Annotated in this window: 52 protein-coding genes (2 of these 52 cut by a window edge); 45 read left to right on the top strand and 7 right to left on the bottom strand. The window is 38.9% G+C overall.

Annotated features, from left to right (window positions below):
• From CTY48_RS04955 to CTY48_RS04940, 4 genes are all read left to right on the top strand, one after another.
• A protein-coding gene (locus CTY48_RS04955) for a hypothetical protein (RefSeq protein ID WP_099467406.1) crosses the window boundary here: on the top strand, positions 1-818 show its final stretch. 1672 nt of this gene lie to the left of the window's left edge; only the last 818 of its 2490 coding nucleotides appear in the window; its start codon lies off the left edge, out of view; it ends in the stop codon at positions 816-818.
• A 51-nt stretch (positions 819-869) separates the two neighbouring features.
• Positions 870-1355 (top strand): hypothetical protein, encoded by a 486-nt coding sequence (locus tag CTY48_RS04950; protein ID WP_099467405.1) that lies wholly within the window; start codon positions 870-872, stop codon positions 1353-1355.
• Between the two features lie 15 nt (positions 1356-1370).
• Positions 1371-1841, top strand: coding sequence for a hypothetical protein (locus CTY48_RS04945; RefSeq protein WP_099467404.1), 471 nt, complete (start codon positions 1371-1373; stop codon positions 1839-1841).
• Between the two features lie 495 nt (positions 1842-2336).
• On the top strand, positions 2337-3272 hold the full coding sequence (locus CTY48_RS04940) for a hypothetical protein (protein WP_099467403.1): 936 nt from the start codon (positions 2337-2339) through the stop codon (positions 3270-3272).
• Between the two features lie 79 nt (positions 3273-3351).
• Here CTY48_RS04940 and CTY48_RS04935 read toward each other — a convergent pair whose 3' ends face one another.
• Complete coding sequence (locus tag CTY48_RS04935) at positions 3352-3645, bottom strand: helix-turn-helix domain-containing protein (RefSeq protein ID WP_099467402.1); 294 nt, start codon at positions 3643-3645, stop codon at positions 3352-3354.
• A 157-nt stretch (positions 3646-3802) separates the two neighbouring features.
• On the opposite strand from CTY48_RS04935, the gene CTY48_RS04930 reads away from it, so the two are divergent.
• The 5 genes from CTY48_RS04930 (at position 3803) to CTY48_RS04910 (ending at position 7898) form a co-directional block, all read left to right on the top strand.
• Positions 3803-4390: a LysM peptidoglycan-binding domain-containing protein gene (locus CTY48_RS04930; protein WP_099467401.1), complete on the top strand. Its 588-nt coding sequence runs from the start codon at positions 3803-3805 to the stop codon at positions 4388-4390.
• 65 nt (positions 4391-4455) lie between these two features.
• Positions 4456-5139, top strand: coding sequence for a SpoIIIAH-like family protein (locus CTY48_RS04925; RefSeq protein ID WP_099467400.1), 684 nt, complete (start codon positions 4456-4458; stop codon positions 5137-5139).
• Between the two features lie 28 nt (positions 5140-5167).
• Positions 5168-5974: a leucine-rich repeat domain-containing protein gene (locus tag CTY48_RS04920; RefSeq protein WP_099467399.1), complete on the top strand. Its 807-nt coding sequence runs from the start codon at positions 5168-5170 to the stop codon at positions 5972-5974.
• A gap of 107 nt (positions 5975-6081) precedes the next feature.
• Positions 6082-6966 (top strand): hypothetical protein, encoded by an 885-nt coding sequence (locus CTY48_RS04915; RefSeq protein ID WP_099467398.1) that lies wholly within the window; start codon positions 6082-6084, stop codon positions 6964-6966.
• On the top strand, positions 6963-7898 hold the full coding sequence (locus CTY48_RS04910; RefSeq protein WP_328587789.1) for a fibronectin type III domain-containing protein: 936 nt from the start codon (positions 6963-6965) through the stop codon (positions 7896-7898). The genes CTY48_RS04915 and CTY48_RS04910 overlap by 4 nt, the downstream gene beginning before the upstream one ends.
• Positions 7899-8173: 275 nt before the next feature.
• On the opposite strand, the gene CTY48_RS04905 is transcribed toward CTY48_RS04910, so the two are convergent.
• Positions 8174-9088, bottom strand: coding sequence for an IS3 family transposase (locus tag CTY48_RS04905; protein ID WP_099466477.1), 915 nt, complete (start codon positions 9086-9088; stop codon positions 8174-8176).
• The gene (locus tag CTY48_RS04900) at positions 9085-9369 is read right to left on the bottom strand and encodes a transposase (protein ID WP_099466478.1); all 285 of its coding nucleotides are present in this window, start codon (positions 9367-9369) and stop codon (positions 9085-9087) included. The genes CTY48_RS04905 and CTY48_RS04900 overlap by 4 nt, the downstream gene beginning before the upstream one ends.
• A gap of 398 nt (positions 9370-9767) precedes the next feature.
• On the opposite strand from CTY48_RS04900, the gene CTY48_RS04895 reads away from it, so the two are divergent.
• On the top strand, positions 9768-9962 hold the full coding sequence (locus CTY48_RS04895; RefSeq protein ID WP_099467396.1) for a recombinase family protein: 195 nt from the start codon (positions 9768-9770) through the stop codon (positions 9960-9962).
• 145 nt (positions 9963-10107) lie between these two features.
• The gene (locus CTY48_RS19565) at positions 10108-10275 is read left to right on the top strand and encodes a hypothetical protein (protein ID WP_180272639.1); all 168 of its coding nucleotides are present in this window, start codon (positions 10108-10110) and stop codon (positions 10273-10275) included.
• 137 nt (positions 10276-10412) lie between these two features.
• Here the strand turns inward: CTY48_RS19565 and CTY48_RS04890 are convergent, their stop codons facing one another.
• Positions 10413-10787, bottom strand: coding sequence for a pyridoxamine 5'-phosphate oxidase family protein (locus tag CTY48_RS04890; protein WP_099467395.1), 375 nt, complete (start codon positions 10785-10787; stop codon positions 10413-10415).
• Between the two features lie 236 nt (positions 10788-11023).
• Here CTY48_RS04890 and CTY48_RS04885 point away from each other — a divergent pair, with 236 nt between their 5' ends.
• Positions 11024-11527, top strand: a complete 504-nt coding sequence (locus CTY48_RS04885) for an RrF2 family transcriptional regulator (protein ID WP_099467394.1) — start codon at positions 11024-11026, stop codon at positions 11525-11527.
• Between the two features lie 135 nt (positions 11528-11662).
• On the opposite strand, the gene CTY48_RS04880 is transcribed toward CTY48_RS04885, so the two are convergent.
• Entirely contained in the window at positions 11663-12475 is an 813-nt protein-coding gene (locus tag CTY48_RS04880) for a MerR family transcriptional regulator (RefSeq protein ID WP_099467393.1), read from the bottom strand.
• A gap of 102 nt (positions 12476-12577) precedes the next feature.
• On the opposite strand from CTY48_RS04880, the gene CTY48_RS04875 reads away from it, so the two are divergent.
• A complete protein-coding gene (locus CTY48_RS04875; RefSeq protein WP_099467392.1) occupies positions 12578-13207 on the top strand; it encodes a GNAT family N-acetyltransferase in 630 nt (209 codons plus the stop codon).
• Between the two features lies 1 nt (position 13208).
• On the top strand, positions 13209-14300 hold the full coding sequence (locus tag CTY48_RS04870) for an acyltransferase family protein (protein ID WP_099467391.1): 1092 nt from the start codon (positions 13209-13211) through the stop codon (positions 14298-14300).
• 14 nt (positions 14301-14314) lie between these two features.
• Here CTY48_RS04870 and CTY48_RS19560 read toward each other — a convergent pair whose 3' ends face one another.
• Positions 14315-14467 (bottom strand): hypothetical protein, encoded by a 153-nt coding sequence (locus CTY48_RS19560; protein ID WP_180272638.1) that lies wholly within the window; start codon positions 14465-14467, stop codon positions 14315-14317.
• Between the two features lie 445 nt (positions 14468-14912).
• Here CTY48_RS19560 and CTY48_RS04865 point away from each other — a divergent pair, with 445 nt between their 5' ends.
• The 22 genes from CTY48_RS04865 (at position 14913) to CTY48_RS04760 (ending at position 49407) form a co-directional block, all read left to right on the top strand.
• Positions 14913-17201, top strand: coding sequence for a hydratase (locus CTY48_RS04865; RefSeq protein WP_099467390.1), 2289 nt, complete (start codon positions 14913-14915; stop codon positions 17199-17201).
• Between the two features lie 1025 nt (positions 17202-18226).
• Positions 18227-20860 (top strand): hypothetical protein, encoded by a 2634-nt coding sequence (locus tag CTY48_RS04860; RefSeq protein WP_099467389.1) that lies wholly within the window; start codon positions 18227-18229, stop codon positions 20858-20860.
• Between the two features lie 255 nt (positions 20861-21115).
• Entirely contained in the window at positions 21116-22147 is a 1032-nt protein-coding gene (locus CTY48_RS04855) for a sugar ABC transporter substrate-binding protein (protein ID WP_099467388.1), read from the top strand.
• Positions 22125-23627, top strand: a complete 1503-nt coding sequence (locus CTY48_RS04850; RefSeq protein ID WP_099467387.1) for a sensor histidine kinase — start codon at positions 22125-22127, stop codon at positions 23625-23627. The genes CTY48_RS04855 and CTY48_RS04850 overlap by 23 nt, the downstream gene beginning before the upstream one ends.
• On the top strand, positions 23628-25223 hold the full coding sequence (locus tag CTY48_RS04845) for a response regulator (protein ID WP_099467386.1): 1596 nt from the start codon (positions 23628-23630) through the stop codon (positions 25221-25223).
• 4 nt (positions 25224-25227) lie between these two features.
• The gene (locus CTY48_RS04840; RefSeq protein ID WP_099467385.1) at positions 25228-26283 is read left to right on the top strand and encodes a substrate-binding domain-containing protein; all 1056 of its coding nucleotides are present in this window, start codon (positions 25228-25230) and stop codon (positions 26281-26283) included.
• 187 nt (positions 26284-26470) lie between these two features.
• Positions 26471-27628: a multiple monosaccharide ABC transporter substrate-binding protein gene (gene chvE / locus CTY48_RS04835; protein ID WP_099467384.1), complete on the top strand. Its 1158-nt coding sequence runs from the start codon at positions 26471-26473 to the stop codon at positions 27626-27628.
• 65 nt (positions 27629-27693) lie between these two features.
• On the top strand, positions 27694-29232 hold the full coding sequence (gene mmsA, locus CTY48_RS04830) for a multiple monosaccharide ABC transporter ATP-binding protein (RefSeq protein WP_099467383.1): 1539 nt from the start codon (positions 27694-27696) through the stop codon (positions 29230-29232).
• 4 nt (positions 29233-29236) lie between these two features.
• The gene (mmsB, locus tag CTY48_RS04825) at positions 29237-30391 is read left to right on the top strand and encodes a multiple monosaccharide ABC transporter permease (protein ID WP_099467382.1); all 1155 of its coding nucleotides are present in this window, start codon (positions 29237-29239) and stop codon (positions 30389-30391) included.
• 190 nt (positions 30392-30581) lie between these two features.
• On the top strand, positions 30582-31160 hold the full coding sequence (locus tag CTY48_RS04820; protein ID WP_099467381.1) for a TetR/AcrR family transcriptional regulator: 579 nt from the start codon (positions 30582-30584) through the stop codon (positions 31158-31160).
• 93 nt (positions 31161-31253) lie between these two features.
• Entirely contained in the window at positions 31254-32612 is a 1359-nt protein-coding gene (locus CTY48_RS04815) for an alpha-amylase family glycosyl hydrolase (protein ID WP_099467380.1), read from the top strand.
• Between the two features lie 17 nt (positions 32613-32629).
• Positions 32630-34546 carry a 1,4-alpha-glucan branching protein GlgB gene (gene glgB, locus CTY48_RS04810; RefSeq protein WP_099467379.1) on the top strand — a complete coding sequence of 639 codons (1917 nt, stop codon included), beginning with the start codon at positions 32630-32632 and terminating at the stop codon, positions 34544-34546.
• Between the two features lie 84 nt (positions 34547-34630).
• Positions 34631-35092 carry a GAF domain-containing protein gene (locus CTY48_RS04805; protein ID WP_099467378.1) on the top strand — a complete coding sequence of 154 codons (462 nt, stop codon included), beginning with the start codon at positions 34631-34633 and terminating at the stop codon, positions 35090-35092.
• Between the two features lie 21 nt (positions 35093-35113).
• Complete coding sequence (locus CTY48_RS04800; protein WP_099467377.1) at positions 35114-38317, top strand: DEAD/DEAH box helicase; 3204 nt, start codon at positions 35114-35116, stop codon at positions 38315-38317.
• 16 nt (positions 38318-38333) lie between these two features.
• On the top strand, positions 38334-39218 hold the full coding sequence (locus CTY48_RS04795) for a M15 family metallopeptidase (protein WP_180272637.1): 885 nt from the start codon (positions 38334-38336) through the stop codon (positions 39216-39218).
• 151 nt (positions 39219-39369) lie between these two features.
• Positions 39370-42570 (top strand): DUF6240 domain-containing protein, encoded by a 3201-nt coding sequence (locus tag CTY48_RS04790; RefSeq protein ID WP_099467376.1) that lies wholly within the window; start codon positions 39370-39372, stop codon positions 42568-42570.
• A gap of 97 nt (positions 42571-42667) precedes the next feature.
• Positions 42668-44176 carry a flagellin N-terminal helical domain-containing protein gene (locus CTY48_RS04785; protein WP_099467375.1) on the top strand — a complete coding sequence of 503 codons (1509 nt, stop codon included), beginning with the start codon at positions 42668-42670 and terminating at the stop codon, positions 44174-44176.
• A 10-nt stretch (positions 44177-44186) separates the two neighbouring features.
• On the top strand, positions 44187-44663 hold the full coding sequence (locus CTY48_RS04780; RefSeq protein ID WP_099467374.1) for a flagellar export chaperone FliS: 477 nt from the start codon (positions 44187-44189) through the stop codon (positions 44661-44663).
• A gap of 291 nt (positions 44664-44954) precedes the next feature.
• Entirely contained in the window at positions 44955-45428 is a 474-nt protein-coding gene (locus CTY48_RS04775) for a PTS sugar transporter subunit IIA (protein ID WP_099467373.1), read from the top strand.
• Positions 45429-45445: 17 nt separating this feature from the next.
• Positions 45446-46303 (top strand): PRD domain-containing protein, encoded by an 858-nt coding sequence (locus CTY48_RS04770; protein WP_099467372.1) that lies wholly within the window; start codon positions 45446-45448, stop codon positions 46301-46303.
• 108 nt (positions 46304-46411) lie between these two features.
• The gene (locus tag CTY48_RS04765) at positions 46412-47809 is read left to right on the top strand and encodes a PTS transporter subunit EIIC (protein WP_099467371.1); all 1398 of its coding nucleotides are present in this window, start codon (positions 46412-46414) and stop codon (positions 47807-47809) included.
• 116 nt (positions 47810-47925) lie between these two features.
• On the top strand, positions 47926-49407 hold the full coding sequence (locus tag CTY48_RS04760) for a glycoside hydrolase family 1 protein (RefSeq protein ID WP_099467370.1): 1482 nt from the start codon (positions 47926-47928) through the stop codon (positions 49405-49407).
• A 128-nt stretch (positions 49408-49535) separates the two neighbouring features.
• On the opposite strand, the gene CTY48_RS04755 is transcribed toward CTY48_RS04760, so the two are convergent.
• Positions 49536-49808, bottom strand: coding sequence for a YaaL family protein (locus CTY48_RS04755; protein WP_236354731.1), 273 nt, complete (start codon positions 49806-49808; stop codon positions 49536-49538).
• 170 nt (positions 49809-49978) lie between these two features.
• Here CTY48_RS04755 and CTY48_RS04750 point away from each other — a divergent pair, with 170 nt between their 5' ends.
• The 9 genes from CTY48_RS04750 to CTY48_RS04710 all read left to right on the top strand — a co-directional run.
• Positions 49979-50251: a pro-sigmaK processing inhibitor BofA family protein gene (locus tag CTY48_RS04750; protein ID WP_099467369.1), complete on the top strand. Its 273-nt coding sequence runs from the start codon at positions 49979-49981 to the stop codon at positions 50249-50251.
• 310 nt (positions 50252-50561) lie between these two features.
• Positions 50562-51083, top strand: coding sequence for an A24 family peptidase (locus CTY48_RS04745; RefSeq protein ID WP_099467368.1), 522 nt, complete (start codon positions 50562-50564; stop codon positions 51081-51083).
• On the top strand, positions 51080-52069 hold the full coding sequence (locus tag CTY48_RS04740) for a P-loop NTPase family protein (RefSeq protein ID WP_099467367.1): 990 nt from the start codon (positions 51080-51082) through the stop codon (positions 52067-52069). Before CTY48_RS04745 ends, CTY48_RS04740 begins: the two co-directional genes overlap by 4 nt.
• A gap of 6 nt (positions 52070-52075) precedes the next feature.
• Positions 52076-53302, top strand: a complete 1227-nt coding sequence (locus CTY48_RS04735; RefSeq protein WP_099467366.1) for a CpaF family protein — start codon at positions 52076-52078, stop codon at positions 53300-53302.
• Positions 53303-53471: 169 nt separating this feature from the next.
• Positions 53472-54212 carry a type II secretion system F family protein gene (locus CTY48_RS04730; protein WP_099467365.1) on the top strand — a complete coding sequence of 247 codons (741 nt, stop codon included), beginning with the start codon at positions 53472-53474 and terminating at the stop codon, positions 54210-54212.
• The gene (locus CTY48_RS04725; protein WP_099467364.1) at positions 54199-55686 is read left to right on the top strand and encodes an immunoglobulin-like domain-containing protein; all 1488 of its coding nucleotides are present in this window, start codon (positions 54199-54201) and stop codon (positions 55684-55686) included. The genes CTY48_RS04730 and CTY48_RS04725 overlap by 14 nt, the downstream gene beginning before the upstream one ends.
• A 30-nt stretch (positions 55687-55716) precedes the next feature.
• Positions 55717-55884, top strand: a complete 168-nt coding sequence (locus tag CTY48_RS04720) for a Flp1 family type IVb pilin (RefSeq protein ID WP_099467363.1) — start codon at positions 55717-55719, stop codon at positions 55882-55884.
• A gap of 81 nt (positions 55885-55965) precedes the next feature.
• A complete protein-coding gene (locus tag CTY48_RS04715; RefSeq protein WP_099467362.1) occupies positions 55966-57510 on the top strand; it encodes a DUF5702 domain-containing protein in 1545 nt (514 codons plus the stop codon).
• A 91-nt stretch (positions 57511-57601) separates the two neighbouring features.
• A protein-coding gene (locus CTY48_RS04710; protein ID WP_143452691.1) for a hypothetical protein crosses the window boundary here: on the top strand, positions 57602-57671 show its 5' end (the start). Its footprint extends 791 nt past the window's final position; only the first 70 of its 861 coding nucleotides appear in the window; the start codon lies at positions 57602-57604; its stop codon lies off the right edge, out of view.

Genomic DNA, 57671 nt, shown 5'->3' with positions numbered 1-57671 from the left:
CAGCTGAAGAAAATAGTAGTGGTACCTCAACCATAGACAACCTAGAACATGAAACAGTGAATACCAGCATTAAACCAACACTAATGTTTCCAGGAACAGAAGTAGGACTGCAGGATTATAACGTTGAATTAAAACAAAAACAAGAACAAGAGGAAGCACAGGGTAATAACGCAGACTCAGAACAAAAGCAAAGGTTCTATGCATTAACAACAAAGTGTGGACTATTTGACTCAGCATTATACTCTACATGGATAGAAAGTCAAAGCACAGAAGCTTCCTTAGATTGGTGGAACACATATTTAAAAGAAAACAAGTTCATCTACACAGTCAACCATAGTGAATTAAACGACTACCTAAAAAGCTTCTATGCATATGAATTAAGCCAAGATGGAGTAATAATCTTAGACCTGAAGATAGTAGCAAAGATACAAGATGAGTTCACAGCAGATGCCAACACAGAGAGAATGCATACCATGAGAACATTTTTCATGATACTGGGATGGTTTTTAATTTGTTGGTCAATCTCTTTAATGTTAGGTTGGTTAATCGACACTAATGTAGATATAGGAATGAGGGTATTAGAAAAGCTATCATTTGGTTACTGGGTAGCAGTAAAGTACGAAGAAGACTTACCACAATATAATGCAGACCAAAGGAGCTACATGACGGCAAGCCAAGTAACATTAAGGTGTATCGTAATAATAGTAGTTGGCATAATACTCATTTATGTAAATGAGCTTGATATAGTTCTCTATTTAATAAAGTTATTTGGAGGTCCGGCTCAACAATTAGAAAAACTAATAGGAGGTTTAAGGTAAACAGGGGAAGCAAAAGAGAGCAAGGCGAAGAAGAAAGCAGGAGGAAAAACAATGGCATTATACGTAACAGGAAAAGTAAAACAAGGTCTTTTCCATACAGTAGCATATAAACTGTATGATTCAAAATCAAGAGAGTCAACGATCATGTCAAGAGAAGATATCATACTAGAAGTAAAAAAAGGCAGACGGATAATAGGATTTAAGCAGAATGAGTACACAGAAAAAGTAGTAATAAACCCTGAAATCAGTAACATAAAGCACTTGTCATGTTTAGGTAAAGACGGCAAAAGAAAGAGTAATTCAGTTCATACACTTGTACTTATAGAGGTATATGATTTTGAAGATAAAGTAGAAATCCTCTGTGTAGATGCAGAGGACAAGTTATATATTCTTAATTTACATCAAATAAAGCAATGGCTATTACACGATTACATCGTAGGGTTAAGTGAAGTAGGAGAGCAGTACATCATTCATCACTCAGAATATGATAACAGAGTTTATCTGAAACCATTGCTTAGTAACCAAACACCAGCATAGAAAAGGGGAAAACACATGGAAACAACAGCATATTTAATTGGAAGAGTAAAATCAAAATCAGACGATAGCATAATTGGTTATAAAATATACAATACACAGAAAGAAGTAAGTGTTATTGTAGCCAAAGAAAACATAGAGAGTTTACTAGAACAAGGGCATCAAATAGTAGGCTTGAAATATAGAGAGAAAAGTAGTCCAGGGCATAGGGTAGTATTAAACGGCAGAATAAAAAACATAGACAAAATCTCCTATATAGATGGGGAAGGTAAAAGAGAAGACACATCTGAAACATTAATACTTTTAGAAGTAAAAGCTTTCCGTGAGAAAACAGAAATAATAGCAATCAATGGAGAGGATAAGAAATATCAGCTTAACCTAGAGCAAATAAAGCGGTGGATGGAACATGACGTAATCATAGGAATCAAGCAAGTAAAAGAAGATTACATAGTAATAGATACCTCATATGCCCACAGAAATTATCTATAACACAGAAGTACAGAATAAACACTATTCATTTAAATGTGAGTAGTGTTTATTTTTTATCCCAATGAGAAAAAGAGCAGGGAAGCAGTACCTCAAAACCTTTCATTCATTCCCTTTTCTCCCTACCAAGCATAGAGCAAGAACAAAGGGTGTGCAGTAGTGGAAAGTTTATATACAATAAGTCAATTACCAACAATAAAAAGAAAAACAATTTCTTCCTGATAAATTTGTGGCGTAAGTTCAAAGTTGAGAGTTCTTCTGATAGATTCAACTTCTACATGGTAAAAAATCAGCTATACATAAAGTGAAAAAATAGGTATGCAGTCGGGGTCAAAAATCCAAGGAAAAAATAGGAGAAAATTGAGAAGAATTTCCCAGAAGAAAAAATTGGTGTAGAAAATTGGTGTGGAAAATTTCCGAGTGGTTTAAGGAAAAAGGTACTAAATGAAGCATCTAGTTGAGTGAAAATTATTAATATTAATAGGTGGTGGAGAATAAATGGATAACTATATTTATAATGAAGAAACAGGCAAAGAAGAAAAAGTAAAGTTTGATGAAGTAGACATAAACCGAGAATACTTAATAAAGCTACGATTTGACCAGCAAGCAATCCTTTTACTAGAGCAAACATATGCAGAATTAATCAGCTACAACAAACCATACAATGTACGGAATTTAAAACTACTAGGTTTAGATGAAATGACAGCAAGACAACTCATGTATATGTATGAAATATGTTCAGGAAAGATTTCAGTAGAGACAAAAGAAGAAATCATAAAGCACTTTAAAAAGCTAACAAACGGAGCAACAAAAGTAGGAATACAATCCCTTGCAGTCAGTAGTATTAAGGAGGTTCCAAGGTTAGCAATCATAGGTGGAATAAAACAAGAGCCATTTAACCAATGGAACAGTAAGAGGTATAAAGGTTTAGGAAAATTTTACAAAGTAGTTTCAGTAGGAAGTAAGAAAGTAACAATAGAAACAAAAAGAAAACCTCAGTTAAAATGGGAGCAAGCAAAAGAAGTTCCAAAAGTTCTAAAAATTATAGAGTTAAAAAAGTCAGGTAAGATAAGGGTAGAGTTTAACAGAGACTATTGTAGGCTGTGTAACAGATTCATAATTGTAGCCGCACTAAAAAGACCAGAATTTCACCATGGATTATATGAGATAATCGCTTACGAAGGCACAAAAGTTTTTGTGTATGCAACTACACTTCAAGCCACACACCTAATAAAATACAATATGTCATCACAAAGGGTATACGATTTTGGAGTAGTAGTATCGGACATAAACAAAAAGTTAACACAGACAGCCATAAAAATATATGATTACTTAGGAGCAGTTGCAGTTTACAAAGAAGATGGTACACAAGAATATCATATCATGGTAAAGAGTGATCCGGCAGATGAAATACATGATGATGTAGAAACATAGAGAAAGGGTACCCATTTTAAGCAAAGATATTTGGGAACTATCATACAAAGTAAAAAAGAAGGCATGGGATTAAAAGTTCTCATGCCTTTATTGTTTTAATTAAAACATGAAGAGCGTGAATCTGCTCTTGATTCAGATTTGATACATCAATAGTAACAGATGGTTTATCTTGGTTTCTACCTAATAAATAATCAGTGCTACATTTATATAAATAGGATAATGCGAGTAAATTTTCAAGACTTGGAGTTCTTTCACCAGTTTCGTAACCAGAAATAATTGAAGGTGACACTTCCAAAATATTGGAAACTTCCTTTTGTGATAATCCATTTTCAACACGTAATTGTTTAAGTTTGTCAGCCATTCCTTTAATCATTGAGTAAACACCTCCTACACTAATTGTAAAGTGATAAGCATAACAATTGGTGTAGTATCAGTACACTATTTGTAATTGATTAAATGAATAATATAATGTATAATTATGGTAAAATATAATAAAAAGAGAAAACAAGGGAAGGAAAAGGGAGATACATATGAAAAACAAAAAAACTATTATAATTGTGGTATTATTGGTATTTTCTATAATAGGTAACGGAGTTTTGTTTATTCAAAATCAAAGTTTAAAAGAAGCAACAGCAGAAAAAGAAACGGCTTTAACAGATGCAAATAATCAATTAACCGAATTACAGTCGAGTGTTACGGATTTACAAACCCAAGTAGAAGAGCTACAAGCTAAATCAACTGAAAAAACAACCAATGCTAGTTCGGATGAAAGTTTAAACTCAAAATCACCAAATAAGGAAGGTGAAATTGAAAGTTATGATTTAGATTTAACATCAGATGAAGTAAGTCCAAGTGAAGCAGGTTCATCAGTCGGAGTTGTTACAGAAATAGAAAGCTCAGAGGAAACACTTGGAAAGACTATTGAGTCAAATAGTACAGAAAATGAGCAAATCTCACAGGAAAATGAAGATTCTTATACTGTTGAAAAGGGAGATACATTAGCAACTATTAGCATGAAATTATATGGCAACAAAGACATGGTTGAAAAGATTTGTGAATTAAATAATATAGAAAATGATAACAAATTAAAAGAAGGGCAAAAATTATTGTTGCCTTGAGTTACAGTAATATGTTTAGGGTAGATAAAGTTCACAGTAGATAACTGCAAGAGAGGAAAGCACTTATGAAAAATAAAAAAATTTTTATTATTTTAGTAATTTTATTATCAATATCAATTTTAGGAAATGGATATTTATTAGTTCAAAGACAAAGTTTAAAAAACATTAAATCAGAAAAAGAATTAGCATTATCTGATGCAAATAATCAGCTAACAGAATTACAGACAAGTGTTACGGATTTGCAATCACAGATACAAGAATTGCAAGCTAAATCAGTTGAAGCAGATACAACTTCGAATGATACAGCTACAACAGATTCGACAAATGAAAGCACAGAAACAGGAGATACTACTTCAGGTGAAGCAGTTCTTACCAGTGCAACAACAAATGTAGGATTTATTGCAGAAGCAAAACTTTCAAGAGAGCAGGTAAGAGCAAAAAACAAAGAAGCTTTATTAGAGATTATTAACAATACAGCTATTGCAGACGAACAAAAACAAGCTGCCATCGACGCCATGATTAAAATGACTGACATTGCAGAACGTGAGGCAGCTGCTGAAACTCTTTTAGAGTCCAAGGGATTTGAAGATGTTGTCGTATCAATCACGGATGATACAGCAGATGTAGTCGTTAATATGTCAGAGGTAACCGATGCCAAAAGAGCCCAGATTGAGGACGTTATGAAAAGAAAAACGGGAGTATCAGCAGAAAATATAGTAATTACACCAATCAGCGTTGAACAGAAATAAAGGAAGAAGAGGGAGGATAATAAACAACATGAAAAATTTAATCAAGAAACTATTAGTAGTAACAATGGCATTGGCATTAGTGTCAGGCGGTTTAACACCAGTAGGAAACGTTGGAGTTGTACAAGCAGAGGAAACAAGTGTAACAAGTGGACAATGTGGAAAAACAGCATACTGGAATTACGACACATCAAGTAAGACATTAACGATTAGTGGTACAGGCAGTACTTATAATTACGTATGGGACTATGATAAGGGTGAATCAACAGAGCCATGGGCTCAATACAAAGAAAGTATTAAAAAAGTAGTAGTAAAAAAAGGTATCACAGGTATCGGAAACAGAAATTTTAATTCTTTGTATAAGGTAACAAGTATATCATTACCAAAGACTTTAACTAAAATTGGAAACTATTCATTTGTTGAACTAGACTCTCTTAAAAAATTAGTCATACCAGACAGTGTAAAAACAATAGGAAATAACTCAATTTCAAATACAGGTTTAACCAACATAACACTGGGAAGCAGTCTAACAAAAGTTGGAAACTATTCAATATGTGATTTTAGTCAGAAAGCAGTTAAAATTAAAATTAAATCTAAGAAGCTTAAATCTATTGGTAAAGGTTCTTTATTTGTAAAATCTTATTTCAATAATACGAAACTTAAAACTCAAAAAGTAACTATTCAGATACCAAGTAGCAAATTAAATAGCTATAAAAAGATGATACAATCAGCGGATAAAAAATACTTAAATGAGAGATTAAAAAGGGCAACCAATGAGAAAGGCAAAGAAAACGTTAAAAAATGGTATGTTTGCAATAGAGTATATAAAGCATACTAATATAAAATAATTTGCAATTAGTTAGAGTATATTATAGTCATAAAAATCCAAGTTGAAACGTACTTGGATTTTTATGTAATTACATGAAGTAAAGGGAGTGAGAACAAATGAGAGCGAGCTTAAGGTTTAATAACAAGAAAGAATTATTTAAATACATAAATAAGAAAAAATTAATTGTATTAACTATTTTAACCATATTAGTATCAGCGCTTTTTATAATAGTACCATACGCATATCCAAACCCAGCCAATGGGAATAATACAGCCAATAAAAAATTTGCAAACAAAACAGGAAGTGTAACACTAAATGTACGTACAACAGATGGTTTGTATGGTACATATGTAAATATTATTACTCCAAATTTAAGTGCTTATGACATATGGTTAGGAGAATGGTTAAAAACAGCTAACACCACAGCTAAAGGAGACTTATCAATATTTAATACTACAGTAACAAAAGAGACAATGGCAGGTTATCCCGGATACATGGGTCAGATAGGAGCAGGAATAACAGCTCCAAGTTCAGGTGATATGAAATCATCTACATATGGAATAAGATTAGTTGGTAAAGATAGCTATACATATAATAATACAAGTAGAGAGAAAAATTTTGTAAGACAAGCAGGAAAAAGTTATAAACTGACTATTAAATATCCAACAGTAGGATATAAACTTTCAGCTGTAACATCATCAAATGATTCACTTGCAAGATTAATACCTTATGACACCGAGGTAAAAGCAGGTGTAGCTAAAATAAAGGATGGAACAAATGAAGTTGATTTGCAATTATGGAGTTGGAGTACCACAGCCATCAGTGCATGGACTCCAGGTACAGGTAAAGATTTTTCTATCATGGTAGATTTACAAGACATTCCAGGAAATAATGTAACACTTGAAGTTAAATTTGACCCTTATACTTACTATGTATCATACAATGGAAATGGAGCAACAGGTGGAAGTACAGGAACTAGTACTCATACATATGATGCATAACAACCTTAATAATACCAAACACAGTAGAAGCAATTGATGCGAGTTCAATTACTAATACAGATATAACGGAACTGACGATACCAAAATCGGTTAAATATATTGGAGTAAGTGCACTAGCCGAGAATAAGAAACTAAAGACTATTATTATTGAAGAAGGTTGCACGCATATTGACATGTTAGCATTTATAGGAAATACTGCATTGCAAGATGCATATTTACCAAGCACTGTAAAGAAAATGTCTTACAATTGGACTGATTCTAATCCATTTCAGGGTATTGAAAAGAAAGTTACAGTTCATGCCGAAAAAAGTTCTTTTGTATATGGTTATTGTAAAAATATATTAGGGATGAAAGTAGTTGATACAACACCTGTTAAACCAAGTAAAATAAGCTCATTAAAGGTATCTAAAATAAAGCAAGACTCCATGAAACTAACATGGAGTAAAGCAAGCAAAGCAACTGGTTACTATGTGTATCAGAAGAATGGCGATAGTTGGGATAAAATAGCAACAGTAAGTAAAACCAATTATACAGTAAAAAACTTGAAGCCAAATAAGAATTATAAATTCAAAGTTGTGGCATATCGTAATAATGATAAAACTACAACTGTTAGTAAAGAAACTACTATCACGCAGAAAACAAAAGCGATGGAAAAACCAGATAAGGTCACTAAACTAAAAGCATCAAAGATTGGTGAAAATTTTATAAATCTGACATGGAATAAATCTCAAAATGCCACCGGTTATAATGTTTACCAGTATGATGATACAACAAAAAAATGGGTAAAACTTGATACGGTGACAAAGAAATCTTATCGTGTCACCGGATTGACAGAAAAAAGCAAGTACAAGTTTAAAGTTGTTGCAGAGAATAAACAATCTTACGGTACAAAAACCGGAGAGGCAGTTACAATATCTGCTAAGACGAAGTAACAGTAATAAACAGAATTAAATTTAAGAAATATAAGAATACATATAATGAAAGTTTTAAAAGAATGTAACATTCAGCATACCACTGAATGTAACATTCTTTTTTATGCCCAAATCAACATAATTTAAACGATACAGAGGGTTTTGAAGTAATGTTTACCCTAATCACTAGACTATAAGAGAATAGCACCAATCATGAGTAGACAATCATCTACCAGAAAAAGAGTGGTCCTATGTCAAGATTTAGTACAAGTTAAAATGAGAAAAAATTCCTCACATTAACTTGCTAGAAGCAGGCGGCCATCTTGGCTCTGCTCATATAGTTTTTCAAAGTCATTTGGTGACATATAATCACAGTGACTGTGGATACGTTTTGTATTATAAAATGCCTCTAGATATTCAAATACGAGGCGATAAGCCTGGTCGAAATCGAGGATATGAAATCGGTTCAGCCACTCCCGTTTTATGAGTGCATGAAATGATTCAATACATGCATTATCCCATGGGAAGGCCTTTTTTGAATAACTACGCTTCATATTTTCGGTTGCTTCGTTGTAGGCTTTTGAAACATACTGAGAGCCGCGATCGCTGTGTATAATCAACGGAAGATCTGTTTTGCGACGTGCTTTTGCTTTGGTTATGGCATCAATTACACAAGAAACCTCTAACGTTTCTGAAAGTGTCCATGCAATGATTTTCCTGGAATACAAATCCATAATGCTTGTCAGATAGACAAATCCGTCTACGGTCCAAATATAAGTGATATCGGTGCACCAAACAGCGTTAGGGCGGTCAGGATTGAATTGTTCATCAAGGATATTTTGAAGTTCGTTACTAAAATCAGAATCTTTTGTAGTGATTGTCCATGGTTTTACCCATTGCGCTTTAATTCCCATTTCCTTCATGTAGGTACCAACCGTTCGTTCTGCAATAACTTCTCCCTTTTTTTTGAGCTCTTTGGTGATTTTGGGAGCACCATAGTTTTGTTTGGAGCCATCATAAATCTCTCTTATTTTGGCCTTTATAGTTTTCTTTCGTACGAGTGTATTTGAAGGAGTTTTTCTTAAAAATGCGAAATATCCCGATCGTGAAACGCCTAAGATTCGCAGCACTCTGGAGACAGAAACACGGCGTCCGTTTTTCTTGGAAGCTTCTGTCTTCTCAGATACTTCGAGGTAAATGGCTTGCGTCATTTTCCCAGAATGCCGATGGCTTTTTTTAACACATCAAGTGCATCCTGTGTGTCGCGCAATTCACGCTTAAGACGGGCAATCTCCTTTTCTTCATCCGAAGAGAAATTTCCAGAGCCTCTAGATTCGAGATCACCTGTCTCACGAAATTCTCTTTGCCATCTTGATATAGACTGGTGGCTGATTCCAAGATTGTTGGCACAGCCAATCAAACCAAGCTCCTTGTGGTCATGATAGTACTGGATGCAATCCAATTTAAATTGTTTGTCATAGTTCTTCGGCATAATGAGACCCTCCATGATTCAGTACAAGTATTGTACCATAATTTTTTATATTGGAATTTCTCATTTTGACTTGTACTATTTAAATTCTAACATCAATATTTTGTTTATTTTGGGGTGTAAGGTACTATTCCTTTATAAAACGTAAGCAACCACCAAATCCCAATAGCCGGTAACCATTTTAGTCCTACTTTTTGGTTACCAAGGGTATGCCACAAAACCTGCCAATAAATGAATATAGGTAAGTTTAAATTTACATGAAAAAAATAGTGCCAAATCCCAATCCTACATAATTCTATTTTTACAAAATTAGAGATAGCAGGAATTGCATAACAAGGGTGTAGCCTATTTTAACATGGCGATTTAAGCCTGAAATTTATTTATTGAAAGGCGGATGGCATATGAGAATAGGATATGTGAGAGTAAGTACAGTAGAGCAAAATGAGGAAAGACAGACTGAAGCATTAGAGAAACATGAAATTGACAAATGGTTTACGGAGAAGGTATCGGGTAAGGATACCAAGAGGGAACAACTCCAACTTATGATAGAGTATGTGCGTGAGGGTGATGAAATTTACATACTGGATTTTTTCTGACTAAGCAGAAGTGTCAAGGTCCTAATGGAAATTGTAGAATGTTTAGAAAAGAAAAAAGTCAGACTGGTAAACCAAATAGCTATGGGTTGCATTCTTTTTGACTGCATGATAAAATCAGACAAGTTATATTATTGTGGAGGGGTACATGAAAAACAAATCATATATCATGCATATTTTTATTATTATTTGTATTCTTTTGGTAGGTATTATTCGGATACTAAATATGTCTAATTTATATATGTACATAGTCTTTGCAGTTATGATTGCTTCAACTGCTTTTTATTATCATTTTAAGAAGAAAAAAGAGGATTAGAGAACTTGATATGATCCCTCTAAAGTAGACATGATAAATACCCCATATAGGACTTTTACATTTTATTGTCCTATATGGGGGAGCATATCACAGCTAGTGCGACATCCCCCTTTTTATATCTCTAATCCTTAATCCCATTATAATAATTGTTTTGCAGAATTTACAGTGATTTCAAGAACTCTGTTTGCAAATGGGAATTTTGCATTCATCATTTCAAAGTTTTTTCCGGAGTCAAAGAATTTAGCAGTTCCTTCAAGTAAGAAACCTGTTCCTTGGTAGTCGTTGAATCCTATAACTTCTCTACTGCCCAATGTTACTTTAACTTTATTGTTTACAGTAACATCAGCTTCTGTACTACGAAGTCCTGCAGCAGGAATTAGAATTCTTTCATCTTCAGTAACAACTAAGTAGGAATTCCATGTATTTGTTACATGTGGTTCGTCATTTCCCCAAGAAACAATAGAAACAACACCTTCGTGATTTAAAACTTCATATAATTTTTCTGTTAACATTTTAAAATACCATCCTTTTTATTAGATTATTTACTATATTTCTATATCACACATCTTTTGGAATTCAGATAAATACTATCGCGGATAAAATGTGTCTGTAATTAAAATACAATATAAAAATAGAAATGTCAATACATATAAATGGAAAATACAAAGAAAATATGATATGATAGAGTTCAATTAATTATAATATGTAGAATAAGAATAGGATAAATCAAGCATTAGAAGGAGTTAGAATGAAGTTTTCGGTTGGAGTAGAATACGCGATCCATTGTTTGTTATATATGGTTAATATCGAAGAGGGGAAATCAATCGGTATTAAAGATTTGGCAGCATTTCAAGGAGTATCAGAAACATATTTGTCTAAAGTATATACAAAGTTAGGCAAGTCTGGAATTGTAAAATCAGTGCCAGGTGCAAAAGGTGGATATGAACTTGCACGTGAAGCAAACGAAATAACATTTTGGGATATCGTTGAGGCAGTCGAGGGAAATGAGCCATTTTTTCAGTGTGCAGAAATTAGGCAAAATAATATACTATTAGATAAGAATAATTTGCCGGAATCGCATACAAAATGTCCTTGTTTGATAAGTGTTGTAATGCTAGAAGCAGAGCAGGAAATGAAAAAGTACTTAAGTACGAAAACCTTAGAATGGCTGCATAGTGAAGTTTATAATAATATTCTTACACAAGATACAGTCGATGAAACAAACAATTGGTTTAAAAATCGAATAAAGTAATAGTAGAGGCCTCTATGAGAATTCTTGCAGACGTGTTAACAATGCTAATTGTAGATGAAGGATAATAATATATAATATGTTAAACAAAACGAGTGGCATTATTGTTTGTCATTCGTTTTCATGTTTTAGAGAGATTCATGCAATCTGAATCATGACTTTGGTGACATATTCATTCTCATTTTGCACAGAAAAACCGTCAAGGATAGTATCCTCATAGGCATCCCCTGTTAATGCTATGTCATTATCCTCGGCATACTTTATTAAAATAGAATAAGCATTTTTAAGCGTGTCCCAGTTCCCAAGCCAGTTGATGCAAAGATAATTGCCCGCTGGCTTTTTTAATAAGGGCATTCCAACGGATGGCGCTACCGTTTTGAAATAATAGCGATTGTATGTTGTGTAATCGTGATTTTGCCAGGAGGACTGTGGAAGGATAGAGCCATATATATGACAATATAGATGGCGCTCATCGGTATTAATGAGGGTTCCTGAAATAGTCTTATAAATTGTTTCTATGGAATCTTCTGTTGTCTCAGGTGTAGCAAGCAGATGTTCTTCCTGCTGATATTCCTTATATGTTGAGTTAAAAGGAATTTGAAAGGATTTTTCCACGTTATTTATATGGTTTGAAAGCATTTGGTCTATCAGTTGAAAGTTCTTAAGATTTTCTCTGAGAAGTTTTTGTTTTTCTCTAAGAAGAGAGCATAAATTTTCAGGAGAACGTGAAGTAAGATAATTCTTGATTTCACTTAACTTCATTCCAAGCTCACTCAAGGAAAGGATGATTTCCAATTCCGGACTTTGCTCATATGAGTAATAGCGGTATTCATTTTCACCTTTGATAGCCGGAGAAAAAAGACCGATTTCATCGTAGTATTGTAACAAACGTTTTGTTGTTTTGTGTAGTTTTGCCATCTGACCTGTTGTCAGAAGTAGATTGTCCTGCATATTATTCTCCTTGGTTTTGCATTTCATAATTTTTTTGATTGACAGTCACGTAACGTGATACATTATGATTCGATTATACACCAAAACAAGGGAGATGAAAATATGCGGATTGAATTAAAAGAACTAGAAAGAAAAGATTATGATAAGGCAATCGAATTCGCCGTAAAGGGGATGAACTTCAACCGATACATGGAAAATGAAAAGGAACTCTATATGTACGGAAAATACTTCTTGTATATGGAAATGCAAAGAGCAACACAAATGATAGCGGCTTACATGGAGGGAAAACTTGTTGGATTAGTATTGGCTGATGTGAGGGAAGAACCTAAAAGGTATCGATCCATTTGGAAAGGGCTCTATGTAAAAACCATGGAGCTCATTATGAAAGTCATATTAAGAGACAAGGATTTTTCTTATAAGGATGCAAACAGGAAAATGCTTCAAAATTATAAGAAGAGGGCAAATCCTGACGGTGAAATATGTTTTGTGGTTGCAGATCCTAATATGCAGGGGAAAGGCATAGGTTCTTACATGATGAAAGAACTGGAACAACGGGAGGCTGGCAAGTTGTTATATCTATTCACAGACACCAACTGCACCTATCATTTTTATGAGCATCGTGGATTTGAACAAGTTGAAAGTCAGGATATCATGCTGCAGCTTGGAAAAGAAGTTCCGTTGACATGCTTTTTGTTTAGCAAGCAAATGGTAGGTGAAAATGAGGTTAAATAAGATGTCGATATTAGTAAAAGAAGAAGTAAATACCGGAAGACAGTTTGAATTTGATGTGGCAAAGACTCTTGCAATCTTTTTTATGGTCATTGTTCATGTCTGCGACAATATGAGTGTATTGGACAGCAGTATCATGCCGCAAAGCTTTTTACATTTGGTTATTAAATTTTTTGGGGCGCCCATGGCTGCACCGATTTTCATGTTTGCCATGGGAGTAGGAATGGTATATACAAAGCATGATTCTCCAAAGGAATTTGCCAGTCGTGGTGTTAAGCTAATTCTGATGGGATATGCGTTAAACTTTTTTAGAGAAACCTTGCTCATGATAATTGCAAAGGGAATGGAATTGGAAACAGACTATCAAAAGGCGTTAATCGATACCATCGGAACCATAGATATATTGCAGTTTGCAGGAATGGCATTTCTGCTTGTGGCGCTGATGAAGCAATTATCCTTAAAGCCTTGGATGCTGCTGTGTGCAGCTCTTGTTTTTCAGGTGTTTGGAACACTTTTTATAGGCTCCTTTGATTCTGTTCCTAAAGTATTACAGTATGTTTTGGGACTGATGTTCTATACAAATCACTATATCGCATTTCCTGCAACGCTGTGGCTTATATATCCGGTTATGGGAATCTGCTTTGCTTATCTGCTTCGGCGGGTTAGTGATAAACATAATTTTTATAGCAGAGTGCTGTGGCTTAGTGTTGTGGCATTAATCAGTGTTACAGCGGGAAGCGTTGCGTTGGGAATTGATGTCAGATGCTATTTTGTGGGTGCACGAGATTCCTATTATCAGCAGAACTTCATCAGCACCCTATGGATTGCAAGTATCATAGGTGTTTCCATATCTGTATACTATTATTTTTCCTGTTTGATTGAAGGAAGAATACAAAATACCGTGAAATATATATCGGCAAATCTGAATACCATCTATATTATGCAGTGGCTTTTAATCACCTATAGTATAGCGATAAAGGAAATCTTAGGGCTTGGAAATCTTACAGTTTATTGGGTTATTCCAATCGGCGTATTAATTGCTGTTGTCTGTATGTTTTTCACTTGGGTATGGAATCATATGAAACAACGGTTATGAATATATAGACTTGTTTAATCTTCATGCTCATCCCCATACAGATTGTGAAGAAATTTATTATACTGAGTCTTTGCAAATTCATGTGTCTTAGGGGAATAAACCACCTTTGGAATAAAGAAGCATGCAGCAATTAGCAGCAAAACTTCCAAAATAAGTAAAGCTATCACAAATTCAACCTCCATTCATAGAGCTATAATTGAGCGTTTGCAAACAATATTTATATCAAAATTGTATTTTGACTATTTGCCTTTTTTAATCATCAATCATATTATAAGAGGTTTGATTTGTAAAAACTCACGAAATAAGGTATAGTTATATAACAATCGTATTTTGCAATGTGGTTTAGGACTTCGAAAATATTTCTGTAATTGGATATGGGGGCTTAGCCACACAACAAAAATTGTATAAATATTTCTACGGCAGGATACCCGATATTCATAATTTGACGGTAGATGTGTGTGCTTTTATAAATGTGATTTGCCGACTAAATTATAAGCAGCATGGCGGAAATACAACACAAAGTGACTGAAATAAAAAGTTACCACTTTACTTTACAATCAGATACCTTTATAATATTTTCTAGTACGATTTTTAGAAAGAGGAGGAAACAGAATGGTACAATTATACAAAAACGGTGCATATTTATTAAATGGCACTGAAATTATTGAAGACAATGAGCAAGCAAGCGCAGCATTAAGCAGTAAGCTGGGTTCTGCGGTTCCTTCCAAGGAAGAAGCAGCAAAAGGAACAATTGCATATCGTATATTAGAAAGACATAATACATCCGGAAGCATGGAGAAGTTAAAGCTGAAATTTGACAAGCTGACCTCCCATGATATTACCTTTGTAGGAATTATACAGACAGCAAGAGCGTCAGGACTGGAGAAATTTCCGATTCCTTACATACTGACCAACTGCCACAACAGCCTTTGTGCAGTAGGCGGAACAATCAATGAAGATGATCATATATTTGGACTGACCAGTGCGAAAAAGTACGGTGGTGTCTATGTTCCTCCTCACCAGGCGGTTATTCATCAGTATGCGCGTGAAATGCTTGCAGGCGGCGGCAAGATGATTCTTGGCTCCGACAGCCATACCAGATATGGAGCGCTTGGAACAATGGCAATCGGAGAAGGAGGACCGGAGCTTGTTAAGCAGCTTTTGTCCAAAACCTACGATATTAATATGCCGAAGGTAGTGGGCGTTTATCTTACCGGAAAGCCGCAGAAGGGCGTAGGACCTCAGGACGTTGCCCTTGCTATCATCGGTGAAGTGTTTGCAAATGGCTATGTAAACAATAAGGTAATGGAATTTATCGGAGACGGAGTGGCGAACTTAAGCGCTGATTTTAGAATGGGTGTTGACGTAATGACAACAGAGACCACCTGTCTCTCCTCGATTTGGAAGACAGATGACACAATAAAAGAGTTCTATGAAATTCACGGAAGAAAAGAAGACTATGAGGAGCTGAATACGGACAAGGTTGCTTACTATGACGGTATGATTTATGTGGATTTAAGCAAGGTAAAGCCGATGATTGCTATGCCGTTCCACCCGAGCAATACCTACACCATTGAGGAGTTGAATGCCAACCTGATGGATATCCTTGCAGACTGTGAGAAGAAGGCACTTGTAAGTCTTGGCGGAGCAGTGAATTTCAGCCTGAGAGACAAGGTGAGAAACGGAAAGCTTTATGTAGAGCAGGGAATTATTGCAGGCTGTGCAGGCGGCGGCTTTGAAAATATTTGTGATGCGGCGGATATCTTAAACGGCGCAAGTATCGGATCGGATGAGTTTACATTGAGTGTATATCCGGCAAGTACTCCGATTTATATGGAAATTGTGAAAAACGGCAGTGTTGCGAAGCTGATGGCAGCAGGAGCAGTTGTGAAAACAGCATTCTGCGGACCTTGCTTTGGCGCGGGCGATACACCGGCTAACAATGCGTTCAGTATCAGACACTCAACAAGAAACTTCCCGAACCGCGAAGGCTCTAAGCTGCAGAACGGACAAATTTCTTCAGTTGCACTTATGGATGCTCGTTCCATTGCGGCTACGGCAGCAAACAAGGGATATTTGACAGCGGCAACAGATATGGATGTTGATTTTACAAATCCAAAATATTTCTTTGATAAGACAATATATGAAAATCGTGTATTTGACAGCAAGGGAGTTGCAGACCCAAGCGTTGAGATTAAGTTTGGTCCAAATATTAAGGATTGGCCTGAAATGTCAAATCTTACTGACAATATGCTGATTAAGGTTGTATCTGAGATTCATGATCCTGTTACGACAACGGACGAATTAATTCCGTCCGGAGAGACCTCCTCATACCGCTCTAACCCGATTGGACTGGCAGAGTTTACGCTTTCCAGAAAAGATCCGGAATATGTAGGAAGAGCAAAGGAAGTGCATCAGGCAGAGAATGCAAGAAGAGCAGGACAGGCACCGGAGGAAGCATTATCCGAGCTGAAACCTGTATTTAAGACAATCAAAGAGAAATACGCTTCTGTAAATAATGAAAATACAGGAATCGGAAGTACGATTTTTGCAGTGAAGCCGGGAGACGGTTCCGCTCGTGAACAGGCTGCATCATGTCAGAGAGTGCTCGGTGGCTGGGCGAATATTGCCAATGAGTATGCGACAAAGAGATACCGCTCCAATCTGATTAACTGGGGTATGCTTCCATTTATTATTGATAAAGAGGAGCTTCCGTTTAAGAATGGTGATTATATCTTCGTGCCGGATATCAAAAAAGCAGTTGAGGAAAAGCAGACGGAAATGAAGGCGTTCGTTGTGGGAGACACACTGAAGGAATTCACTCTGAGGATGGGTGAGCTGACAGATGATGAGAGAAACATTATTTTAAAAGGATGCTTGATTAATACCTATAGAGACTAAAATTAAAACAAAGCAGAGCGAAGAATGCATGAAACACATTTTTCGCTCTGTTTTTATATCATAGGAAATGGGATATTTTCACTATTGATAATAAAAACAGAAAATACATGAAAATTAATACAATAAACAAAATATAAAAAAGAAAGCGACATAAAGAAAAATAATAATACAATAAATGACAAACTGCATTGACAAAATAAGACTCTTATGCTAAGATTAGCTTAACAAAGAGATAAAGCATATAAGACAATACGAATAATTAGAAAGAGAAAAAACTAATTAAAAGTATTCGAAGGAAAGAGGATGATTCCAGTGGGAATGCCAGAAGAGTCAATCGTTCAATATGCCGTGACGGGGTTTAAAAAAATGTCTGTGTAATTTAAATATAGAGAATTCCGGAAAAAAACAAATGAGAAATGAATCGGAGAGAAGAAACCGGAGATATATACGAGTGATCAGAAAACCCACATATTGAAGGAAGTCACGAAAAGAGTCTGATAGTTTTATAGAATGTGTAAAGAAACATTTTATAAAAGTGTGAAAGCAGATAGATTCATAGAAAATATTAGTTAATGCGAATTGAGAATTCAAGTTGAGAGACGAGAAATCTTGGCAAAGAATTCAAGAATTCAAATTAATGAATAATTCTAGAAAATGTATTTGTGAAAGCATTGAAAATGTACTGTGAAAGACATTTGAAATATCAGATTGCAACTGTCAATAATTGATGAAATGGGAAATACATAGTATATCAATATACACAGGCGTAAATCACAAAAGAAGCCTCCGATTAATGAAAAACAATAATGAAATGAAAAGTAATTGAAATAAAAACAATTGAATAGAATCAAATCACAAAAGAGAGTTTATGTTATGTTTGGCATAAATTCTCTTTTGCTGTGTACATTCGTTTTTTATCGCGTATATTTTAGCTTTTTTTTGACAAGATAATACCCATATGATACACTAAATACAGTGTAGGCGACAAAAAACATTGTGCGGACAATGGCAGAGGTGGATTGGTAATGGACAAGTATGAATACAGAATAAAAGCGGATCAAATCAGAAAGCTTGTGAATGAGGGAAATTTTGAAGCTGCAATGAAACTTGCAGATACGATTGACTGGAGACGAGTAAAAAATGTTTCCATGCTTTGTACCGTAAGCGATATTTATGAGAAAAACGGAAAATACGAAGAGAGCCATGAACTTTTGTTGATGGCTTATGACCGTTCGCCAATCGGAAGAATGATGGTATACAAGCTCGCAGAGCTCGCAATCAAGATGGAAGATTATGAGGAAGCAATTGATTACTACCGAGAATTTGTGCATTTATCACCGGGAGATATTGCGGCTGATATTTTAAAATACAAGATTTATAAAGCGAAGGGTGCTTCTGCGGAGGAACTGATTCCTATTATGGAGGCATTTAAGGAGAGAGAATATCACGAGGAATGGGCTTATGAGCTGGCTCATCTGTATCACGAAGCAGGAATGGGCTCTAGGTGCATCGAAGAGTGCGATGAGATTATTCTCTGGTTTAGTGAGGGCAAGTATGTAGAAAAGGCAATGGAGCTGAAGATGCTTTACCGCCCGTTGACGTCGGAGCAGCAGGAGAAGTATGAGCACAGAAATGATGTCAAGGAGGAAGAAACCGAATTCTTCGACGAGGATGAAGAGGACGATAGTGCCTTTTTGGACACTTCCCGGTTGGAAGTAATTACAGAGGAGATGTTTTCTGAGGAGGTAGACCCGGATGACATTAAAATAAAGCCGGTTAACCTTGGAAAATATGATACCATCAATTTGCAGGCGGAGCTTGCAAAGAGCATGGAACAGATTATGAGTGCAACAGAGAAGGAAGCTGTTGACACGACGATGGAAAATATCAGAAGATTGGTGGAAGACAGCCAGATTCTTGATTTGAAATTTGATGAAGAGCTTGAGAAAAATGAGATAGTGCCGGAGACTTTACAGGTTGAAATGCCGGGTGAGATGGAGATTTCCAAAGATGCACCGGATGAGAAGGTGAGCTTCGACAGAATACTTGCGCAGGAAAATGACGGACAGATAAGTCTTTATATGCCGGAGGCAAACATTCTGGAAAAACAGATTACGGGTCAGATGAAAATCGAGGATGTTTTGAATGAATGGGAGAAGATGAAATCTGCGGCGGAAGTAGCAATCAAGGAAGCGGAATTAAAGCGTCTGAACGAGACAAAGGGCAAAGCGCTTCAAAAAGCGGAAAATATTATGGCAAAGCTTGCTCTTATCATATCTGAGGAAGAGATGAAGGCAAACGGTGATGAAATTGTAGCGGCACTGGAAGCGAGCTTTCTTGAAGAGGATGCGGCACTGGCACAGGTTGCAGCTACGCTGGAAAATGAGCCGGATGACTTGAGCACGAGAGATATCGGGCTGGAAGAGATTGATTTAGATGGTATAAGTTTGAGTAATGAAGACATTGCGGAGATAAATTTGGATGAAGCAAGCCAATCAGAAGTAGATTTAAATCAGCCAGATTTAGCGGATGTGAACTTAGAGGAAGCAAGCCAATCGGAAGCCGATTTGAATGAGGACGCTTCAATAGAAACAATGACAGATTTGGCGGATGACCAAGACTTTGATTTAGATGAGGTAGGATTGGATGAGCAGACGCTTGCCGAGCTTGAGCTTGCGCAGGAAGAAAACGAGGTTTCCTCGAATATTGCAGAACAATCAGGCCAGCCGGTTTTGGATGAAGCGGAGGATGATGATAACGCCGCTGCGGCAATTGAGGGAAGAATCACGTCCAGCCTGCCGAAGAATCTTCAAGCTATGATTGAGGATGAGCTGGAGGACGAAGAGGATGACAGCAGGCAAGCAGATGAGAGTAAGAAAAGTCAGCCAGGCGGATTGACGAAGAGCCAGCAGGAGCTTTTCGCAGCATTTTTATCTGTGCGCGGTGTAGAAAAGTCATTAAATAAAATATTTGCTCCGATGAATGCGGCAAATCAAGAGGGAATTCCTTTTGAGGCGGGGAATATCGCATTGATCGGTAATGAGCAGACCGGAAAAACAACGCTTGGAATGGCAATTGCGAAGGGTGTTCAGATGGCACAGAATAAAAAGAGTGCCAAGGTTGCAAAGATATCTGCAAATTCCCTTAATACGAAGGATATGAAGCTCTTGATGGACAAGATGGAGGGCGGCGTTTTAATTATTGAAAAAGCCGGAAATCTTACGGAAAAGGCAATTAAGAATATTATGTCAACCATTCGTGAGGCAAATGAAGAGATTATGCTTATCCTGGAGGATACAAAAGCCGGAATAGAGGGCGTGCTGGGCAGAGATAAAGATTTTGCAAACCAGATAACCTACCGGATAGAGCTGCCGGAATACAATAATGATGAGCTGGTTGAATTCGGAAAAGAGTATGCAAAGACATTGATGTACGCTATCGATGATATGGCAATACTTGCACTGTATACATGCCTTGGGAATATCCAAAAAGATGAAGAAGCCCTTACCATTGAGCAGGTAAAGGACATCATCGATAAGGCAATTGCACAGAATAATAAGAAGAAATTCAAACGTCTAAAGGATGTCATTATGAAGAGAAGATATGATGAGGAAAAAAGAGTCATCTTACAGGAAAGCGATTTTGAAGACATCATATAAAAGTAATACAAGATAAAATTTGTAAATGCAAAAAAGGCTATCGTCTTGAAAGAGGCGAATAGCCTTTTTAATATGCACTTGTCTGCTTTGTCACGACCAACAAAACTATACAAAACCCACAAAAAACAACAGAAGAAAACATATGTATTTGGTTGAAGTGAGTAAAAAATATAGATATTGTTACTAAAGTATTGTATAATATGTATGTGATGCACAAATAAATATTTGCATAATTGATTGACGTGGGGTTTAGGCATGAAAAAAAGAAATATTTTATCGAATAAAACAATGATATGGGTTCTGGTTATCTTCTTTGTTGTAATAATTATGTCAACCGGAGGAAGTCTGCTCTATTTTCAAAATTCATTAAAGGTAAAACAGCAGAATCAGGTGGAATACAAACTGTATGAAAAGCATTACGCTTTCATCGCGGATGATAGCTCCGACACCATTTGGGAGGGAGTTTATAAAAGTGCGAAGGAGGAAGCGGAGGAGAATAATATCTATTTGGAGCTGTCGGGTAAGAACTTGGCAGTCAACTACACAAAGAGTCAGCTTCTGGATATCGCAATCGATTCGAACGTTGATGGAGTCATCCTTGAGGGAGATGAGAGCAACGGGCTTCGTGATATAATCAGTGAAGCGGAGGAAAAAGGTATTCCGGTCATAACGGTTTTATCTGATTGCACCAACAGTGGACGCAAGAGCTTTGTGGGAGTAAACAGTTACAGCATGGGTCAGGTATATGGTGAGCAGGTGTTGAAGACGACGGAAGGTGGAAATATCTTAGTGCTGATGAATACCAATTCTGATAATACGATACAAAATATTATTTATGCGGGAATCAGGGATACACTGAAAGGTGATGAAAGAAATGAGGACTATCACCTGAATGCCCTTGCTATTAATAACAAAAGCACGTTTGGAACAGAGGAGGCAGTTCGCGATATTTTTATCAATGAGGAGGAAACGCCTGACATTATCATCTGCCTTGACGAGGTAAGCACCACGAGTGCCTACCAGGCGGTGGTCGATTATAACAAGGTAGGTGTGGTTAATATCATGGGCTGTTATACTTCCGATACAATTTTAAACGCAATCGACAGAGAGGTAATCAATTCAACGATATCCATTGATTACAAGGAGCTTGGAGAATACTGTATCGACGCATTGCAAGAGTACAGCAATACCGGACATGTCAGTGAATATATGTCGGCAGACATTAACCTTATCACCAAAGAAAATGTTGGGGAGTATTTGAATTATGACGAAGAGACGGCAGAGTAAAGGGAATGGTATCCGGTTTTCCATACAGACAAAGCTGATTGCAGTATTTTTATTTACCTCCTGCATTTTATTAGTCGTGAATATGATTATGAACCAGAATATGAATAAAATGATTTCAGAGATTGATAAGGTTTATATCAGCAATGTTAACTTAAATGAACTTCAGTCTATTTTGAAGCAGGTTCAGGAATCGATGGAGGAGTATTTAAACACGAAGACCTCCGATGCGATGGAAGCTTATTATAGGAACGAAGATAAGTATTTGAAGCTGATGAATGGGCTGAATTCCGATATCGTAAATGATGATAGTAAAATAATTGAGAAAAACATAAAAAATATGTCTCTCAGCTATCTTGAGATAACGGACAAGACCATTGAGTATAAGCGCGGCAGGAATGTTGAAAAATACAGAGTAAGCTACGATGAGGCAGCAGAGATGTATCAGTACATCAACGCCTATATTTACAGCCTAAATAACGAACAGTTTAAGGAAAATACAGGAAATTACCAGTTGCTTTTGTCCTCCTTAAAATATTCAGAGGTTTTGAGCATGGGAATTTTAATTGTAATTGCAATAGCCAATATTATCCTGATTATTCTTTTTACGAGGGAGATGATTAATCCGATTGTCAAGCTTTCGGAGGCGGCAAATCTCGTGGCAAAGGGGCATTTTGATATTCCGGTTGTGGAGGTTGAATCAAGAGATGAGATAGAGGTTGTAACAAAGGCGTTTAACCAAATGGTATTAAGCATTCAAAATTATATTGAGCAGATTAAGAAAAGCATGGAGCTGGAAATTTCCATGAAGGAAAAAGAGCTGATGATGGAGAATCATTTAAAGGATGCAAGGCTTCGTTATCTTCAGGCACAGATTAATCCTCATTTTTTGTTTAATACGCTGAATGCGGGGGCACAGCTTGCTATGATGGAAGGGGCGGATAAAACCTACCGCTATATTCAGAATATGGCAGATTTTTTCCGATACAACGTAAAAAATAACAAGGAATCCGTTACCCTCAGAGAAGAAATTGATCTGGTGGACAGCTATATTTATATTTTGAATGTGCGCTTTTCCGGTGAGATTAAGTTTGTGAAGAATATTGATGAACGATACTTAAATGTAAGGCTGCCGAGCATGCTGCTGCAGCCGATTGTGGAAAATAGTATTCAGTATGGAATCAGAGATATCGACTGGGAGGGCGTGATTGAACTTCTTGTGTTTCGGGAAGAGGATCATGTCTGCATCAGCGTGAGAGATAACGGCATCGGCATGAGTCAGGAGCTGATTGAAAAAGTGATGAGCAGTAAGCTGAAGGAAAAGGATATTTCAGAGGATTCAAACGGCGTGGGACTTGACAATGTAATAAACAGACTCAGACTGTTTTACTCAAAGCAGGATGTAATGGAAATTACAAGTGTTGGAGAAAATATGGGAACCGAGGTTGCGATTTATATTCCGATAACGGAGGGGGAAAAATAGATGTACAAGATTATGCTGGCGGATGATGAAGGAATTGTGATTGATGCATTAAAATTTATCATTGAGAAAAATTTTGAAGATGAATGTGTTGTAGAATACGCAAAAACAGGAAGAAATGTCATCGAATTATCAGAAACGTTCTCGCCCGATATCGCCTTTATGGACATTCAGATGCCGGGGATTAACGGGATTGAGGCGATGAAGGAAATCAGGAAGCACAATTCATCGGTTATTTTCATTGTCGTGAGTGCCTATGACAAGTTTGATTATGCGAAAGAAGCAATTAATCTCGGTGTTATGGAATATATTAATAAGCCGATTTTACATGATAAAATTGTAGAAATTCTAAGACGGGCAATGGGAATTATTGATCAGGAAAGAAAAAAGAGAAGAAATGACCTGATGATAAGAGAAAAACTGGAAAATGTAGTCCCTGTTATTGAGAGTGGCTTGATTTATTCTATTTTATTTCAGGAGCATTTTGAGGAAGATGTTGAGAATTATAAACAATTGCTTGGCATCAATGTGGATTACGGTTACATGCTTTCGCTTGTGTGTGGAGAAAATCAGGAAAACAATCATATGACAAATGCGGTGGGTAGCGGTATTCGAATTCAATCCAATTATCGGGATATCCGTGACAGCATCAAGGATTATTTTCCGGGCATCATCGGTCCTGTCATGGCAAATAAGATTGCTGTTTTGATACCGTATGATGAGAAGCTCATGGACTATGATGCCAGAATTGAATTGATTGAGAAGGCAAGACAGCTTGCGAGAAAGCTAAAAAGCCGAATGGATTTACAGTTTCGGATTGGAATTGGCTCCGTCAAAAATATAAATCAAGCAGTGGAATCCTACAACGAGGCTCTTACGGCGCTGCTACATGCGAGAGGAAGTGTGGCGCATGTGGAGGATTTGCCGTTGGGCTGTGATTATGAGGAAGATTATCCAATTGAGCTTGAGAAAAAACTTTTTGATGCCGTGGGACGCGGCGATGTGGCGGAGGGCAATGAGATTGCTAAGAAGTTTTTTGACTGGATGCAGGAAAAACACGGAGAATATAGGGATGATATTAAGCTCAAAGCCTTAGAATTTGTGCTATGGTCGGAGCACATTGCCTATGAGAGCGGCGGTATGGTTTATAAATTCCGATCAAGGTCAGAATATCTGGAAGTTTTAAATCAAATGCAAGGAAACGATGAAATAAGACGCTGGTTTTTGGAAAAAACATGGGAGGCTTGCCAGAATGTAAAAGGGAAGAAGCAGGAAACCTCAAGCACCATCATTGACAAGGCGAAGGAATATATTGAGAAGCAGTATCATAAGGATATTTCGTTGGACGAGGTGTCCAAGGAGGTTGACATAAGTCCCTATTATTTCAGCAAGCTTTTTAAGGAGGAGACAGGAGAAAATTTTGTTAAGTATGTGACAAATATAAGGATGAATAAGGCGAAGGAACTTCTGAATAATACGGATATGAGTATGAAGGAAATCGGACTTCGCATCGGTTATGCAGACCCGAATTATTTCAGCAGAATATTTAAGAAAAACATTGGAGTGACACCGACAGAATACAAGGAGGGAAGGGGGTAGGAGTATGAAAAGGACAGTGATGTCCATCGTTGTTTTGTGTGTGGTCGCCATGCTGGCAGGGTGCCAGAAGGAGACGGGTGCGCAGAGCAGCAATGCAAAGGATGACAAGATAGAAATTGGAATGTGCTTTGATTCTTTCGTGATAGAGCGTTGGGAAAGAGACAGGGACGTGTTTGTGACAACGGCAAAGGAGCTGGGTGCTGAAGTAAACGTACAGAATGCAAACGGGAATTTAGAGACCCAGGTTTCGCAAATACAATACTTTATTGATAAGCAGGTAGATGTGATTGTTATCGTGGCAATTGATTCGGGGGAAATTACGGATGTTGTGCGTGAGGCAAAAAAAGCAGGGATTAAGGTGCTCGCCTACGACAGACTGATATCGGAGGCAGATGTTGATCTGTATATATCCTTTGACAATGAGAGGGTTGGAGAGCTGATGGCAGAGGCTCTTGCGGGGTCAATGGATAAGGATAAGCCACTGCTTATGATGTGTGGTCCTACGACGGACACAAATGTGGCATTTGTTGAAGAAGGTTTTCAAAAGGTGATGAAGCAAAACGGCATAGAGGTGGCAGATGTCATGAATGCAGAGGGCTGGAAGCCGGAGCTTGTCTATTCCTATTTAAGCAGTAACTATCAGGTGGCAAGCACGATAGGGGGAATTATGTGCGGAAACGATAGTCTTGCAGGTCAGGCGGTGCGTTATCTCTCGGAGCGGCGCCTCGCAGGAACGATACCGGTGGTTGGGCAAGATGCCGATTTAGATGCGTGCCAAAGAATTGTTGAGGGAGTTCAGCTTATGACGGTGTATAAGCCTGTGGAAAAGCTTGCAAAGGCGGCGGCAGAATATGCGGTAATGCTCGCGAAATCGGAGGAGATTGGAACTACTGATACGATCAGTGACAACAAATATGAAGTGCCGTACATAAAGCTTGAGCCGATTGCGGTGACAGCAGAAAATATGGATGAAGTCATCATTGATTCGGGCTTTCACTTAGGGGAGGACGTCTACTTAAATATTCCGGATGAGGAGAATACGGAATTAGAACAAAATTAAACAGGAAATTTTTGCAAAAGGATAGCACAAAATGAAAAAGTGCTATCCTTTTGTCCAGTTAAAAATATATAGAAGGTGGCAAGTAAGTGCTAGTATGAACATGATATAGTCTAAGTGTAGCAGATAACGTAACAACGGAGGGGTATCCGGGTTACTAAGCAACATTACTTAGGGAGGTATTTTTAGCATGAAAAAAAGATTACTCAGTGTTATTCTTGCAACAGCATTAACAGGCGTTATGCTTGCAGGTTGCGGAAGCAGCTCAACTACAGAGACGACATCCTCAACCCAAACGGAAACAACGACTCAAGACACAGCGACGGATACGAAAGACACAACTGATGCAGCAACTGATACAGCGGCAGCAGGTGGATTAGTAGGTGTAGCAATGCCAACCAAGGATTTACAGAGATGGAATCAGGATGGCGAGAACATGAAGGCACAGCTGGAAGCAGCAGGCTATGAGGTTGACCTTCAGTATGCAAGTAACGACGTGGCAACACAGGTTTCCCAGATTGAAAATATGATTTCAAACGGCTGTAAGCTGTTAGTAGTTGCATCTATTGACGGAAATTCCCTTGGAACACCGTTACAGGCTGCAAAGGACGCAAATATTCCTGTTATCGCTTATGACCGTCTGATTATGAACTCTGATGCAGTAAGCTACTATGCAACTTTTGATAACTATATGGTAGGAACAAAGCAGGGCGAATACATTGTGGATGCTCTTGATCTTGACAATGCAGCAGGTCCGTTCAATATGGAAATCTTTACAGGTGACCCAGGAGATAACAATGCAAACTACTTCTATGGCGGAGCTATGGATGTATTAAATCCTTATATCGAAGCAGGTAAATTAGTTGTTAAATCCGGCTCCAAGGATTTTGCTGATGTTGCAACAGCAAACTGGTCAACTGAGACAGCACAGTCAAGAATGGAAGCAATTCTTTCTTCTTACTATGCAGACGGAACCAAATTAGACGTAGTACTTTGCTCCAATGACTCAACTGCTCTTGGTGTAGAAAATGCACTCGATGCAAACTACACAGGTGAATGGCCTGTTATTACCGGTCAGGATTGCGATATGGCAAACGTAAAGAATATGATTGCTGGAAAACAGTCTATGTCAATCTTCAAAGATACTCGTGATTTAGCTACACAGGTTGTTAAGATGGTAGATGCAGTCATGACAGGAAGTACAGCACCGGTTAATGATACAGAGTCTTATGACAACGGCACAGGAATTATCCCAAGCTACCTTTGCGAGCCAGTATTTGCAGATAAAGACAATTATAAAGAATTATTAATTGACTCCGGTTACTATACAGAAGCAGACTTACAGTAGGACGGAATATTTATGGGCTGCTATGACATAGCAGCCCATTTAAGAAGTATTGGAGGGACGCTGGATTGGCTAAAATAATATTAGAAATGAAAAATATAATCAAGACTTTTCCGGGTGTAAAAGCTCTTGATAATGTGAATTTAAAAGTAGAAGAAGGCGAAATTCATGCGTTGGTTGGCGAAAACGGAGCCGGAAAATCTACATTGATGAATGTATTAAGCGGTATTTATCCCTATGGTTCTTACGAGGGAGACATCATCTATAATGGTGAAACATGTAAGTTTACAAAAATAAAGGATAGTGAAGAACAAGGAATCATCATTATACATCAGGAGTTGGCACTGATTCCTCATATGACAATTGGAGAAAATATATTTTTAGGAAATGAGCGTGGCAAAAAGTCGGCGATTGATTGGAATGAAACATACGGAAAGGCGGATGAGCTTTTAAGGCAGGTCGGACTTTCAGAAACCTCAAGAACATTAATAAAAAATATCGGTGTTGGAAAGCAGCAGCTTGTTGAGATTGCAAAGGCACTTGCCAAAAACGCCAAACTATTGATTTTGGATGAACCGACAGCATCTTTAAATGAATCTGATTCAAAGGCATTGCTGGATTTATTGTTGGAATTTAAGAAAAATGGAATGACTTCCATTATTATTTCCCATAAATTAAATGAAATTTCTTATGTCGCAGATAAAATTACGATTATAAGAGATGGATCTACGATTGAAACCCTGGATAAACAAAAGGATGACATATCGGAGGACCGCATTATAAAGGGCATGGTTGGAAGAGATTTGACTGACCGTTTCCCGAAACGGACTGCGCAAAAAATAGGCGAGGTCAATATGGAGGTAAAGGATTGGACAGTGTATCACCCGCTTTATACGGAGAAAAAGGTAGTAGATAATGTTTCCTTCCATGTGAAAAAGGGTGAGGTAGTAGGAATTTCCGGACTGATGGGTGCGGGAAGAACTGAGCTTGGCATGAGTGTATTCGGAAAAAGCTATGGCACAAATATATCGGGAAGCCTTACAATCAACGGAGAAGAAGTAGTATTACATAACGTGAAGGAAGCAATTGATAAAAAGCTTGCCTATGTGACGGAGGACAGAAAAGGAAACGGACTTATCCTCTCTAATCCAATCCGAATCAATACGACACTTGCAAATCTAAAAGAGGTAAGCAGTCATCAAATCATCGATATCGACAAGGAATATAACGTGGCGGTGGAATACAAGGAAAAGTTAAATACAAAATGCCCTACCGTGGAGCAGAATGTAGGAAACCTAAGCGGTGGAAACCAGCAGAAGGTTCTGCTTGCAAAATGGATGTTTGCCGATCCGGATATATTGATTTTGGATGAGCCGACACGAGGCATTGATGTCGGGGCAAAATATGAAATTTACTGTATTATCAACGACCTTGTGGCAGCCGGAAAGTCGGTTATCATGATATCCTCGGAGCTTCCGGAAGTACTTGGAATGTGTGATAGGATATATGTTATGAACGAAGGCAGAATCGTGGGCGAACTGGAAGCCGAGGAGGCAAGTCAGGAACGGATTATGTCACATATTTTGAAATCAAGTAAGGGAGAGTAAGACTATGGATAAAGTTGTAGGAATATTAAAAAAATATACCATGATATTGATACTAATATTGGTATTTGTCTTATTTACAGTGGGAACGGGCGGAAAAATGCTGCTTCCTGCCAATGTGAATAACCTGATTGCGCAAAATGCTTATGTGTTTGTCTTGGCGACAGGCATGTTGTTATGTATTTTGACCGGAGGTAACATTGATCTTTCCATAGGTTCGGTTGTGTGCTTTGTCGGCGCAATCGGAGGAACCTTGATGGTAAATAAGCATGTACCGGTGCCGGTTGCGATTATCGTTATGCTTTTGGTGGGGCTTGCAATCGGAGCTTGGCAAGGCTTTTGGATAGCCTTTAAACGAATACCGCCGTTTATTGTAACGCTTGCCGGAATGTTTGTGTTTAGGGGACTTTCCAACGTTATATTAAACGGACTTACGGTAGCGCCTATGCCGGATAATTATTTGAAATTGTTCAACACTTATGTGCCGGATATCTTCGGTGGAAACGGCTTTAATATTACCTGTATGCTGGCCGGTATTATCGCTTGTGTCATCTATGTTGTGCTGCAAATCAAAAACAGAAACAACAGAGCAAAAAAGGGATACCAGATGGAGAGCTTTGCAAATATGGTAGGAAAGGCAGTTGTTATCTGTGCCGCAATTCTTGCTTTTACCTTCAAGCTTTCACAGCATAAGGGAATTCCGACCGTGCTCATCTGGGTAATCGTAATTATTTTGATTTACTCTTATATCACATCCAAGACTACAACGGGAAGATATTTCTACGCGGTAGGAGGAAATGAAAAAGCAACGAGACTGTCCGGTATCAATACGGATATGGTATATTTTAAAGCATATTTAAACATGGCATTCCTGGCATCTGTTGCCGGAATGATTACGATAGCAAGACTTAACTCCGCAAACCCGACAGCCGGAACCAACTATGAGATGGATGCAATCGGCTCCTGCTTTATCGGTGGTGCCTCTGCATATGGCGGTATCGGAACTGTTCCGGGCGTTATTATCGGTGCAACCCTGATGGGTGTTATCAACCTTGGAATGAATATCATGGGTGTGGATGCCAACTATCAGAAGGTAGTAAAGGGACTTGTATTGCTTGCGGCAGTTATCTTTGATGTTACGACAAAAAAGAAAGAAGCATAAGATACTAGATTTTTTAATTAGAATTCTTTTTAATAGCAAAAAAATCCAGTTAGAATGGTAAACATTCTGACTGGATTTTTTCTATGATATAAAAAATATTATGTGCACCTCCCATTGTTTTCAGATAAGGTTGACTTTCTATATACCGATTGGTACAATAAAAATATAAGACAAAAGGGGTGGTGAATGGTTGGATACGAGAGAGACGATATTAGAGGAAGCACTGGATTTGTTTTACACAAAAGGTTATGACAGCGTGGGCGTACAAGAGATTGCAGAAAATGCAGGAATTACGAAGCCTACGCTTTATTATTATTTTGGGAGCAAAACAGGGCTTTTGAAGGAGATACTGGAGAGCTACGGAGGCGAGTTCATTCGAGAGATGAAGGCGCAGAGTCGCTATGAAGGCGATTTGCCCGGCACACTGTATAGGACGGCGGCAGCGTATGTAGAATTGGCAAAAAAGCATAGAAAATTTTATTTTTTTATGCTGGCACTGACCTACTATGCGAAGGAAAATGAAGCACATAAAGCGGTAAAGCCTTTTATCGCACAGCTAAACCGAATTGTTCTGGAGATTTTTGAGAATGCTGCGCCGCTGCTTGGAAATATGAATGGCAGGCAGCAGAAGTTTGCAATGGGGTTTGTCGGAACGATTAATGGGTATATTTTATATGTGTCGGAAACGAGTGAGGACGGTGAGCTGAATATCACAAATGAGCAGGTTTTCACGCTGGTTCATCAATTTATGCATGGAATTTATTCTTGAGGATTAGGTGCGCAAAAAATAAGGTGTAATTCCATTCTGATTTTCTTAAAAAGTATTTGCAATATACCGAATGGTATATAGACAGGAGGCAGCATGAGCAAATGGTACAACGAGGCAGTTTTTTATCATATATATCCCTTGGGAGCATTAGGGGCGGAGAAGGAGAATAACATTCAGGAGGCTTTACACAGGCTCTTGGAGTTGGAAGGATGGGTTTCTCATCTGACAGAGCTTGGTGTGGATGCGGTCTATATCGGACCTCTTTTCGAAGCGGAGACACACGGATATGACACAAGAGATTATCGCTTAGTGGATAGAAGACTTGGGGATAACAATGATTTTAAGAGACTTGTGAAGGTGTTTCATGAGGCGGGAATCAAGGTTGTTGTGGATGGTGTTTTTAATCACACAGGGCGGAATTTTTTTGCTTTTCGCGATTTAAAGGAAAAAGGGGAGGCTTCCCCTTATAAGGATTGGTATAGGGATATAAATTTCGGCGGTTCTTCCCCTTATGGAGATTCTTTTTCTTACTCGGCATGGAGAGGACACTATGAGCTTGCCAACTTAAATTTGTATAATCCTTCGGTTGTTCAGTATTTGCTGGATGTTATCGGGTTTTGGATAGAGGAGTTTGACATTGACGGTATCAGGCTGGACTGCGCAGATTGCCTGACCTTTGAGTTCATGAAGGAGATGAGGCGGTTTACGGAGGAGAAAAAAGAGGATTTCTGGCTGATGGGCGAGGTGATTCACGGAGACTATGGAAAATGGGCAAATGATGAAACGCTTCACTCGGTGACAGACTATGAGCTGCACAAGGGCCTATATTCCGGACATAATGACCATAATTATTTTGAAATTGCCCATACGATAAAACGGTTGTTTGATGAAAATGGCGGACTTTGCAAAGATGCTGTCCTTTACTCCTTTGTGGACAATCATGATGTTGACCGTCTGGCAAGCAAACTGAATAATCAGGCGCATCTGTTTCCGGTTTATGCACTGCTTTACACACTGCCGGGAATCCCATCCATTTATTATGGCTCGGAATGGGGAATTGAGGGCAAGAAAGAAAATAACAGTGATGACCCGCTAAGACCGCGAATTGACATAAACGACCGCAATTTTACCGGACATAACAGGGAACTTACGGAATTTATCAAGAGCCTTGGCAGAGTAAAGAAGGAAAATGCGGATGTGCTGACGGGCAGATACAGAGAACTTATGTTAACCAACAGACAGTATGCTTTTGCGAGATACACAGAAAAGGCTGCTCTTATTACACTTGTAAACAATGATGAGAATGCGGCAGATGTCTATATTCCGCTTACCTTTCTATCAGAGGTAAGGACAGCTAAAAATGCACAAACCGGTGAAACAATCGAAATACAAGGAAATGGAATACAAGTAAGCGTAAAAGCTAATTCAGCGGTATTTATCAGAATAGAGTAGCCAAAGGGGGACTTAACATGAGTGAGGCGAGAAAAAACACAGAAATTTGTCTGGGAGAATTGGATCAATACTATTTTGGTGAGGGAACTCACTATGAGATTTATAAAAAACTTGGAGCACATCCAATTGAGCTGGATGGAAAAAAGGGTGTATATTTTGCGGTATGGGCACCACATGCAAAAGAGGTAAGCGTCGTGGGAGACTTTAACGGCTGGGACAAACAGGCAAATTCCATGAGACGGTTGGAGCCGATCGGATTTTATGAAGCCTTTGTGGAGGGAGCCTTAGAGGGCCAGATGTATAAGTTTCTCATCACGACAAAGGAAGGAAAGCAGATATACAAGGCGGACCCCTTTGCCAACTACGCGCAGCTTCGTCCGGAAAATGCTTCCGTTGTGACGAATATCAATAATTTTAGCTGGGGCGACAAGGTCTGGATGAAAAAACGAGAGCAGAAGGATATGAAAAAAGAGCCGGTCTCCATCTACGAGGTGCATCCGGGTTCATGGCGCAAGCATGCCGAGGCGGAGGACGAGGACGGTTTTTATAACTATAAGGAGCTGGCGCATGAGCTTACAGACTATATAAAGGAGATGGGTTACACCCATGTCGAGCTGATGGGAATTGCAGAGTACCCGTATGACGGCTCATGGGGATATCAGGTGACGGGCTATTATGCGCCGACATCGCGCTATGGGACGCCTGCAGACTTTATGTATCTGATAAATTATTTTCATAAAAATAAGATAGGTGTCATTCTGGATTGGGTTCCGGCGCATTTTCCAAGAGACGAGCACGGACTTGCAGATTTTGACGGAGAGCCGCTGTTTGAATATGCTGATTCTAGAAAGGGAGAGCATCCCGACTGGGGAACAAAGATATTTGACTATGGAAAAAACGAAGTGAGAAATTTTCTCATTGCAAACGCCTTGTTTTGGATTGAGCACTATCATATTGACGGATTGCGCGTGGACGCTGTGGCTTCCATGCTCTACTTAGATTACGGAAAAAATGCGGGTGAATGGATTCCGAACAAGTTTGGCGGGAATAAAAATTTAGAGGCGATGGAGTTTTTCAAGCATTTGAATTCTGTCGTGCTCGGAAGAAATCACGGAACAATGATGATTGCAGAGGAATCGACCGCATGGCCGAAGGTGACAGGAAAGACGGAGGAAGACGGACTCGGCTTTACGTTTAAGTGGAATATGGGGTGGATGAACGACTTTTTAGAATATATTAAGCTTGATCCGCTCTTTAAAAAAGGCGCACACAATTTGATGACCTTTGCCATGACCTATGCCTACAGTGAGAATTATATCCTTGTTTTATCGCATGATGAGGTTGTGCACTTAAAACGCTCTGTTTTGAGCAAAATGCCGGGTGATTACGAGGAAAAAATTGCAAATGCAAAGACGGCTTACACTTATATGATGGGGCATCCGGGAAAGAAACTTTTATTTATGGGCCAGGAATTTGGTCAGATTCAGGAGTGGAGCGAGAAGAGAGCGCTTGACTGGCACTTACTCAAGGAAGAACCTCATAAACAGCTTTGGAACTACCAGAAGGAGTTGCAAAAGCTGTACACCAAATATCCGGCCATGTATGAACGGGATACGGAGCCGGGCGGCTTTGAGTGGATAAACGCGAATGACCGGGAGAGAAGCATTTTCAGCTTTGTGCGCTGGTCGGAGACAGGAAAAAATAATCTGCTCTTTATCTGCAATTTTACACCTGTAGAGTGGAAGGATTACCGGGTCGGAATACCCTACAAGAAGAATGTGAAGCTTTTGTTAGACAGCAATGAGAAGCAGTTTGGCGGGACGGCTGAGTGGACGACAAGGACCTTTAAGGCGGAGAAGAAGGAATGTGACGGCAGAGAATACTCGGTGGCGTTTCCGATGGGACCGTTTAGCGCGGCGGTGTTTTTGTTTTAGGATCCAGAAAAATTAATTTGCATAAACAAAAGTGTTTTTATCTGTGATATAATAAAATATTACAACTAATATTAGGAGACAAATATGCAGAAAGAATCAATCACTCAACTGAAAGCCCTCATAGACCCTGAACTACCCTTAGTATCAAACCTAAGCAATACCGCTGCATTTCTATGGGAAGCGCTCGATGAAATCAATTGGGCAGGATTTTATCTTTTGAAGGAAGAAACTCTCTATCTTGGACCGTTTCAGGGCAAGGTGGCATGTACGAGAATCCAGATTGGAAAAGGTGTGTGCGGAACAGCGGCACAGGAGGCAAAAACTCAGCTTGTGGAGGATGTACATCAATTTCCGGGGCATATTGCCTGTGACAGCGCTTCCAATTCTGAAATTGTAGTGCCGATTATAATAGACAAAAAGGTTGTGGGTGTACTCGATATCGACAGCCCTAAATTTGCGAGATTTAAGGAAGAGGACAGATTAATTCTCGAGGAGCTGGTTCATATTTTGGAACAGGGCTGTAACTGGAAGTCAGAAATCATATAGTTTATCAGAAAGGGTGTTTCCATGTTAATCACAAGGGAAGCAATCAGACAATACTGCCAGAGTAATGTGAGCTTTCAGCATGCAAATGAGCTTCAAATGAGGGGATGTGTGAGAAACCTGCATGTGAAGGATGTTTGCGGCGAGGAAGTTACAATTGGGGCAGATGTAATTGAGAACAGAAAAAATTACAGAGTGCAGGCTACCCTGAATAAGGAACAGCAAATCAATCAAAGCTCATGCAGTTGCGGCATGGGATACTGGGGAATTTGCGCCCATCGCGGTGCTTTTCTTTTAGAATATGAAAAACAGTCGAGGCAGGGCGAGATAAAAAGAGTGACCTCCAAAGCCATTCAGGATTTAATCTATGAACTTTCATACCGGAATAAAAGGGAGGCATATAAGGAAAAGCTCGCAGGTGATATTGAGCTTATTCCTTCGCTTAAAATACAAGATGGTGTGCAGGTAAGCTTCAAAATCGGCAGCCAGAAAAAATATGTAATACGAAGCCTCACCGAATTTGTAGACAACGTGGAGAACGGAAATTATTTTGAATACGGGCAAAAATTAAAATTTGCACATGACAGGGCTGCTTTTACGGAAGAAGCCCTTAAAATGCTAGATTTTATTATAGAAAATATTGAAAATTATCATCATATCAGTGAAGTGTTCGACTATGAATACTATGAAAGAGCGTTGCGATATCTTCCGCTTTCGGAGTCTGAACTGGATAAGTTTATGGAACTGTGTGAGGACAGGGAAATATTGATTACGGCAGCCAGGCAAGAAAAAGGCTTGAGACTGATTAGAAAAAATCCTGATATTAAGGTTTATATTGAGAAGGAAAATAAAGGAGCAAGCATTTATTTTGAAGATACAAACCATGTTCTGATGGGAACGAAGCGAATTTATGCGGTGCAAAGCGATGGTATTTACATGAGCAGTGAAGAATACAAGGAAGAAATGAAACCTGTTTTTCATATGCTTACGATGAATGGGGAACAGAGGGTATTCCTAAGTGAGGATGACTATAATACTTTTTGTGCATCCATTCTTCCGGTTTTGTCGGAGCACTGCGAGATAGAGTACCGTGAAATGGATTTTCAGGCATATATGCCGCCTGCTACGGAAATAGAAATCTATCTGGATTCGCCGGAAAAGAATTATGTCACCTGTACAATCTACGCAAAGTACGGGGGAAAAAAATATAATATTTTTGAAAAATTCAATCCAATTGAAGTGTATCGGGATGTAAAGACAGAGTGCAATGCTTATCTTTTGGGGAAGAAATATTTTGCGGGATCGACAAAGGAGGAAGAGCAGGCGTTCTTCATTAAAAATGATGATGAGCTTCTCTTTCACTTCTTGGAAAGCGGGATAAGCGATTTTCAGGAAATCGGAACAGTATTTATTTCCGATAATTTTAAGGGAATGAAGGTCATATCTTCCCCGAAGGTGTCCATCGGTGTGTCCTTGGAGAGCGGGCTGCTGGAGCTTACACTGGATGCCGGAGAAATGCCGCTTAACCAACTGGCAGGGCTTTTAGACAGCTATAAGAGACGAAAGAAATTTTACCGGCTAAAAAGCGGTGAGTTTATCAATTTAGAGGACAGCTCATATTCCACGATTACAGAGCTGGCGGACGGGCTTTCCCTGACCGCTAGGGAATTAAAGGAAAATAAGATTATCTTGCCGCAAAACAGGGCGTTGTATTTGGACAAGATATTGCGGGAAAGCAATGAGGCAGTGGAATATCACAGGGATATTTATTTTAAGAACCTGATTAAAAATATCAAGGCAGTAGAGGATGCGGAATTTGAAATTCCATACACCTTGAAATCTACCCTGCGCGAATATCAAAAGAATGGTTATCGCTGGCTGAAAACTTTGTCAGCCTACGGCTTTGGAGGAATACTTGCCGATGATATGGGGCTTGGAAAAACGCTTCAAATCATTGCTCTGCTTCTTTCACAGAAGGAGGAGGAGAAAGGCACCAGCTTAATTGTGTGCCCTGCATCCCTTATTTACAATTGGGAATCAGAGCTTGAGAAATTTGCGCCTGAGCTTAAAACATGCATTGTGGCAGGCATGGCGCAGGAGAGAAAAACGCTGATTGAAAGTTTCGAAGAATATGATGTTCTTGTGACTTCATATGATTTATTAAAGCGAGACGCAGCACATTATAATAATATTTTATTTGAGACGGAAATCATTGATGAGGCGCAGTATATCAAAAATCAGGCGACACAGGCGTCTAAAGCGGTGAAGGCGGTTCAGGCAAAGGTAAAATTTGCCTTGACAGGAACTCCGATTGAAAATCGTTTAAGTGAGCTGTGGAGCATTTTTGACTATCTGATGCCGGGTTTACTGTACAGCTATCGTCATTTCAGAAATGAAATCGAGGCACCTATCGTACAGACAAACGATGAGGTATCGCTAAAACGTCTGCAAAGGCTGATTAGTCCGTTTGTTTTGAGACGATTGAAGCCAGATGTTTTGAAGGATTTGCCGGACAAGCTGGAAAATACCATCTATTCCAAAATGGAAGGAGAGCAGCTAGAGCTTTATCAGGCAAATGTGCAGCTGCTTCGAAACAGCATTGACAGCAAGTCAGACGAGGAATTTAAGAAAAACAAACTTCAGATATTGGCGGAGCTCACCAAGCTTCGTCAGCTTTGCTGCGATCCTGCGCTTTATTATGACGCATATAAAGGCAGCTCAGCAAAGCTGGAGGCGTGTATGGATTTGATTGAGAATGGTGTTGAGGGCGGACATAAGATATTATTGTTTTCCCAGTTTACAACGATGTTTGACATTCTCATAAAAAAGCTGGATGAGCTGCATATCCCTTATTTTGTTCTTACAGGGAAGACGCCGAAAGCAAGGCGCTATCAGATGGTGGAGGAGTTCAACCGGGATAACACGAAGGTATTTCTCATATCTTTAAAAGCAGGCGGAACCGGATTAAATCTGACGGGAGCGGATATCGTTATCCACTATGACCCGTGGTGGAATGTATCGGCACAAAATCAGGCGACGGACCGCGCACACCGAATTGGGCAGAAAAATGTGGTGTCCGTATTTAAGCTGATTACCAAAAATTCAATCGAGGAAAAAATATTGAACTTGCAGGAGATGAAGAAGGACTTGGCAGATAAGGTGATATCGGAGGACGAAATTTCTAATATCACGTTTGATAAAAATGATTTGTTAGAGCTGTTGAGCTAGAAAAGGGGGAATTGCTGTGTGGAAGAAGAGCTTTTTTTTGCTGACCTTTGTTTTGGTTTTGGCAGGCTGTGGGAGAACCGAGCAGGTGATTGAGACAAAATCAGAGGAAAGCAGTAAAGAGGAAGAAATAACGGCAGGAACGGAGAGTGCCGAAGAGACCAAAAACGCTGAGGTTGAGGAAAACGCAGAAGAAACAGGAATGACAGGTGAAGCGGGAAATTCATCAACGGCTTTGCAGGAGGAGACGACAGCAGAAGGAGAGACAGAAAAAGAGGCGGAAATCGCGAAGAAATACAACCTGCCGGAGGGTTTTGTCTATGTGGATGACGTGATACCGACAGCGGAGCTTGAGATCCGCTATTACACGGATTACAATTTTGTCGGAGAAAAAATTGACGGTTATGCGGCACCTCTTGCTATTTTGACAACGCAGGCGGCAGATGCATTGAAACAGGCATCGGACAGACTTTTAGAGGATGGTTATCACCTTAAAATATATGACGGCTACCGCCCTCAAAAAGCGGTGGATCATTTTGTGCGCTGGTCGCAGGAAAGCAACGACAGCATGAAGGAGATTTTTTACCCTTCGCTGGAAAAAGACATACTGTTTACAAGCGGCTATATTTCCAAAAAGTCCAGACATTCCAGAGGAAGCACAGTCGACATTACAATCGTGAATGAGGAGGGCGTCGAGGTCGATATGGGCAGCTATTTTGATATGCTTGATACCATATCCAACTATGATACAGACAAGATAACCGATCAGCAGCATAAAAACAGGGAATATTTAAGAAGCATTATGGATGCGGCAGGTTTTGACTCAATCAGAACGGAATGGTGGCACTTTCAGCTAAGGGATGAGCCTTATCCAAGCACCTATTTTGACTTTGATATTGAATAGCAGATTACAATCTTGTCACGCGATGAGACTGTAACCATAGGATTTTGCCATTTTCAAAATATTCGTGATACCTCTGTTAAGAATTGCAGGTAAAGTGCCGAAATATATCGCATAGAGTTGTAAATACGGGAATTTCTGTATGGAGGGAATCATGAACGTAAATAATAACACCGAATTAAACAGTATTCAAAATAAATTGGAATTTAAAGGAACACAGAAGTCAATTGATAATGCAACGCAGAAAATATTTGGACAGGATATTTTTCGAAGGGATTCCTCTGACAGTAAAAATCAGATTTTTAAGCTGGGAGAAACCAGTCAAGAAGATATTATGGATGCGGTGTCAAACAACCCGTCTGAATTTGTAAGGGGCGCCTTGGTTGCACTTGGAAACACAGCTACCGGCACAGACTTATCAGAGCTTAACGAGGAAGGCTATGACACAGAGAAGGATAAGGTGGAGACTGTCGTCACAGTGACGGATAAGATACAAATTTATCTGGCAACGCACTGTGAGGATTTTGAGGCAACCGCTGATATCAGCAAGGAGGAGCTTGAGGCAGTTTCGGGAAGCTCCCAGACTGCGGCGGCTCTGGCGAAAAAGTTTCAGGAAAACAATATTCCTCTCACGAAAGATAATATGGAAGAATCGCTGGAGGCTTTGGAGATTGCTTCCCAGTTGAAACCACTTTCTGACGGTGCATCAAAATATATCATCAACAACGGACTTGCGCCGACAATTGAAAATGTATATAAGGCAGAATACAGCGGACTTGGCATAGAGGGCGGAACCTATGGTGCCGGGTATTTCAGCGAGGGCAGCGGTTATTATGGAAAAACCTCCGATGAATTTAATTGGAACGGCTTAAATGAGCAGATGGGCAAGGTCATTGAGAGTGCAGGATTAGAGGTAAACGAAGAGACAATGTCCGATGCGAAGAAGCTGATAGAGAATCATATTCCGCTCACAAAGGATACGTTGAGCCAGTATGAGGCGCTTAAGAATTTATCTCTTCCTACTTCTGAGGAGGATACGATGGAGAGCATCGTACAGGCATTGAATGCCGGAAGAAGACCTTCACAGGCACTTCTGACAGGTGAAGGTTCCTTTGCACAGAGAGCTGAGGAGGCTTGTCAGGTTATAGAAAAGACTACGGATGAGAACTTAAAGCAAGTGGTGGACCGAAATCTGCCGCTTACAATTGCTAATTTAAAGGCAGCGCAGGAGGAGAGTACGGCAACGGGTGTGCAAGCAAACAGCCAAACCGTAAGTACACAGACAACTGCTGCGTCGGCTGCAAACACGCAGGCAAGCAATACAACTGCAGGCGTTCAGGTGACAGAAGAAAATATTGCTCTGATTACGGCGAGAAGGCAGTTGGAGGAAATTCGTCTGCAAATGACATCGGAAGCCAATTACAGATTGCTGAAACAGGGAATATCCATAGAGACGACAGATTTACAGACTTTAATTAACGAGTTGAAAAATGCGGAGGATGCTTATTACAAGCAGCTTTTGAGCCAGGGTGATGTTGAGGAAACACAGGAGAATATCAATTCCCTGAAAGAAATATCAACAAAAATTGCGGACATTAAATACGTACCGAATACCGTTATCGGCAGTGTGGTTTCTGGTGAGACACCGAATACCATCAATGGAATCCATGCAAAGGGTACGTCTTTAAAGGCAACCTATGATGCGGCAAACCAGAGTTATGAAGCGTTGATGACAAAGCCTAGAAGTGATATGGGAGACAAGATATCGAAAGCGTTCCAGAATGTAGATGATATTTTGACCGATATGGGACTGGACACGACAGAGTCAAATCAGAGAGCAGTTCGGATTTTAGGTTACAACAGTATGGAAATTACAACGGATAATATCAATGCGGTAAAAGCGGCAGATGCCGCAGTCAACGAGACAATATCGAATCTGACACCAAAGGTTGTACTAAATATGATTCGAGAAGGTATCAATCCACTGGATATGAATATTGATGAGCTGAATAATCAGATTAGTGATATGAAAAACCAGTTAGGAGAGGATAACACGCAGGAAAAGTATAGCGAATTTCTCTGGAGAATGGAACAAAATGATGAGATAACGAAACAGGAACGTGATTCCTTTATCGGAATATACCGTCTGCTTAACAATGTTGAAAAGACGGACGGAGGGGTGGTCGGAGCACTGGTAAACCAGAATGCAAGCATTACGCTGAGCAATCTTTTGACCGGAGTGAGAAGCAGCCAGAATAAAGGAATTGACGTGAAGGTAGATAATAACTTTGGCGAATTGGAATCTCTTACTTTCCAGTCAACCTCCATCAGCGACCAGATTAACACGGCATTTGGCGGAAATTCAGCGGCAGACCAGGGACAGACGAAGCAGCAGGAAGAAAGCACTACCTACCACAACAATCTTGTGGATAAGGCACTGCGGGAGATTGCACCGGATAAGCTGACGCAGGTTTTTGAAAAGGGAACGATTACCGATATGCCGCTTGAACAGTTTGTGGATAAGCTTGTCGAGGCAAGAGCGGATGGCGAGATTACAAAGCAATTTTATAAGGAGCAGCTGGCTACCATACAGAAGGCTTCACAGGTGGAAAGCAGTGTGATTGAAATGCTTTCGGATTTTAAACAGCCAGTGACAATCAGTAATATTCTGGCAGCGGAAGCGATGATGAGCAAACGAGGAAGCATGTTTAAAAACCTCTTAAATGATCAGGAGGAAAGCACCGAGCTTACGGAAGCGATGGATAAGATTGCAGACTCTTTGACTTCCAAAGAGGATATGACAGCAGCTTATGAGGAGTTTGAAAACGCTGCAATATCTGTGGTGAACGAACAGACAGAAAAAGATGGGGTTACTTCATTAGACTTAAAGGAACTAAAGCTCTTAAGAAATGAAATAAGGCTCACAACAAATCTAAGCCGCGAAGAAAAATATGAAATCCCTCTCCAGATAGGTGATGAAATAACATCTATGAATTTGACGGTTATCCGCGGAACAAAGGAAGGTCAGGTAACTGTCACGATGGAAAATGAGGCCGTGGGAAAGGCAGCAGCCCAGTTTACTCTAAAGGGAAGCAGTGTCACGGGCTACATTGCAGTGGATAATGAGGAAGGACTTGAGCTGTTAAAGCAAAATGGTGAGGAATGGCAGGCACAGCTTGCAGCCTCCGGATTGGAAGCAGACAAAATTGACTATATTACAAGCAAGAGCTTAGATATTAATAAGTGGAAAGATGGTCAGGAAAAGAGTGGGGAAGATACGGGCATAAGCACAAAGGATTTATATAGTGTGGCAAGAGCCTTTGTAGTATCCATGCAAAAGACAGCAGTCTCGTAACAGGAAAATGGAAGAAAGGCTAAAGTTTTGAGGAAAATAAACCGATAAAACTATTAGTTGAAAAAGTGAAGTACAAATAAGTACAGATGGAGGGACTATGAAGCTTACTTATAATATATCTGCAATTATTGCAAACAACCAATTAAAAAGCACGGAAAACAGACTTGCAAAGTCAACGGAAAGATTATCCTCGGGGTATAAGATTAACAGCTCGGAAGACGATCCGGCAGGACTTGCCATTGCAAAGAAGTTAAGGGCTCAGATTAAAGGACTTGAGAATGCTTCTCAAAATGCTTTGGACGGAGTTTCGGTATTACAGTCAGCTGAGGGTGCATTGGAAGAAATAAATACAATTGTACAAAGAATGCGTGAGCTTACAATACAGTCTTTGAACGGAACATATGCGGACGGTGACAGAGAGAGTATTCAGTTAGAAGTAGATTCGCTGACAGAGGAAATTGACCGTCTGGTAAGAGATACAGAATTTAACGGGCAGACCTTATTAAATGGGAATATGTCTTACCGTGGTTTTACAGATTCACCGTCTGTTACGGTGAGTTCTTATTCAAAAAATGTTGCGTCGCAAAATTATGCAATTGAAGTGCTCACAGCACCGGAAAAGGCAATTGTTCAGGGAGCAGGTTCGGTAGGTCTGTCAGACCCGGTTACTGCGGCAGAGGCAGGAACTATCACAATTAACGGTGTGGAAGTTGAGATTGAAGAAGGAGATACAGCCGACGAGGTTTATGAAAAATTACGAAACGGTGCCAAAATCGCGGATGTAAATCTTTATGCGATTGACAATACAACCGCTGCAAATACATATACAGATGCGACAAGAGATTCTGCCGGATACACAACGGTTTCTTTTGCAAACAATACAACGACGTTGTTATTTGTTTCAGAAGAATACGGTTCAGATACCCATGTGAATATAAGCTGCGAGAATGCAACCTTATTAGCGGCTTTAGGACTTGATACTTTGGCAGATGCAGACGGCAATATCAGTGAAATCGGAGTGGATGCCGAGGTTAAATTGGATATCGGTACAGGTTTTTCCACGACGGCAACCTATGCTGCTGACGGTGACGAAGTGACAATTACGGATAGAAACGGCTTTGAGATAAATCTTACGGTACAGGGCGATACACTTACCAGAATGGCTGATGACCCGACACTTAAGGCGACTGTAAATATCGAAGCGACCGGAATGGGTTCCATGATTCTTCAAATCGGAGCAAATCAGGGGCAGACCATTGATATTGTACTTCCTGATGTTTCAGTAAAAGCATTGGGACTTGACAATTTGAACATGATAGGCGAGGAAGGCTTGAATCGTTCTTTGACGGCAATTGACGATGCGCTTACCAAAATCCAGTCAGCGAGAAGTACGGTAGGTACCTACCAAAACCGCTTAGAATCTGCGGATAGCAGTATTGACGCAACATCCTTTAACTTAGAAGAGGCGTTCTCCAGAATCATGGATACGGATATGGCGGAAGAAATGACAAACTACACAAAAGAAAATGTGTTAATGCAGGCGGGAACCTCTATTCTTGCACAGGCGAATGACCAACCGCAGACAGTATTGCAGTTGTTAAGCTAAGAGGCATATTATGAAGAAAGAAAAAATATCCGATTTTTCTATGCGTATCACACAAAGTAACCGCAGCCAGCTTGTTGTTGTGATTTATGATATGACATTGGAATATATTGATGAAGCGATGGAATACTACGGGCTTGGCAAAATAGACGAGTTTGTGGAAACCACGAAAAAAGCAGGAGCATGTATTCATGAGCTGATGTCGGCATTGGATACAAAATATCCGATTGCCGTGGAATTAATGCAGCTGTATATTTATATGAATAAGCTGCTGATTCAGTCCGCAATAAAAAGAGAGCCGCAGGATTTTGATGCAATCAAGAGAATGATAGGAAAGCTTTCAGAGGCCTTTGGGGAGGTTTCAAAGGGAGATAAGTCTGCTCCTCTTATGGGAAACACCCAACAGGTTTACGCAGGACTGACCTACGGAAAAGGAACACTATCAGAGAACTATGCCAGCCCTGAGACGAACAGAGGCTTTCGCGTATAAAAAGCGGCCAAATCTCTCATTTATGAGGGATTTGGTTGCTTTTTGCCCTGAATACCTACTGTCATGTAGTGAATTTTCGTTTTGCATTCGTACCCGGCAGGTTGTAAAGTAACTACTTTTTTAAAAAGCTAGAATAGATTGAAAAGGAATTGACAAAAATATAAAAAGAGAGTATGATATGAAATATAATTTAATAAATGGACTGTAACTCTTCGGGAGGCATAACTATAAATTTGACTTTATAATTATGCGCTTTGAAGGGTTTTTTTATTTGGAAAAAGAGGTGAAGATATGCTTAGTATATTTAAAAAGAAGATAGATAAGAATTTGTATGCTCCGGTTGATGGAAAGTGTATTGATATTACTGAAGTTAAGGATAATGTGTTTGCAACGAAAACCATGGGAGATGGGGTGGCTATAGAACCATCAAATAATGTAATTTGTTCTCCCTGCAACGGCGTCATTACCATGCTGTTTCCGTCAAATCATGCATTTGGAGTAAAAATGGACGACGGAAAAGAAGTGTTGGTTCATATTGGTATAGATACGGTTAAACTAAATGGGAAAGGTTTTAAAGCTTTTAGGAAAGAAAAGGATAGGGTTAAGGCAGGAGATCCGGTTATTGAGTTAGATAAAGATTTATTGATAAGTAAGGGATATGACGTAACAACAATACTTGTGATAACGGATGCTGCTAATGATATAATTACCAAAATAAATATGAACCGAAAAGTTTTATGTAATGATAAAATTATTTGTTGTTAGTTTGAAGGGGGGATAGAATGAAATTATTAAAAAAAATAAATAATAATTTTGCTCTTGCTTTAGACAGCTATGGAGAAGAAATCATAGTTTCAGGAAAAGGTGTTGGTTTTATGAAAATGCCTTGTGAATTGGAGGACTTATCTCAAATCTCTAGAACCTTTTATGATATTAATGATAAATATATAGAACTGATTAATGAAATACCGGAAGAAGTGCTGAAAGTATCTATTGAAATAGTTGATTATGCAAAAAGAAAATTAGGAAGTAAGTTAAATCCAAATTTGATTTTTACATTAGCAGATCATTTGAATTTTGCCATCGACAGACATAAAAAGGGGATAACGTTTGACTTTCCGTTGAGTTATGATTTTAGGCTTTTTTATGAAAAAGAAATAGATGTTGGAAAATATGCACTAAAAATTATTGAAAGTAAGATGAATATTAAACTGCCCAAAGAAGAAATTACTGGAATTGCAATGAATATTGTAAATTCGGAGCTATATTTATTAAACGGTAATGCAGGGCATGATTCAGACAAACTGATGGAGGGAATTACCAAGATTGTTGAAAACTATTTTAATATAGAAATTAATAAAGAAACAGCCAGCTATTCCAGATTTGTGTCACATTTGCAGTGCTTGTTTAAAAGAATAGCGGAGAATAAATCTATTGCAAGTGAAAATAAGAAGTTGTTATTGTCAATGATAGAAGAAGTACCAGAGGCATATGAATGTGTATTACAAATAAGCAATTATTTAAATAGAAAGAAAAATTGGATATTAGATGAAGAAGAGACTTTATATCTGATGCTTCATGTAAATCGTGTATGTTCACGTGAGGACTGTTACCGGCAGGGCATAACCTCAGAAACATAAAAGGAGTTTCCTTGTTGTGTTTCTGAGGCTTTTTTTAGGCAAAAGCGATTCATAAGCGCGCGTGTATCGTTTGCATATAAAACTATGTTTATGTAAAGGAGAAGAATTATGGCAAAAAAATATGAAGAACTTAGTGAAATAGTTCTTAAGGCTATTGGAGGTAAAGAAAATATTACATATTTTCAACATTGCACGACCAGACTACGTTTTAATTTAAAAGACAGGGCATTGGTTGATTTGAAAGCGATCGAAAATGCCGACAAAGTGTTGGGAACCCAGTGGTCAAACGATGAATTACAAATTGTTATTGGACCGGCAGTTGCAGAAGCATATGCTACAATTTGCGAATTTGCCGGAATAACAAAAGAAAAAGTGGTTGAAGAGAATTTAGATACAAATTTAACAAAAAAAAAAGTTACAGTCAAATCTATTTTAATGGGTATGATGGATGCAGTATCAGGTAGTATTACTCCTCTAATTCCAATGATGATTGGCGGAGGTATGATAAAGGTTATCTATATGATAGCCAATATGGCAGGTATTTTGCCGGAAACAAGTACGACTTATCAGTTTTTATATTGGCTGGGTGACTCGTTTATCTACTTTTTCCCTGTATTCTTAGGTGCAACAAGTGCCAAAAAATTTGGCACCAATATGGGAATAGGTATGTTATTGGGCGCATTTTTAATTTATCCGAGTTTTATTGCCGCTGCAACTGATGGAACAGTAATGACAATTTTTGGATTGCCTGCATATATAACGAATTATTCTTCTACTGTAATTCCTATCATCATTACAGTTTATGTGTTAAGTAAAGTAGAAAGATTAATAAATAAAATTTGTCCTGATATGTTAAAGTCATTTTTGGTTCCAACGGCATCTTTACTGATTATGTTGCCGATTACGTTAGTTATTACAGCGCCAATAGGCTATTATGTCGGAACATATGTTGCGGCAGCAGTAATATGGGTATATGAAACGGTTGGTTTCCTTGGAGTAGCTATATTGTGTGCCTTGCTGCCATTGATGGTAATGACAGGAATGCATACTATGATGACCCCATATTGGACGCAGGCTTTTGCTTCATTAGGATTAGATCCATTTTTCCTTCCGGCTATGATTCTATCTAATTTCAATCAGTTTGCTGCAAGTTTAGCGGTTGGCTTTAAGGCTAAATCTCCAAAGATTAAGTCTACAGCGTTTTCTTGTGCGACAACAGCAATTATTGGAGGTGTTACAGAGCCTGCAATGTTTGGTATTACTTTTAAATACAAAAAACCATTATACGCGGCAATGATTGGTAATGGGGTGGCAGGTTTGATTGCGGGAATAAAAGGAGTGGCATGCTATGCATTCCCTGGCTCTGGCGGAATTTTTGCAACGGTTACTTTTACAGGTCCTGGTAATAATATAATCTGGTTTCTTATAGCCGCAGTTGCAGGAATGGGAGTGACGTTTGTTTTGACATTTATTTTTGGAATTAATGAAGAGGAGCAGCGGGCATAATAAAAAAAGTGCAAAATTGAAACGGTATTATAAAAGTTTTTGTTACTACAATCATAAATTGAAAGAAAGGAAATGTGTGATACTTAGTTTTTACAAATATCATACAAGGTGAGTAAATGAGTTTTTCAAAGGATTTTTTTTGGGGTGGAGCAACGTGTGCAAATCAATCTGAAGGTGCGTTTATGGAGGATGGAAAGCTAGACTCAACAATAGATCATCTTACTCTTGGTTCAAGAACTGAACCGAGACTTTTCACCGAGACTATTGAAAAAGACATTATCTATCCATCTCATACTGCAATTGACTTTTATCATCATTATAAAGAAGATATAAAGTTATTTGCTGAAATGGGCTTCAAAATATTTAGAATGTCAATCAATTGGACAAGAATATATCCACATGGTGATGAGTTAAAACCGAATCAGAAGGGGTTAGATTTTTATAGAAGTGTTTTTGAAGAATTAAAAAAGTACGGAATTGAACCCTTGGTTACTATTTCACATTATGAATTACCTTTTCATTTGTCTAAAGAGTATGATGGTTGGTATAACCGCAAGTGCGTTGATTTCTATTTAAAATATTGTGAAACGTTATTTAGTGAATATAAAGGACTCGTAAAGTATTGGCTTACCTTTAATGAAATTAACAGTGCTGCTATTGACGGTAATGCATATTTTTCCGCCGGAATTTATTCAGTAAGAGAAAAGGGAATGTCAGCGGGAATTATACCGGGGGAAGAGGACTTAGACCAATTAAAAAAGGAAATGCAAAGTGATAAATTAAAGCAGTATCAAGCTTTACACCATATGCTGGTAGCCAGCGCAAAAGCAATTGCTTTGGGGCGCGGTATTGATAGCAATTATCAGTTTGGATGCATGATAGCAGGTATTTGTCAATATCCACTGACCTGTGATCCGAAAGATATGCTGTTAACGCAGTCTGAGAGACAAAATGTATTTTATTTCTGTGGAGATGTTCAGGTAAGAGGCGCATATCCGGGATATGTAAAGCGTTATTTTAGAGAACATGATATTGCGATTGAACTTGATGCTGATGATGAAAAGGCATTAAAAGGAGGCTGCGTAGACTTTTTCACATTTAGCTATTACTCCACCGGCTGTGTAAGTACACATGATCAGGAAGATAAAACTGCCGGAAACTTAATTTTTGGGATTAAGAATCCATATTTAAAAACAAGCCAATGGGGATGGCAGATTGATCCGGATGGATTAAGATATTTTTTAAATGAAATTTATGATAGATATCAGCTCCCAATTATGATTGTCGAAAATGGTCTGGGTCAGGATGATAAACTGGAAGAGGACAACAGCATTCACGATCCGTACCGTATCGATTATATGAGAGGTCATATAAAAGCAATGAGTGAAGCGATTGAAGACGGTGTTGACCTTATTGGCTATACGCCGTGGGGGTGCATTGACATTGTTGCAGCCAGCACCGGCGAAATGAAAAAAAGATATGGCATGATTTATGTAGATGCAAATGACGAGGGAAAAGGTACATTTAATCGATACAAAAAAGATTCCTTTTACTGGTACAAAAAAGTGATTGAGTCGTGTGGAGAAGATTTATCATAGTTAATATATAGAAAATAATAAAAACGGCTAAAATCCATAGATTGAGATTTTAGCCGTCCTTTATAATTTGGTATAGAATGAAGCTGCTGCTCATAGCTAAATATTAGTTATTTTGCAACAGATTCTTTTTATGAAAATTTCTCTAATTCATGCTGTTTTACCCGCTCATACAGAAATTTATATTTTTTTTGAACTGCATTCAGCTCATAAATGCAACTGTCAATCAAATCCGGATCAACAACGTTTTCAAAATTAGAATATGCAACGTCTAAATCCACTTTTGCTCGTTCCAAGTCAGATAACAGGCTGAGTCGTTCCTTGTTGTGATAGATTTGAAGTGCGATAGCTTCATCTTTTATCGGTGGTATAATTTTAATATTGCTCAAGAACTCTTTTATCAATATATCCCTGCTTTCTTCACTTACAAATGGCTAAACCATGTTTAGCTGTTAATAATTACCTCTTTTTACTAGTATAGTGCAAAATAAATAAATATATACATTTTGGGTAATAAATTAAACAAACTAACATATATTTATTTATAGACTAGTTATGCAAGAGAGGATAAGAAATGAGTCTGGAGCAAGCAGTTATTTTTATACTTGTGATTTGTGCAATCGTTCTTATTATAGTATTTGCTAAAAATAAAGTAGAATTACTTGTGAATGTGATTCTCCGAATGATTTTCGGAGCGATTGGCATTCATATTCTCAATGCCTTTCTTTTGACAAGTGGGGTAAATATTTTTGTCGGCATAAATATAGGTACAGTAGGAACGATAGGTGCACTAGGGGTTCCGGGCTTTGCCCTGCTGTATGCGATTGCTTTATTTCAGTATATTTAGAAAGCAAAAAAATATTCTACTTATTAGCAACTAATAAATTTGTTGCTACGTGGAAAAATAAAAGCATTATTCCTATAATTAATTGTGACAAGTATCATAAATATAGGTTTTTCCCATTTTTGTGCGCTTGGCTGTAAAAAGAAGTCGAAAACAGTCTTGAAAATAAGCTGGACAAATCCAAAAAGCTAATATATAATAAGCTCAATCAAAACAAATCTATAAACTTTTATGCATTCTGCATAGAAGCTTTCCAATTTTTTAATTGAATAAGAATCAAGGTTAGGGGTGATAAATTGGTAAATTTTTAGTTGTGTCCCTTGTTGCTATTATTGCGTTAATTATGGATTTTTCTACCGGAAAAGTCAGTAATAAGCTGATACTGGCAGGATTTTTGATGGGTTTTGTCTGCACGGTCTTATTTGGAGGAGAAAATAAAATAGCAGACGATTTGTCAAGTGTTGAATACAAAGCGGCAGGTTATTTAGCTGGTGTTGTTATGCCTGTAGTTGTGTTGTTTCCGGTATTTCTGACACGCGGCTTGGGAGCAGGGGATATCAAGTTATTTGCAGTCATAGGAGGAGTTATCGGCTGGCAGGAGGTGTTGGGGTGTATAATACTGGCACTTGTTATTGGAGCAGCTCTTTCAATCGGGAAAATTATAATTCATAGGACTTTCTTTGCTTCCTTTTTAAATATTGCACATTATGTAGCTGCGGTTTTTCAAAGCAAAGGTGGTCAATTTCCGGTGATTTCGAGAGAACAATGCAGTACCATTCATTTTACTCTGCCAATTTTAATCAGTGTTTTATGTTATGTGGGAGGAATGATATGACAAACAGAACCATTGCAATATGTGACGGCGAGGCGGCATACGCATACAGTCTAGCAGATTTTTTTAACAGCAAAAGCAGTATATTTTTTGCGGAAGCATTTACAGAAGAAAAGAGCATCTTGGATTATATAAGGGAAAACTTTGTAGATATTCTCCTCATCAGTGACAGAATGAATATGGAGCTTGCCAATCAGAAAAATATCGGTATGACGATACTTATCTCGGAGCAAGAGGCGGTGCTGGCTGGCAAAAAGTATCCGGCAATCTATAAATACCAATCAGCTAAAGCAATTTTAAAAAATATCATGAACTTTTATGCAGAGAGAGAGGACGAGCCGCTGTCCATTTTGAATAAAAAGTGCAAAATTATCGGTGTCTATTCCCCTGTAAAAAGAAGCATGAAAACTTCGTTCTGTCTGGCGATGGGCCAGATTATGGCAAGGGAGAGGGCGGTACTTTACTTAAATTTGGAGGAATACTCAGGTTTTTCCTTGCTTTTTCAGAAGGAGTATAAGGCAGATTTATCAGATGTTATCTATTATCTCAGACAAGACAAATCCAATATACTGGTAAAGCTGGAGGGGATAGTCGAGTCCGTGAACAACTTGGATTACATTCCTCCGGTGTCGTCGCCGACGGATATTTGGGAGGTAAAAAAAGAGGAATGGCAGAGGCTTTTCCGGGAGATAAGCACAAACAGCAAATACGATACGGTCATTGTGGACTTTGGGGACGGGGGACACGGACTTTTGGAGCTGCTTGGCGAGTGTGATCAAATTTATGTGCCGGTTCGTGAGGATTATCTCTCCAATGCCAAGATAGAACAGTTTGAAAGACTTTTGACTAAGACTGGCTATGAGTTTCTTCTTTCCAGCATGAAAAAGATAAAGCTGCCCTATCACAATAGCTTCGGAAGCAGGGAGTGCTATGCGCAGCAGCTTGTCTGGAGTGAGCTTGGTGATTATGTGAGGGGGGTGATACGCTAGAGCGTTATGGAAGAGAGAGCAATAAAATATTTAAAAACGATAAGAAATTATGTGCTTGAGCAAATGGATATTTCAAGGGAGGTATCCGATACGGAAATTTATGAGATGATTGACCGTTTTATTATTGAATTGTCAAAGGAGGAGTACATCGGGTTGGAAAGTAAAAATATCCTTCGCATGGAGGTTTTTAATTCTCTGCGAAAGCTTGATATTTTGCAGGAGCTGGTGGATGACAATACGGTGACGGAAATCATGGTAAATGGCACAGATAACATATTTATTGAGCGGACAGGACATCTGTACCGATGGGAGAAAACATTTGAGAGCAAGGACAAGCTCTTAGACGTCATCCAACAGATTGTGGCTAGGACGAACCGGGTGGTAAACGAATCAACACCGATTGTGGATTCCAGATTGGAAAACGGAGCAAGAGTAAACATTGTGCTGTCGCCCGTTGCAATTAATGGCCCGATTGTCACAATTCGGCGCTTTCCGGACAAGCCAATCGGCATGGAGGATTTGCTGAGATGGAATTCGATTAGTAAGGAAGCAGCCGATTTTTTGGAAAAGCTTGTTATTGCAGGCTACAATATCTTTATCAGTGGGGGAACCGGCTCCGGCAAAACCACATTTCTAAATGCATTGTCAAATTTTATTCCCAAGGACGAAAGAATTATTACAATTGAAGATTCAGCAGAGCTGCAGATTTTAGGAATTGAAAATCTGGTTAAGCTGGAGACAAGAAATGCCAACGTGGAGGGTTGCAGTGCCATTTCTATCCGTGATTTGATTAAGTCGGCACTTCGTATGAGGCCCACCAGAATCATTGTCGGAGAGGTAAGAGGAACGGAGGCGATTGACATGGTGCAGTGTTTAAACACGGGGCATGACGGCTCGCTTTCAAGTGGGCACGCAAACAGCTCACGGGATATGTTAAGCCGACTGGAAACCATGATTTTAATGGGAATGGATATTCCGCTTGAGGCGGTGAGAAGGCAGCTGCAGTCGGGAATTGACATCATTGTTCATCTTGGAAGGCTTAGGGATAAAAGCAGAAAGGTCTTGGAGATTGTGGAAATCACAGGCTTTGATAACGGCGAAATTATAACCTCACCTCTGTATGAGTTTGTGGAAACCGGAGATAGGAAAAAGGAAGAGGTTATTGGGATTTTAAATAAAACAGGGGAGCTGAAATACAGAGACAAGCTGAGAGCTGCGGGAATTGAGCTGTAAATCGGAGTACATTCGCACATAAGAGAGCAAACTACGCTCTCTAAGTGCTAGGGGCAAGGAAGCTCCGATTTCCTAAATTCGAAAGGACCTCATTAAAGAAATCGGAGTACATTCGCACATAAGAGAGTAAACTACACTCTCTAAGTGCTCATAGCAGCAGGGGGGAAAGATGATAGATTATAGCAAATATAAATTTACGAAAGCGGAGGCTCTTTTTTATGGAGGGGAATGGCTTGGGCTTTGTGGTGTGGTTGGCTGGCTTTTTTATCACTCGGTTATTGCGGTAATGATACTGTTTTTGTTCTTAAATTTTTTTTATGAGGATAAGAAGAGAGGATTATTAGAAAAAAGAAAAAAAGAGCTTAATCTACAATTTAAGGATGCCATCAATAGTTTATCCGGCGCTCTGGCGGCAGGTTATTCGGTGGAAAATGCGTTTGCGGAGGTGTATGAGGAGTTATGTTTAGTCTATACAAAGGATGCTCTTATTATGAAGGAGCTGTATCATATCATGCGAAGACTTGAGATGAATGAGACGATAGAGGTGCTTCTTCTTGATTTGGCAAACCGGAGTGGTGATGAGGATATCAAGAGCTTTGTAGAGGTGTTTACCATTGCAAAGCGGTCAGGCGGCGATTTTACTGCCATAATTGATATGACAGCAAACAGCATTACAGGAAAAATTGAGGTAAAAAGGGAAATTGATGTACTTTTGGCAAGCAAAAAGCTGGAGCAAAAGATTATGAATATGATTCCAATGCTCATTATTCTCTACATAGGAATTACCTCAAAAGGCTATTTTAATATCCTGTATAAAAATGTATTTGGAATTATCGTTATGACAATCTGTCTTGGAGTTTATCTTTTTGCCTATTTTATGGGCAGGAGGATTGTGGATGTGGAGGTGTGAGAGCGTGATTGGAATTGGAGTTATGTTATGTTTTTTTCTCATCTTTTTCCTATTTAGAAAAACAGATATTACATCATACAGCCCCTCCTCAAAGCTTTTTGTTCCTTTCTATAAGGTGAGTGTAACAATTGTAGAGACGGTATTTCAGAGAAAAAAAGGGATGTTTAGGAAAGGGCTTCTAAAGCCTCAGGTGGTGGATAAGCTGAAACAGATTAACCCAACGGACCGCACCTCGATGCATATTAAGGGATATTACGCAGAAAAAATTGCACTTTCTCTTCTCATCATATTTACGGGAAACGCACTTATGCTTCTTACCGTTTTGGGACAGATGGGTGATGGAATTCTGATTGAGGATAAATATATCGAGAGGGGAAGTTATGCGGAGGGAAAGCAATCGAAGGCGCTTACCGCGTCCATTGAAGAGGAAGAACAGAGTATACAGGTTAATATTAGCGCGCAGAAGTTGACGAAAGAGGAGATATTAAAACTGTTTGAGCAGGTCAAGGAAATGCTTCCAACTAAGATAATGGGAGGTAATTTTTCCTTGGAGGAGGTAAGGAGTAACTTAAAGCTTCCATCCAAAATAGAGGGTATTCCTGTCACAATTGAGTGGGAAACTGATAATTTTGACGTGCTTGGAACAAGTGGAGAGATTGCAAATGAGGATTTGGAAAAGGAAGGTGTCAGCGTCAGGCTGACGGCAACCTTGAGTTATCAGGAATATTCGGATGATTGTAATATCTTGGTAAAGGTTTTGCCGCCTCTTTTATCCGAAGAGGAAGAGCTTATGAAGCAGTTGTCTGAGGAGATAAATATTGCAGACGAAAGCAATGCAACAGAGCAGTATATGGAGCTTCCATTAAATGTAGCGGGAAAGACAATTGTATGGAAAGAGCCAAAGAGTAGTACAGGAGCAATCATAGGTGCACTCGGTGTATTGACATCTATTTTAATTTACTATGGAAAAGACAAGGATTTGGAAACGAAGATAAAAATGAGGGAAAGGCAGCTTTTATCCGATTATCCTGATATTGTAAGCAAGCTGACCTTGCTTTTAGGCGCAGGCATGACGGTGAAGAGTGCATGGCAGAAGGTGGCACTCGATTACCGAGAGAAGAAAGAGAAAAACAAGAAATACTATCGCTATGCCTACGAGGAAATGCTTATCACTTATTATGAAATGATGAGTGGAGTATCGGAGGCAAAAGCGTATGAGGAGTTTGGAAAAAGGGCGAAAAATCAACGCTATTTAAAGCTATCATCCTTGATTACGCAAAATCTGCGAAAAGGTTCAAGAGGTTTATCCCAAATATTGGGGAATGAAAGTCTGGATGCCTTTGAGGACCGCAAGGCATATGCAAAAATAGCCGGCGAGGAAGCCGGAACAAAGCTTATGATGCCTATGTTTTTAAATCTCATACTGGTGCTTATCATCATTATGATTCCCGCATGTATGTCCTTTCAAATGTAATATATAAATTTAAGAAAGAGGAGGAGCAAAATGAATACAATAAAAAGGTTTATGGAAGAAGAAGACGGAGTAGGGGTTGTGGAGGTGATACTAATTTTAGTCGTTTTGATTGCACTGGTAGCCATATTCAAAGACCAGTTAGAGGCACTTGTAAGGAAAATTTTTGAAAAGATAAATTCAAATGCAAATGCCATCTAAGAAGAAAATAAAAACGCAATTTATATTGAAGAAATAAAAAATAGGTGCTCAGTATAGAAAGGGTGAGAGGAGGAGCTTAAAATGGGTAAAACAAAATATTATAGAAAAGGACATATTACTGTATTTTTGAGTCTGATACTTACCCTCATACTGTCTGTTGTCTGCACCACGATAGAAAGCGCCAGACTACAGGGAGTTAGAATGCAGCTTCAGAATATAACAGATATGGGGGTGTTTTCCGCCTTTGGCGAGTACAACAGAGAGCTGCTTGAGCTGTATGACTTGTTCTTCCTTGATATGGGTTATGGAACAGCAGATGGCAGCATGGAGCGTGTCAATGCAAGAATCAAAGAATTCGGTGAGTATAACACAGATGTAAATAAAAATATGGAGACATTGTCCCTGCTATACAAATCGGATATGTGGAGATCTTCCGTTGAAAGTGTTACGTCCGAAAAATATGTACTCGCAACGGATGATAAAGGGGAAGCGTATTACAGCCAGGCAGTTTCCTATATGAAAAATAAGCTTGGCATTTCATTGGCAGAGAGCCTTCTAGGACAGTATGATGAAAGCGTTGTGAAAAAGCAGGAAAGCTTTAAGAGCCATAAGGAGGAAGAGAGCGGAGGGGAAAGTATGATTGCGGGCGCAAAAGAAAAATATCAAAGTGAGTATGATGCTGCGTTAAAGGATGCAGATGGAGATGAGAGTAAGGTTGAGATGGAAAAACCAAGCGAGGCTTCCAATCCGGCTGATACGATCAAGTCGATACAAAGCTCGCCAATTCTGGAGTTGGTATTGGAGGATTCCTCTGCCTTGTCAGATAAAAAAATCAGCAATTTCAGTGAGGTGGCGTCAAAGAGAGAACTAGAAAAAGGAGATGGGGCATTTTCAGGGGAGGAATATAATGTCCTAAACAAAGCACTTTTCAATGAATACCTATTTGAAAAGTTTCCTGATTTTTTGAGTGGGGAGACAGAAAGTGGCAAGGGGATTCAATATCAGGCGGAGTATATTTTATGCGGAAAAGAGAGTGACAGACAAAATTTAGAAACGGTGGTGAATAAATTGCTTTTGATGCGAGAGGGAATCAACTTTGTATATCTTCTCACGGACACTGTAAAAAGACAGGAGGCGCTGTCTCTTGCCACGCTTATTGTCGGCTATCTGGGACCTGTCTTTGTGGCAATATTAGAAATGGCACTTTTGCTTGCGTGGGCATTTGCAGAGAGTGTGATAGAGCTTAGAATGCTTATGTCTGGGAAAAAGGTAGCATTGATAAAGAATGCCGGAAACTGGAATCTATCCTTGAGTAATCTGGAAAATCTGAGCGAGCTTCTTGACAGCGGGGAGGAGGACGAAGATGGTATTGATTATAGGGGATATTTAAAAATTCTTATTTTTTTTGAAGCTGACAATAAAAAAATAATGAGGAGTCTTGATTTGATTGAGAGGACAATACAGCTTGAGAGTCCTAATTTTAAAATTGACAACTGTACACAGAGCTTTACAGCTTCCATGCAGTATAGGACGGACAGCCTGTTTTTAAGACTGCCGTTTCAGGCGCTGGAAAGAGGCAGCGAAAGCTACAGTCATACCGTGACACGAGATTTTTCCTATTATTAAGCTGTAAGAAAAGAGGTGAAGGAAGATGCCTTTCCACAAACGGAACATAAAAAATATAATAAAACAACACTCTCCACGATTTTCTTTATCCATGAAAAAACTGTCAACCCCAAATGGCAGATGGACCTCCGAGACGGGAAGGGTGTCTTCGTTCACCTCGC

It is taken from the genome of Konateibacter massiliensis, assembly GCF_900184995.1.
Classification (GTDB): Bacteria; Bacillota; Clostridia; order Lachnospirales; family Lachnospiraceae; genus Lachnotalea; species Lachnotalea massiliensis.
This window is presented reverse-complemented; position numbering and strand designations above follow the sequence as displayed.

Bases quoted from the DNA above. Each gene is read 5' to 3' on its own strand.
- CTY48_RS04950 (WP_099467405.1), top strand. From the start codon at position 870: ATGGCATTATACGTAACAGGAAAAGTAAAACAAGGTCTTTTCCATACA.
- CTY48_RS04885 (WP_099467394.1), top strand. From the start codon at position 11,024: ATGAAGTTTTCGGTTGGAGTAGAATACGCGATCCATTGTTTGTTATAT.
- CTY48_RS04925 (WP_099467400.1), top strand. From the start codon at position 4,456: ATGAAAAATAAAAAAATTTTTATTATTTTAGTAATTTTATTATCAATA.
- CTY48_RS04730 (WP_099467365.1), top strand. From the start codon at position 53,472: ATGATAGATTATAGCAAATATAAATTTACGAAAGCGGAGGCTCTTTTT.
- chvE (WP_099467384.1), top strand. From the start codon at position 26,471: ATGAAAAAAAGATTACTCAGTGTTATTCTTGCAACAGCATTAACAGGC.
- CTY48_RS04920 (WP_099467399.1), top strand. From the start codon at position 5,168: ATGAAAAATTTAATCAAGAAACTATTAGTAGTAACAATGGCATTGGCA.
- CTY48_RS04850 (WP_099467387.1), top strand. From the start codon at position 22,125: ATGACGAAGAGACGGCAGAGTAAAGGGAATGGTATCCGGTTTTCCATA.
- CTY48_RS04935 (WP_099467402.1), bottom strand. From the start codon at position 3,645: ATGATTAAAGGAATGGCTGACAAACTTAAACAATTACGTGTTGAAAAT.
- CTY48_RS04815 (WP_099467380.1), top strand. From the start codon at position 31,254: ATGAGCAAATGGTACAACGAGGCAGTTTTTTATCATATATATCCCTTG.
- CTY48_RS04740 (WP_099467367.1), top strand. From the start codon at position 51,080: ATGACAAACAGAACCATTGCAATATGTGACGGCGAGGCGGCATACGCA.
- CTY48_RS19565 (WP_180272639.1), top strand. From the start codon at position 10,108: ATGAAAAACAAATCATATATCATGCATATTTTTATTATTATTTGTATT.
- CTY48_RS04890 (WP_099467395.1), bottom strand. From the start codon at position 10,787: ATGTTAACAGAAAAATTATATGAAGTTTTAAATCACGAAGGTGTTGTT.
- CTY48_RS04725 (WP_099467364.1), top strand. From the start codon at position 54,199: ATGTGGAGGTGTGAGAGCGTGATTGGAATTGGAGTTATGTTATGTTTT.
- CTY48_RS04845 (WP_099467386.1), top strand. From the start codon at position 23,628: ATGTACAAGATTATGCTGGCGGATGATGAAGGAATTGTGATTGATGCA.
- CTY48_RS04800 (WP_099467377.1), top strand. From the start codon at position 35,114: ATGTTAATCACAAGGGAAGCAATCAGACAATACTGCCAGAGTAATGTG.
- CTY48_RS04940 (WP_099467403.1), top strand. From the start codon at position 2,337: ATGGATAACTATATTTATAATGAAGAAACAGGCAAAGAAGAAAAAGTA.
- CTY48_RS04930 (WP_099467401.1), top strand. From the start codon at position 3,803: ATGAAAAACAAAAAAACTATTATAATTGTGGTATTATTGGTATTTTCT.
- CTY48_RS04870 (WP_099467391.1), top strand. From the start codon at position 13,209: ATGTCGATATTAGTAAAAGAAGAAGTAAATACCGGAAGACAGTTTGAA.
- CTY48_RS04750 (WP_099467369.1), top strand. From the start codon at position 49,979: ATGAGTCTGGAGCAAGCAGTTATTTTTATACTTGTGATTTGTGCAATC.
- glgB (WP_099467379.1), top strand. From the start codon at position 32,630: ATGAGTGAGGCGAGAAAAAACACAGAAATTTGTCTGGGAGAATTGGAT.
- CTY48_RS04765 (WP_099467371.1), top strand. From the start codon at position 46,412: ATGGCAAAAAAATATGAAGAACTTAGTGAAATAGTTCTTAAGGCTATT.
- CTY48_RS04785 (WP_099467375.1), top strand. From the start codon at position 42,668: ATGAAGCTTACTTATAATATATCTGCAATTATTGCAAACAACCAATTA.
- mmsB (WP_099467382.1), top strand. From the start codon at position 29,237: ATGGATAAAGTTGTAGGAATATTAAAAAAATATACCATGATATTGATA.
- CTY48_RS04905 (WP_099466477.1), bottom strand. From the start codon at position 9,088: ATGACGCAAGCCATTTACCTCGAAGTATCTGAGAAGACAGAAGCTTCC.
- CTY48_RS04915 (WP_099467398.1), top strand. From the start codon at position 6,082: ATGAGAGCGAGCTTAAGGTTTAATAACAAGAAAGAATTATTTAAATAC.
- CTY48_RS04715 (WP_099467362.1), top strand. From the start codon at position 55,966: ATGGGTAAAACAAAATATTATAGAAAAGGACATATTACTGTATTTTTG.
- CTY48_RS04880 (WP_099467393.1), bottom strand. From the start codon at position 12,475: ATGCAGGACAATCTACTTCTGACAACAGGTCAGATGGCAAAACTACAC.
- CTY48_RS04780 (WP_099467374.1), top strand. From the start codon at position 44,187: ATGAAGAAAGAAAAAATATCCGATTTTTCTATGCGTATCACACAAAGT.
- CTY48_RS04770 (WP_099467372.1), top strand. From the start codon at position 45,446: ATGAAATTATTAAAAAAAATAAATAATAATTTTGCTCTTGCTTTAGAC.
- CTY48_RS04865 (WP_099467390.1), top strand. From the start codon at position 14,913: ATGGTACAATTATACAAAAACGGTGCATATTTATTAAATGGCACTGAA.
- CTY48_RS04895 (WP_099467396.1), top strand. From the start codon at position 9,768: ATGAGAATAGGATATGTGAGAGTAAGTACAGTAGAGCAAAATGAGGAA.
- CTY48_RS04720 (WP_099467363.1), top strand. From the start codon at position 55,717: ATGAATACAATAAAAAGGTTTATGGAAGAAGAAGACGGAGTAGGGGTT.
- CTY48_RS04945 (WP_099467404.1), top strand. From the start codon at position 1,371: ATGGAAACAACAGCATATTTAATTGGAAGAGTAAAATCAAAATCAGAC.
- CTY48_RS04900 (WP_099466478.1), bottom strand. From the start codon at position 9,369: ATGCCGAAGAACTATGACAAACAATTTAAATTGGATTGCATCCAGTAC.
- CTY48_RS04860 (WP_099467389.1), top strand. From the start codon at position 18,227: ATGGACAAGTATGAATACAGAATAAAAGCGGATCAAATCAGAAAGCTT.
- CTY48_RS04840 (WP_099467385.1), top strand. From the start codon at position 25,228: ATGAAAAGGACAGTGATGTCCATCGTTGTTTTGTGTGTGGTCGCCATG.
- CTY48_RS04735 (WP_099467366.1), top strand. From the start codon at position 52,076: ATGGAAGAGAGAGCAATAAAATATTTAAAAACGATAAGAAATTATGTG.
- CTY48_RS04760 (WP_099467370.1), top strand. From the start codon at position 47,926: ATGAGTTTTTCAAAGGATTTTTTTTGGGGTGGAGCAACGTGTGCAAAT.
- CTY48_RS04775 (WP_099467373.1), top strand. From the start codon at position 44,955: ATGCTTAGTATATTTAAAAAGAAGATAGATAAGAATTTGTATGCTCCG.
- CTY48_RS04875 (WP_099467392.1), top strand. From the start codon at position 12,578: ATGCGGATTGAATTAAAAGAACTAGAAAGAAAAGATTATGATAAGGCA.
- CTY48_RS04855 (WP_099467388.1), top strand. From the start codon at position 21,116: ATGAAAAAAAGAAATATTTTATCGAATAAAACAATGATATGGGTTCTG.
- CTY48_RS04790 (WP_099467376.1), top strand. From the start codon at position 39,370: ATGAACGTAAATAATAACACCGAATTAAACAGTATTCAAAATAAATTG.
- CTY48_RS04805 (WP_099467378.1), top strand. From the start codon at position 34,631: ATGCAGAAAGAATCAATCACTCAACTGAAAGCCCTCATAGACCCTGAA.